Source organism: Nonomuraea sp. NPDC051298, assembly GCF_055586305.1.
Window position 1 is genome coordinate 112,766 of sequence record NZ_JBVJIM010000002.1, and the last position, 57,671, is coordinate 170,436.

Genomic DNA, 57,671 nt, shown 5'->3' on the forward strand with positions numbered 1-57,671 from the left:
GCCGAGCCCCTCCTCGCGACGGTCCATCGACCACAGGACCCAGCCCAGCGTACGGGAGACGTCGGCCTGCCCGACGAGGTCACCGCCCGCGGCGAACCCGTCGAGGGCCTTCAGCAGGTACGCGCGCGCCTCGTCGAACCGGCGCATCTTGACGTGCGAAAGGGACAGACTTCGGTAGGCGTGCGCCTGACAGACCCGGTCGCCCAGCCGGTCCGCGGCCCGTAGAGCGGTGCCGGACACGGTGGTGAGATCGTGCCAGTGCCCCCGCCGCTGGAGAAAGACCCGCATGCTCCAGGCGAGCTGCCAGGCGTGGCGGTCGAACCCCGTGCCGAACGCCTGCTCGACGGAGGCGAGGAGAGTGCCGAGCTCGGCGGTCAGCCAGGACATGGCCTGATCGAGGTCGGCCAGGACGTACGGAGCGTCGTCCCCGGTGACCTGCGGCGGCGGATAGACGGGCTTGTGGCGCGGCTGGAGCAGCAGGGCGGCGCTGTGCGCGGTGCGCAGGTAATGGTCGAGCACACGGTGTACGGCCTCGCGCCGCTCGTCGTCGGAGTCGGTGCTGCCGGCGAGTTCGGTCGCGTAGGCGCGGAGCAGGTCGTGGAAGGCGTACCTGCCGGGGGTGGGCTCGCCGATCAGGTGGGCGCGGGCGAGTTCGGCGAGCAACGGCCGGACGCGGGCCGGTGACGTCGCCGTCAGGCGGGCCGCGGCCTCGACGTCGATGTCGGGGCCCGCGTGCACGCCGAGCAGGCGGAACAGCCGGGCGGCCGCGTCGCTGAGCGTGCGGTAGGACCAGGAGAACACCGCCCGCACGTCCGTGAGCGCGCTGTCGTCGCTGAAGGCCGCCAGCCGGTCACGGCTCTGCGAGAGCTGGTCGGTCAGGGCGGCGAGGGGAAAGTCGGGGCGGATCGCGGCGCGGGCGGCCAGGACGGCCAGCGCCAGCGGCAACCGCGCGCAGGCGGCGATGAGGTCGTCCGCGGCCTGTGGTTCGGCGGTGAGGCGGTCGTGGCCCAGTCGGCGTCCGAGCAGGTCGCGGGCCTCGTCGGCGGACAGCACGTCCAGATCGACCACCTGGGCGCCCTCGACGGCCACCAGGGTGGAGAGCTGGTCGCGGCTGGTCACCAGCACCATGCAGCCGGGCGAGCCGGGCAGCAGCGGGCGGACCTGCTCGGCATCGCGGGCGTTGTCGAGCACCACCAGTAGGCGCCGGTCCGCGAGCAGGCTGCGGTAGAGCGCGGCCTGCGCGTCCTCGGTCGCCGGGATCCGCTGCGGCGGCACCTGAAGGGCGTCGAGGAATCCGCGCACCGCCACCGCCGGGTCCAGCGGCGATCCGGCCGGGTGGAAGCCGCGCAGGTTCACGTACAACTGACCGTCGGGAAAGCGGTCGCGGGCCCGCTGCGCCCAGTGCACGGCCAGCGTGGTCTTCCCCACGCCGGCCGTGCCGGCGATCACCATCGTCGCGGACGGCCTGCCGGCCGTCTCGTCGAGGATCCTGAGCGGCTCGACGCGCCCGGCGAAACCGGCCACCCCCGCCGGGAGCTGGGCCGGGCGCACCCCCGCGTACGCCGGCCGCGTGACAGGGGAGGGCCGGGCGGGCTCACCGTCGGGCCGGTCGACGGGCGTGCTGACGGGCTCGCCACGGGCGAGAGCGATCAGCGCGGCACGGTCGGGCTCCGCGAGTGCCAGCGCGTCGGCGAGCGCGCGCGCCGATCCGAGGCGGGGCCGCTGGATCCGGCCCGACTCCAGCCCGCGTACGGTGCCCACGCTCAGCCCCGCACGCCGCGCCAGCTCCTCCTGCGTCAGCCGGGCCCGCTCGCGTGACCTCCGCAACTCCGTGGCCAGCGGCCCAGGCTCGGCCGGTGTCTTCCGCGGAGCCATCACGCGCCCCTCGCAGCCCTCCGGAAGCCGACGCCGGATTGACGCTCATTTGCCGTGAACTGCGTCATGCGACGAAAGCATAGTCCACGATGATCTACCTCGCGCGGTCACGGCGGGGCAGCCGGGTCCGCGCGCTGCCTGGCAGCCCGCCCGTGATCGGTCTGGCCGTTGTCAGTCGGTCAGGTCGTCGTACCACTGGGGTGTGGCGACCGTGCGCGGGTCGGGGGCGGGGCCGGCGCCGGGGCCGGGGATGACGTAGAGGTCGACGGTGTCGGAGCTGTGGTCGCGGGATCCGCTGACGATCCAGTCATCCTTGATCCGGTCCGCGGAGACCTGGTGATCGAAGGAGCCGCCGTCGGGAAGGTTCCACAGCAGGCGATAGCCGACCTTCAGTCCACGCCGGTGCAGTTCGGCACGCACAGCCTTCACCGTCTTCCCGCGAACCTGGTAACCCTCCAGGGACTCCTCCCCGCGGGGATCGACGGGACCGTCCTCGGCGTAGGGCTCGCCGGGTTCGGCGGGGCGGCCGATCCCGAAGACCACGCGGCCGGGGAAGTCCGAGGGCATCCAGACCTTGCCGCAGAACGCCGACGCGCAAGGTGTCAGGGGCTGCGTTCCCATGCTTCCGTGCCATTTGAAGCCCTCGGGAACGATCGGGCCGATCAGCTTGCCGACGTCGTCCGGCGCCACCGGGATGATCTTCACCGTGACGTTCAGCCCGACCGCGTCGAACGCCTCCTCGAAGCGCCGGCGGTCGGCCGTGGGGTCGGTGATGGTGACGGCGAAGTAGCCGTCGGACCTGTTGATGGAGACCGCCGCGTTGGCGTACTCGGTCGCCGGACCGCCGGAGGGCAGGCCGACGCCGATCGCGACGGCTACCGCCGCCGCGGCCACGGCCGAGGCCAGAACAGGCCGGCGGGCACGCCTGAGGGCTCCGCCCCCGCCGAGCCACCGGGACGGCCGACGGCGCGGAACCGGCGTCGCCATGATCGCCGCACGCAGCTCGCGCGCGCCCGGCCCCTGTTCGGGCGCGTGCGGGACAAGATCGATGGCTCTCATCAGGTTGTCGACGTCGCTCATGCTTCCCCCATCGAAATCGTCGAGACCGTCGGCCGATCGAGCCGCGCCGCCAGCCGCTTGCGCGCGCGATGCAGCCGGGTGCGGGCGGCGACAGCCGTACATTCCATGACTTTGGCGATCTGCTCGCTGGTCAGCCCCTCCCAGCAGGCCAGCGCCAGCACCTCGCGATCACCCCCGGGCAACTCCTCGAAGGCGGCGCGGACGTGCGCCAGATCGACCGGGGTGACGGGCCGGTCGGCGGCCAGTTCGTCGCGGAGGCGGTCGGCGAGCCCGGCTCGGCGTGAGGCGCCGCGTTGCTGGTTGGCCAGCACCCGGCGGGCCACGCCGTACAGCCACAGCAGCGCCCGCTCGCCGTCGGGGACATCGTGGAGGCGTCGCCAGGCGGTGAGGAACGTCTCGGAGATGACGTCGGCGGTGTCGTCGGCCGAACCGGTACGGCGGGCGGCGTACTGATGGATGGCCGGATAGTACGAGTCATAGATCGCCTCGAAGCGATCATGAGGTGTCACAGGGTCTCCTCGCGAAGGGGTGCCGGACACCTTGGTAAGTGTCCGGCACCCTTCGGCGTGTTGCAGACCGCGACTCAGGTGGTGGTGGGGCAGGCGCCCGGCTGGTTCCAGCCGTCGCACCAGTTCGCCTTCGGTCCCCAGATCGCCCCGACCGAGGCGATTCCACCGGTGGTCATGTCCTTGAGGGTGTAGGTGAGGAGATAGGGAACAGTGCCGATCTTGATGTGGTAGTTCCCGCCGAGGATGGGTCCCCAGAACATCCAGCGTTCGTTCTTGCCCGAACTGGACGGCTTGCTGCTGTCGTAGTAGTGGTCGGCGATGTAGAACCCCAGGCCCCTCATCTGGTAGTCGATGATCTGCAGGTGCATGGTGATCGCGCACTTGGGGCCGACGACATAGGCCCGGGTGTCGAAGAAGACGCCACCGAGGGGCCCGCTGCCCGGCCTGACGGCTTTCGAGTTCCAGTAGCCCTGCATGCGGCACCTGCCGTTGCGGATGTCGACCAGCCGCTTCGGATAGACCACGTTGACCCACTCGTTCCCCGCCGCCGCAGGGGTCGCCGCCTGCTCCGCCGCCTTCTTCGCAGCCTTGTCGATCGGGGCTCCTGCCGTGAAGCCCGGGAGCGCCGTCGACATCAGGACGTCGTCGCCCGGCGTCACGGTGGTGGCGGTCTCCAGGATCCAGTGCTGTTCCGCGGCGTTGCCGGCCGGCGTCGACTGGACCACCTTGGTGCCGTCGGTGAGGCCGCCGCCGGAAACGGTCAGCAGATGGGTGCTCTTGGCGTTCTTGACGTAGCTCTCGCCCGCCGGGTCGGCCTCGAGGATCCACCGCTGCTCGGTGCCGGACCCACAGGTCCACTGGATGGCCTGCGCGCCGCTGGCGGTGCTGCCGCCGCCGATCGCCAGGCACTTGTCGCTCAGGGAGTTCTTGAGCTGCCGCCCGTCGACGCCGGTCCAGGTCCACTGCTGCTCGGCGCCGGTCCCGCAGGTCCACTGGCTGAGCTGTGCGCCGTCGGCGACGCTGCCGGTGCCGTTCGAGAGGCATTTGCCGCTCTTGACGTTGCGGATCCGGTAGCTCGGCGGCGCGGGGTCGGAAAGCAGCTCAGCGCCGCCGCCGCAGGCTTCCTGGGCCAGCGGGGCGAAGCCGTAGGTCTCGATGATCGCGGTGTTCTGGCAGATCAGCGAGGTGGGGCCGGTGAAGACCTCCCGCCAGGGGCTGGTGCGCTGCTTGCTCACGGGGAGCACGTTGTACAACCGGTGCACCAGCGGGCGGCCGTACTCCGGGTTGAACACGAACGGCCGTTTCACGACCTTGCCCTGCTGGTCCTGGGCGAGCCCGCCCAGCACGCGCCCGGCGCGGTAGTCCGCGGCCACCCCGCTGGACCCGTACATCTGGCGCATGTACTCGGAGATGGAGTGCGGGATGACGTCCGTCAGTCCCAGTGAGCGCCCGTCATCGACGGGAATCGGGGAGCCGTCGCCGGTGGTGGTGCGGACGCACGGGTACCGGCCCGCGGTCAGGTCGGCCTCGGTGATGCCCACCCGCGGCAGCCACGCCGACCGTACCGAACCCGCCGCCGGCAGCGACGGCGTCGCCGGCCTCCCACGGACCCTCGTGATCCGGCACTGGTAAAGGTCCTTCAACTCCTCGGAGGTCATGTCCGGCAGGTCCGAGTAGAAGTGAGTGGTGTAGCTGACCCCGTCGGGGAACGCCGCGGCGTTGGACACCACAGGGCCCCGCCCGTCCGCCTCCGGCGCCTGCACGATGCGGCCCATCCGGATGTCGGGCCACCTGTTCTGCACGAAGTGCGCGATCGAGACCGGCATGATCGCGTTCGGGTCCGCCGCCACGAGCGAGACGTCGTTGTCGCGGTTCGGCACGCTTCCGTTGACGTCCTTGACGCACGGGTACTTCCCGCCGCGTACGTCGTCCTCCCGGAGGTCGAGAGCCGCCAGCCACTCACCGCGCAGTTGCGACCCCGACGCAGGCAGCAGCGGATGCCACCCCGCCGAGCCGGCGCCACAGGTGTACACCTCGCGCAGGAAGCTCAGCGTTTTCCCGAGCAGGGAGGTCCTCCGGTTGGTCACGAACGTGATCCCGTCCAGCGCGTACGGCAGGTAGGTCACCCCGTCGACCGGTGAGATCGACAACCTGCTCGGCTCGCCCGCCAGCCGGGCGAAGTCGAGGCACCCGTCCTCCGCCGCTATCGAGTACCGCAGCGCGCTCTGCCCGCCGGCGTCGGTCGCCGGGCGGTTCAGGGTGCAGTCCGGATGCGTCGCGGGGTCCTTGGTCGTGATCGTGGGCGACGCGGTCTGGCCGGCCGCGTTGTACGACCCCAGCACCTTCTGCCCGTTCACCGTCACCGCGTCCGCCAAGGCGTTCGTCAGCCATTCCGTCGTCGCCGACCCCACGCCGGCGAGCGCCCGGTATCCCGGCGATCCGATCGGATCCGCCTGCGCGCTCTGGGCGGGAAACCCGCTCACCAGGCCCGTGAGCACCATCACACTCAGCAGGGCGGCCGGTAACTTGAACCGGCCGGTCTTCCTGTTTCTTCGCCACACCCCGAACACCGTGTTTCCCCTCTTCGAGGCCCCTTTTGGGGGCTAGCACCCCATCTGTTGATCAATGGGGCAAACGTCGCAAATGGTCACGTTCGGAGCTGAATGCCGTGTGAACGCGCCACATCCCTGGCTCGAACGGTCCAGAACTCCCGCGGTTTCGGCCATCCGCACCGGGTCGGCGCGCCCGAGCCCTGTTGACGAGGATCTCGGCCGGGCGATACGGTGCCAAAATCTCCTATCTAAACGATTAGAAAGACGGGCTCATGACACGGGCAAGTGCCGAGGCTCTCCTCGTCGTCGACGTCCAGCACTATTTCGCCCGGCCCGAGTTTCTGCGGAGTCACGGCGTCTCGGCGGAGGCCGTGGCCAGCGTTCAGGTGGCCGTCGAGCAGATCGCCGGTCTCGTGGACGACGCGCGGTCGGTGGGTGTGCCGATCTACTGGATCAGGAACACGACCCGGCCCGATGCGCCGTGGGAGGCGAACAGGAAGTTCCGGGGTTCGCCGGCCGCGTTCGGGTTCGACGCGTGCGCGGAAGGCAGCGAACTCGCCGAACTGTACCGGGTCCTGCCGATCGCGGAAGAGAGCGTGGTCCGCAAGGAGAGGTACAGCGCCTTCATCGACACGCCGCTCGAGTCGATGCTGCGGAGCGCCGGAGTCGATCGGGTCACCGTGACCGGGCTCACCACCGAGTGCTGCGTCGCCTCGACGGCGAACGACGCCTTCCAGCGCGGGTGGGAGGTTCAGGTGCCCGCCGACTGCTGCGCGTCCTACCAGGAGGACACGCACCACGCGGCGCTGGCCGCGATCGCGCTGAACATCGGTGAGGTGACGGTGCGCGAACAGGTGGCCGCCGATTGGTCTCGGGCCCGCGGCGCGTGAGGTTCGCCGTCGTCGTTCTCGGTCTCGCGGCCGCCGGGATGAGCACCTTCCTCCCAGCGGGTCTGGCCGACGCGGTGGCGCGGGATCTCGGCACGGACGTCGACCGGCTCCACCTCGCGACCGTCGTCTATTCGGTCGCGTACGCGGTCTGCGTGCCGTTCACGCCGGCCCTCGGCCATCGGCTCTCGTGGCGCGGCGTCATCTCGGTCGGCGCGGCGCTGGTCGTCGTGGCCGGTCTGCTCGGCGCGCTGGCATCGACTTTCGGCGCCTTCGCCGCCTCCCGGGCGGTCGCCGCGATCGGCGCGGCGACCCTCGTCCCGGTCCTCCTCTCGGCGGCCGGAGCCGCGCGGCGGTCGGCCGTGGCCACGGGGGTCGCGTTCGCCGTCCTGGCGGGGGCGACCTCGTTCACGCCCGACGTGGCGCGGGCATTCGCCGGCCGAGTCCCCTGGCAACTGCTGCTGATGGCGCCGGCCCTCCTCGGCGTCGCCGGCGCGGCCCTGGCGTTCGCGGTGCGCGGCGCGCCGACGGATCGGGCGGACCGGCCGCGGCAGGTCCGATTTCTCGGCACCCTGGCGACCTGCGGATTCTGGCTGTTTCTCACGGCGGTCTCGATGGCATCGGCCTACCTGGTGTTCGGCCGGTCGGACGCGCTCGCGACCGGCGTGGGGTCGGACGTGGCCGGGTCGGCCGTGTTCGGGGCCGGGGGCGTCGTCGCCACGGCGCTGGTCGGCCTCCTGCTCCAGAACCGCGATCCCGAACGGCTGCTGGTCGGAGCGCTCACGGTGCTGTGCCTGGTGTTCCTGGGCTTCGTCGCCCTGACGCACGCCGACCTGGCCTGGGCGGCGAGCGCCGGAGTGCTGTTCGGTGTCTGGGGTGCGGCCACCTGGTCGATCAGCCCGGTCATCCAGCAGTTGCTCCTGCGTGCCGCGGGGCCGCACGGCGCGATCGCGGTCGGCCTGAACGCCTCCGCGCTCTACGTCGGGATCGGCGCAGGGACGGCGCTGGGCGCGGTCAGCCCGACGATCACGGCCGGGCTGTCGCTCGCCGTCCTGCTGTCGGCCCTCGCCGCGCTGACCGTGCTCATCCGGTCGCGCCTCGCTCAGGCCCTGTAGTCACAGCCGCAGCTCGCCCGGATGGTCAGGGTCGCGAGCGACTCGCGCTCGTCGGGCCGCCCGGTCAGCAGGCCGACCGCCCGAGCGGCCATCTCCTCCACCGGCTGCCGCACGACCGTCAGCGGGGGAGAGGTGAACGCCGTCTCGGCGGATCCGTCGAGGCTGATGACGGCGAGGTCGTCAGGGATGCGCACACCCAGCCGGTAGGCGGCGGACAGGATCCCGAGCGCCTGGACGTCGGAAGCGATCACCAGCGACCTCGGCAGTGTCCCGAGCCGGTGCTGCCGCCGGAACTCGGTGGCCGCTTCCTCGCTGCTGTAGCCGGAGCGGCGGAGAGACCCCTCGTCGCCGACGAGCGCGGCCCACGCGCGGATCCGCTCGCCGGTGGGGCCGACGTCGTCGGGACCTCCCCAGAATGCCGGCGCGCCGTAGCCATGGCCCTGGAGGTGCCCGACCGCCTCACGGACGCTGTGCGTGTTGTCGCTCTCGACGAGCAGGCCCTCGACGCCGTCGGGTTTGTGGTGGACGTAGACGACCGGGATGTCGATCTCGAGGGAAAGCTCCTGGTCCGGCCAGAACGCCGTGATGAGCAGCCCGTCGATCTGGGCCGAGAGCAGCGCCTCGATGGCCTGGCGCTCGGATCGTCCGGACACCGCGGCGTGGCTCACGAGCGGGAACCGGTCGGCGTCGCCGACGGCCTGGACGATCGCCCGGGTGAGTTCGCCGAAGTAGGGGATGGTCGGGTCGGGTGTCAGCACCCCGACGAGGCCCGTCCGGCCGGAACGCAGGGCTCGCGCGATCCGGTTCTGCCGGTATCCGAGATCCGCGGCCGCGGTGAGCACGCGCTCCTTGGTGGCGGGCGCGACGTTGCGCGGCCCGTCGTTCAGCACGTAGCTCACTACGGCGGTCGACGTGCCCGCGCGCTTGGCGATGTCCGCGTACGTGACCATGATAACCACTCTACTGCCGCGTGGGCACGGCGCCGGCCGGAGAGCCTCCGGCCGGCGCCGACCGGCGTCAGAGGGTCACGGCGGCCCGCAGCGCGTCGAGGAAGATCTGGCCGTCGACACTCGTCACGACGCGGGTGTTCACCGGTCGCGGTGGGGTGCGACGGTCGGCGTAGGTGTGCCCACGGGTGGTCTGGTCGGTCGCCACCCGCAGGTGGAGGTCCTCGGCGTGGACGATCATGCCGGGGTCGATGGCGATCGCCATGGCGATGGGGTCGGGGAGGTCGTAGCCGGCCAGCCCGGTCTCCTCGACCGCGAACACGTGCACGTCGCGGTTGATGTCGGCGGCGAACTGCCCGAGCCTGCCGAGGTCGCGCAGGCGGCGATCCTCGTCCGGATCGATCACCGCGTACTTGCGGGAGATGTCCCAGCCGACCATGGTCTTCTCGCCCGGCGCCTGGAGCACGATCTGCGCCGCCTCGGGGTCGGCCCAGGCGTTGTACTCGGCGATCGCGGTCACGTTGCCGTTGCCGTCGCTGGTGCCCAGCATCAGGTAGGTGTGCGCGAACCTCGTGAGGAACTCGGGGTCGATCGTGACGGCGGCCGCGATGTTCGTCAGGGGGCCCAGCGTCACGAGCGTGTGCCGGCCGGGCTCGTCGCGGGCGAGGTCGAGGAGCGCGAGCACGGCGTGGCCGTCCTGCGTCGCCATCCGCGGTTCGGGCAGCGGGGTTCCGCTCATCCCGTCGGAGCCGTGCACGTTCTGTGCGGTCCCGAGTTCGCGGATGAGCGGAGCGGGGCATCCCGCCCACACCGGCACGTCGGCGGCCCCGGCCAGTTCGAGGGTGACCTTCGCGTTGCGGACGCCCTGCGCGAGGGGGACGTTCCCGGCGACGATCGTGACGGCGCGGATCCGCGAGCGTGGGTCGCGCGCGGCCATCAACAGGGCGACGGCGTCATCGGACGCGGTGTCGGTGTCGATGACGAAACTCTGGGGCACGGGTGATCTTCTCCTTGTTTCCGTGTGTTCCATGACGTGGTGCGGGACTTTCAGGACTTGAGGTAGGGCTTTCCGCCCGCCGCCGGCGCGCGGGACCGCCCGACCAGGCCGGCGACCGCGAACACCGTGATGACGTAGGGCAGCATGAGCATGAACTCGCTCGGCACGGGGGAGCCGATGATGCCCAGCATGCTCTGGAGGTTCGTGGCGAATCCGAACAGCAGCGCCGCGAACGCGGCCCGGACGGGATGCCATCGGCCGAAGATGACGGCCGCGAGGGCGATGAAGCCCATGCCGTTCGTCATCTCCTTGGTGAACGCGCCGACGGAGTCGAGGGTGAAGTAGGCGCCGCCGACACCGGTGATCGCGCCGGCCAGGGCGACGTTCCAGAACCGGGTGCGGTTGACGTCGATGCCGACCGTGTCCGCAGCGGTCGGGTGCTCGCCGACCGCGCGGACCCGCAGACCCCAGCGGGTCTTGAACAGGCCGAACCACACCGCGAACACCGCGACGTACATGAGGTACACGATGATCGTCTGCTGGAAGATCACCGGCCCGACGATCGGGATCGCCGACAGTCCGGGAATCGGCAGCACGGGGAACCGGTCGGGCGCGTTGAACAGCTCGGCGTCGGACTTCAGCACCTTCATGTACAGGAAGCCCGTCAGGCCGGTCACGAGCACGTTCAGGACGACGCCGACGATGACCTGGTCGACGACGTACCGGAGCGCGAAAGTGGCGAGTACGAGGGCGACGAGCACCCCGCCGGCCATCGCCGCGACGAGCCCGAGGACGGGTTGACCGGTGACCGACCCGACGAGGGCGGCCGAGAACGCGCCGAGCAGCAGTTGGCCCTCGATCGCGACGTTCACGACGCCCGCGCGCTCGCCGATGACGCCCCCGAGGGCGCCGAAGATCAGCGGCGTGCCGAGCGCGAGGGCGCCGATCAGCAGTCCGGTGACGGGGACGGTCCGTCCCGCCGACGCCCAGGTCAGGAACGCGACGAGGAACACGATCGCGAACACCGCGACGAGCCGGCGCGGCACCCGACGTCCGCCGCCGGACAGCACGAGGACGTGGGCGGCGACCGCGAGCCCGGCGAGCACGAGGGCGAGCGCGGCGACGGTGCCGCCCGTGGGGACCGCCAGCGGGGGGAGCGCGACGAGGTCGCCGGGCGTCGTGAGGCCGAAGGTGCTCGTTCCGGTCCGGGTGACCGCGAAGCCGAGGACGAGCGCGACGACGGCGAACACGTCGAGCGCGATCGGCGCCTTCCAGTCGCGGCTCACGGCCGTCCCGGCGCGGACGGTCTCCGTCGCGGTGCCGCTCACGCCGCTCACCTGGTCACCGCCTGCTGGCCACCCGAGAGGGCCGGGGCGGGCAGCCGGAACACGGCGCGTACGAGGGGCGGCGCCGCGATCAGCAGCACGATCACGGCCTGCACGACGAGGATGAGGTCGATCGGGACCGCCTGGGCCGCCTGCATCGCGTACCCGCCCGTCTTGAGCGCGCCGAACAGCAGGCCGCCGGCGAAGACGCCCCACGGGCGCGAGCGCCCGAGCAGCGCCACCGTGATGGCGTCGAAGCCGATGCCCGCGTCGACCCCCGAGCCGAAGCCCGTGGTCGTCGTGCCGAGCACCTGCGAAGCTCCGGCGAGGCCGACGAGGCCGCCGGACATCATCATCGCGACCAGGTACACGCGCCGCACCTCGATGCCGGCCACCCGCGCCGCGTCCGGGTTCTCGCCGACCGCCCGGAACCGGAAGCCCAGGCCGGAACGGTTCAGCACCCACCAGACGAGGATCGTGGCCGCGACCACGAGCACGAACCCGGCGTGCAGGCGGAACGAGCCGACGCCGAGCAGATCCGACAGCGTCGGCAGCACCGCCGTGTCGAGCGCCGCCGGCGACTTCGGGTTGTTCGAACCGGGCGCCTGCAGCGCCCCCGGGGTGCGCAACAGGAACGACACCAGGTAGAAGGCGACGTAGTTGAGCATGATCGTGACGATCACCTCGTGCGCGCCGGTCCTGGCCTTGAGCACGCCCGCGATGCCGCCCCAGAGCGCGCCGCCGGCGATCGCGCCGAGCACGCAGACGAGCAGGTGCAGGAGGTGCGGCATCGGGAACGACCAACTGATCCAGCCGGCGACGGCGGCCGCGACGAGCATCTGCCCTCGGCCCCCGATGTTGAACAGGCCGCACCGGAACGCGACGGAGACACCGAGTCCGGCCGCGATGAGCGGGGTCGCGAGAGTGAGCGTCTCGGTGAGCGGCTTGATCTGGTTCGCCCAGCCCACGCGCGTCCCGTTGAAGACCGCGCCCTGGAACAGCGCCGAGCACGCGCCCGCGACGGCGTCGCCGGCCGCGAGGACGGCGTCGGCGGGACGGGCGAACAGGTAGCCGGACGCCGCCTGCACCTCGGGATCGGTGAGCACGATGAGGACGCTGCCGACCAGCAGGGCGAGCCCGATCGCGAGGACGGAGACGACGGCGTTGCCCCCCGAGATCTCCCTGAGGATCCGATGGGAGCGGGGCGTGTCCTGTGTCACAGCGCCACCGCCTGGGGAGCGGCGCCGGCCATCATGAGGCCGAGCACGTCGCGCGGGCTGTCACCGGGCACGACGCCGACGATCCCGCCGCGGTACATCACGGCGATGCGGTCGGCGAGCGCGACGACCTCGTCGAGTTCGGTCGACACGACGATCACGGGCACCCCCGCGTCGCGGGTTCGAACGATCCGCTGGTGGATGAACTCGATCGAGCCGACGTCGACGCCGCGGGTGGGCTGGGCGGCGACGAACAGCCGCAGCTCGCGATTCAGCTCGCGGGCGAGCACGACCTTCTGCTGGTTGCCGCCGGACAGGCGGCCGACGTTGGTGCCGGCCCCCTGCGCGCGGATGTCGAACTCGGTGATCGCGGCGCGGGCGAACGACTCGACCGTGTCGAGCCGCAGCGCGCCCGCCCGTACGAACGGGGGGCCGTACGAGCGGTCGAGCATGAGGTTCTCGGCGATCGTGAACTCGGCGACGAAGCCGTCCCGTCCACGGTCCTCCGGCACGAACCCGACGCCCGCGTCGAGGATCTGCCGTGGCGTGCGACCGGCCAGCTCGACCCCGTCGAGCGTGATCGAGCCCTCGACCCGCGGCTGCAGCCCGAGGATCGCCTCCGTCAGCTCGGTCTGGCCGTTGCCCTGCACACCGGCTATCGCGAGGATCTCCCCGCGCCGCACCGTCAGGTCGACGTGCGACACGACGTACTGGCCGCGCGCGTCGATCACGGACAGGTCGCGCAGCACGAGCGCGGTGTCCCCGGGCTCGGCGGGAGCCTTCCGCACGGTCAGCTCGACCGCGCGGCCGACCATCATCGAGGCGAGCGAGGCGTCGCCGGCCGTGGGCGACGCCTCGCCGACCACCTTGCCGAGACGCACCACCGTGATGCGGTCGGCGACCTCGCGCACCTCGCGCAGCTTGTGGGTGATGAACACGATCGCGGTGCCGCGCTCCTTGAGCCGGCGCATGATCGCCATCAGCTCGTCGGTCTCGGGGGGCGTGAGCACGGCGGTGGGCTCGTCGAAGACCAGGATCCGGGCGTCACGGGAGAGTGCCTTGATGATCTCGACCCGCTGCTGCACGCCGACCGGGAGATCCCCCACGAGCGCGTCGGGGTCGAGGTCGAACCCGAAGCGCTGGGAGATCTCCCGCACGCGGGCGCGGGCGGCGTCGAGGTCGAGCGTGCCACCGGCCCGCGTGGGCTCGTTGCCGAGCATCACGTTCTCGGCGACCGTGAACACGGGGATGAGCATGAAGTGCTGGTGGACCATGCCGATCCCGGCGTTCATCGCGTCGCGCGGGCCGGAGAACCGCTGGACCACGTCGTCCAGGAGGATCTCGCCCTCGTCGGCCTGGTACAGGCCGTACAGCACGTTCATGAGGGTGGACTTGCCCGCGCCGTTCTCACCGAGGAGGCAGTGGATCTCGCCGGACCTGACCACCAGGTCGATGTGGTCATTCGCGGTCAGGCTGCCGAACCGTTTGGTGATGCCGCGGAGCTCGAGTTTCATGAGGTCTGGCCTCCCTTCCTGGTCACGGCTTGATGGAGCCGTCGACGAGTCCGGCCCGGATCTTGTCCAGCTCCGCGCCGAGGGCGGCGCCGGCGCGGTCCGCGAAGTCGTGGAAGGGCGCGACCCCGACGCCGTTGTTCGCCAGGGTGCCGACGTAGCCGTCCGCGCCGGCTGCGTTGGCTGTGTTGGCTGTGTTCCCCGTCGCGCCGGCCGCCTGGGCGACCGCCACGTCGACGTGCTTCAGCACCGAGGTGAGGAACAGGCTCTGGTACTTCCGGTCCGACTCGTATCCGTCGGTGTCGACGCCGATGAGCGCCGCGGACGTCCCCCGGTCGCGGATCGCCTCCGCCGCGGACTGGTAGATCGGACCGCCGACCGGCATCAGCACGTCGGCGCGCTGGTCCAGCAGGCTCTGGGCGACCGTCTTGGCCTCGACGCCCGCCGCGTAGCCGCCCACGAACGTCCCCGTCTGCTTGGCGACGTTCCATCCGACCACCGCCACGGAGGCTTTGTGCTGCCTGTTGAAGTAGTCGACGCCACGGGCGAAGCCGTCCATGAACGCGGTGACGGGCGGGATCTGCGTGCCGCCGTACGTGCCGACCACGCCGGTGGTCGAGTAGCTCGCCGCGGTGTAGCCGGCCAGGAACGCCGCGGGAGTGATGTCGAAGGTGATCGTCGTCACGTTCGGAAGGTCGATCGAGCCGTCGTCCACGATCGCGAACCGGATCTCCGGATTCGCCTCGGCGGCGGACTTGATGGCGTCGACCAGGTTGAACCCGACGCCGACGATCACTTTGCAGTCGCCGTTGACCAGGCTCTCGACGTTCGGGACGTAGTCGTCGGGGGTGCGCGAGATCGTCACGGTCGGCTTGGCGCCGCCTGCCCGGGTGAGCCCGGCGTAGGTCAGCTCGTTGAACGAGCCGTCGTCGATCCCGTTCGTGTCCGTGACCATGCAGAGCGACGACGCCGCCCCGCCGGCACCGCCGCTCTCGGGCGGTGCGCCGCAGCCGGCCAGTGTCGTGCCCGCCGCCGCTGTCAGCAGGGCCAGCAGGCCGGCCCTCACCTTGTTGATCTTCATCGATTACTTCCTTGTTCATCTCCGATGCCCGATGCGCCCCATCGGCGCACGGCACGAGCCCCGGCGGCGACGCCGTGCTCCGCGGCTTCGTACAGGGACAGGCCCCGGCTCAGCGCGGCGGCGACCGTTCCCGCGAAGGCGTCGCCCGCTCCCGACGTGTCCACGACGACGTCGACCGGAGGCGCCGGCACCCGGCGGATCTCGCCGTCGGGCGAGATGATCGCCGCGCCCTCGGCGCCGAGCGTGATGACGACGTCGATGCCCCATCGCCTGGCGAGGTCCGCGGGGTGCGCGTCCGCGCCGAGGTGGCGGCGGGCGAGGGCGGTCGCCTCGCCCTCGTTGAGGATCAGCGGCGCGGCCGTCCTGAGCGTCGCCTCGCCGACCTCGATGACCGGCGCCAGGTTCAGCACGAACCGCAGGCCGTGCTCCCGTGCGAACGCGGCGACGGCGTGGACGACCGCGGGATCGACCTCCCCCTGGGCGACGAGCGTGGTGGTGGCCCTGTCGCTGTCGCGCGTCCTGTCGAGGACGGCGGCGATGGCCAGGTCGGCCGTGAGCGCCGCGTTGGCGCCCCGGTCGACGACGATGGCGTTCTCGCCGTCGTCGTCGACGATGACCCAGGCCCGGCCGGTGGGACGGGTCTGGTCGCGCACCGGCCGGACCTCGACGGCCCGCGACCGCAGCCAGCCGAGGGCCTGTTCCGCGGCGGGGTCGTCGCCCAGCGCGCAGACGATGGTGACCGACGCTCCGGCCTCCGCGGCGGCGACGGCCTGATTGGCTCCCTTGCCGCCGAGCTGGTGGTGGTTCGTCGCGGCGAAGACCGTCTCGCCCGGGAGGGGCAGCATGGCGACGCGGATGGTCGTGTCGAGGTTCACGGATCCGACGACGACGACGGTTGGTTCGAAGGTAAACGCCATGTTGCATCCAATCGATTAGATGACGACGTTTCTAATCGATTAGGCGGGTCGGGCGCAAGCCCCAGGGACCGTCCGGTTGGGCGGGGTGGTGCGCGGCCTGATCAGGGCCGATCGGGGGCGCGGAGGTAGGCGAAGGCGAAGTGGGCGTCGGCAAGCCGGCGCGCGGCGTCGTAGCAGTGCACGATGATGCGCAGTCTGCCGGGATGGCTGTAGGAGTTCCACGACAGCGCCCGGCACGAGCGTGGCTGCGGGCCCACGGCGGCGACGTCGACCAGGTCGGCCGGATAGGTGAACGGGTTCCCGACGGCCTGGTAGTTGACGTCGTACACGCCCGGTGCCGTGCGCGTGATGGTCGGCGGTTCGCCGGTGCTGCTCCACGATCTTCTGGTGTCGACGCCGGGCGCCGACGGGTCCCCTGTCGTGCTCGCGTACGCCGCCGGCACGGTGGGATCGTGGTGCGCGCCGACGCCTTCGGTGTAGGACAGCAGCCAGGGCGTGCTCCGCGGCTGGAAGTCCGCGCCGGTGCACTCCACGCCGATCCGCAGGGCCGTACCGGTGTCCTCGACGCTCGCCGCGCGGCATCGGGCGCGGGCGCTGTTGAGCGCGGTGACCCGCGCGTATCCGGTGGCGTCGTAGACCTCGCCCACGGCCGTCACCTCGTAGCGGCCTTCACCGGTCCTGCGCACTTCCACCGGCCCGGCGGCGGAGTTGAACGTGTCGTCGTTCACCAGTGGCACCGCGTCGCCGAACCCGCCGGTCGTCTGGTAGCGGGCCAGGAGCTGCGGCCGCTGGCCGGGGCTCGGCCCGCTCGCCCAGACGGCGAACGGCAGGTTCTGCGCCGTTCCCGCGCCGTCGAAGCAGGCCACGTCCAGCAGTTGGTCGGCGCCGCTCCTGGTCACGGAGTCGAGCTGGCACCAGGCGGCATCGACGTGCCCCCACGAGACGCCCGCGCCCGCGTGCGCGACGCCCGGGGTCGCTCCCAGACCTGGCAGCGTCACCGTGTAGCGGCCGGTCGCCGTACGGACCATGGTGGCGTTCCTGGCCGCCTGCGCCGGATCGGCGTCGCGCCGCCAGGTGCCCCATTGCCAGGACGGGTCGAGGGTGACCGCCTCGCCGACCGGCGCCTGGTACTGGAGCGCGCGCGTGGAGGCGTATCCCCAGCTCGCCTCCGGCGGCGCGACGACCCGGACGGTGACGTCGCACGTGGACGCGTGCCGCGGGTCGGCGAGCCAGGTGGCCTGCGGCCACAGCCGGTAGGCGCCGGGTACGGCGTCCGCCGGGGTGGTGACGAGCAGCCGGCCCACCGTGGCCGCCTTGGGGTCGAGGTCGGCGGTGTGCCCGCTCCATGACCAGCCCGGCTCCAGTCGCCCGGCCAGGCCCAGGCCGACCGCTCCGGCCTGCTCGCCGGTGTTCTGCACGGGAAGTCGCAGGTCGGCGGTCTGCCCGGCGATGACCCGCACCTCGCGCCGCCGGGTCGGGGTGTACGCGTCGAAGCAGTCCACGGCGGCCCCAGGACCCGGCACGTCGAAGTAGGCCCTCGTCGTCGGCCCGGCCTCGTGGACCATCCGGACCGCGACGTTGCTGGGCGTGCCGTCGCGCCAGGGGCCGTCCATCGTCCGCAGTGGCGTCGCGGGGTCGCTCGCGTCCCAGGCGTCGTAGGTGCACGAGTAGTCCCAGCAGGGGCCCTGCAGCCTGATCGGGTAGGCGTCGGGCGAGTTGTCGTAGTACCGGCTCTCGTCGACGCGCCACACGGCCAGGCCGTTGTCACTCACGTCGGCGTCGTACGCGCCGGGCTGCCGCCACCGGTTCTCGACCAGGAGGTAGTCGTCGGTGCCGCGGTCGGGGTCGTACAGGAGGAACGCGGTGTCGCTGGTGTCCCAGGCGGGGACGTCGTAGTAGCCGTCCCGCGTCACGATCGTCGGTTTCGCCCAGCCCAGGTGCATCTTGTGCCAGGAGTTGAGCTCCACGTACCACTCGCCGTCGGAGCAGGTGTTCCCCATGACGTCGAAGCCGTGGACGGGGTATCCGTGGAAGTCCCGGTCCAGGCCGAAGGCGGCGTGCACCATCTCGTGGTCGAGAGTGATCTGGTTGACCGCGCTGTTGGCCCAGACGTTGGTCCGGCCGTCCAGGTCGATCCCGTCGAGCGAGGGGCCGGGGGCGATCCCGCGGGAGGCGCCGCATCCTCCGGTGAAGTCGCCGGGGTCGAAGGGCACCGACTGCAGGACCACGATCACCACTTCGTCCTGGCCGAGCCGTCCGTCGCCGTCGCGGTCGAAGGCCGAGTAGTCCACCAGGGGGTCGGCCGCGTTCACGCCGTGGCGCATCATCTGCTCGTCGGTGAGCGCCTCCCACTGCGCCAGCGTGAGCCCGTAGTCGACGGTGACGATCCCGTCGTCGTGGACGCCGGAGCGCTCGCGGGCGCGGGTGAGGTCCACCCGGCCGCCCGAGCTTTGCGCGAAGTAGTCGCGGACGCTGGGGTAGCCCGGCCCGAAGTACCGCCGTCCGAGCCAGGCGTCGTCCTTGGCCGCGGGCCAGGGCAGGTCGGTGAAGCCGCCGCGGATGATCAGGACGGGCCGGGTGGTGGCCGCGTTGACCGGCTGGTACCACGGGTAGTGCGGCGCGTGCGGGTGGGCGAAGTCCGGGAGCGGCTCGGGATAGTCCATCGCGGCCGTCAGGGCCACGACCAGCGTCATGATCACCGAGGTGACAAGCTTCCTGGCGAGCGGGTACGGCATGCCTACTCCTGCGGGGTCCAGTGCCAGACGGTGTAGGAGATCCTGAGCGGGGCGTCGCCGGTCGGGATGGCGGCGAACCGGATCCCGACGAGGTTGCCCTCGGCGGTGCGGGCGCAGGCCCAGTCACCGGGCCGCAGCTTGCCGACCTCCACCTGGTCGTACTCCCTCGCGGTCAGGGCCTGCGCGCAGTCGCCGGGGCCAGGGCGCGCGTCGACGGGCGTGATCGGGTACTCGCCGCCGCCGGCCGTCCACAACGAGCGGTACGGGCTGATGTACCACAGGTCGCTGGTGGCCGGGTCGATCGTGCCGGTGCGGCCCGATTCGACGTCGAGGTAGTCCTGGTCGCGCAGGGACGCCTCGCCCTCGCGGAGCTGCTCCCCGTCCTTCGGCGCGGCCGCGGCCGACGTTGAGGTCCCGGTCGACGGTGAGGTCTCTGCCGAGGGCGCGGCGCCGGTCGAGGGCGCGCCGGTCGAGGACGCGGACGGCGTGACGGGCGCGGCGCCGATGTCCACCGGGGCGGGCAGCAGGCCCCCGGCGACCGCGTCGGCGTAGTACCGCTGGGTCATCGCGCCGGTCAGCCCGGCGCCGACGGCGATCAGCGCGACCATCACCATGACCCGCGGGCCGACGGGCCGCCCGTGGAGCTGGATCAGCCCCAGCACCCCGGTGAGCACCGACAGCAGGCCGGCGACCAGCACCCCGTGCCGCGACTCGGTGGTGACCAGTTGCGCGACCGCCACCACGTCGGCGACCGACCCGAGCCCCGCCAGCGCGGTGGCCCGGCGGACGGCGCCGCGGCCGGACTCGTCGTCCCGCTCCGCCGAAGCGGGCGACCGCCTCTCCGTGGTGTCCACCCACGACCTCCGTACGCCGAATTCCGCGCCCGTTTACGGCGGACCACAGCGTCCCAAGAAACGAGCCGAATCCGATATACGAAGAAGTTCGTAGTGCCTTTTCACCGCCATTTATGCTTCACATGCAGAACGTCCTTCGATCCTGCACACTGCGGTCATGACGGCTTTGTCGGGACACGACGCCAAACGCCTCCACGACCTCGCGATGGCGATCCTCACCGAGCGCGAACCGGTGCGGGTGTGGCCGCTGCTCATGGAGCGGCTGATCGCCGACCTGCCGGTGGACCTGGCCGTCCTCATCGACCTCGACTGGCGGGCCGGCACCGGCCACGCCCAGACCGGCTCACCCGACTGGCTGTACGAGGCCCCGCTGGACGCGCTGATCCACGCCCACATGCGTGCCCACCCACTGCTGCGTCACTACGCGCACACCCGGGACCGCACCCCGCTCTCCCTGGACGAGGTCGCCGACGACCGCTGGTGGAAGAGCGAGGGGTACCGCGCGGGCAAGGCGGCCATCGGGATCGACCGGCAGTTGGCGCTCCCGCTGAACTCCCGCCCCGGGCAGATCCGGGGTGTCATCATGAGCCGCAGCGGCCACGGATTCACCGACCGGGATCTCGAATTCGCCGATCTGGCTCGTTCGCTCCTCGACACGGTGTCCGCGTACGAAAAGGTCGTCCTCGACCTGCCGAAACTCGGCGACCCCGCCGAATACGGAATCACGCTCCGCGAAATGGCGGTCCTGGCGCTCCTGGACGAAGGACTGACCGCGCACGCCATCGGCAGCCGCCTCCAGATCACGGAGAGGACCGTGGTCAAGCACAAGGAGAATCTCTACCGCAAACTCGGCGTGCACGATCGGGTCACGGCGCTCAAGAAGGGACGCGGTCTCGGCCTGCTCCCCGCCGAGCCGCCCGCGGGCTGACGATCTCCACGTCGCTCCTTGTCCCTCGGTGGCGGTCGGGGCGGTGTCTCACGCGGACACGACCGCCTTGTTCCGCATGAGGAAGTCGCCGACGAAGCCCTCATGGGGGAGCCTGCCGTCGCTGTGCACCGTCGGGACGTTGACGTGGACGTTCTGGATGGTCGGGTCCCCGAGGAGGTCCGCGATCAGGCCGCCGTCGTCGGAGATGGCGTTGACGACGAGCGACCCCCGCAGCGGCCCCAGACCGTCCGCCCGGCTCCACGGCGCGATCCACACGCAGGGGAAGGGCAGCTCAGCCCCCAGCACGTCGTCGCGCGGGTCGTCGACGGTGAACACCGCGGGCCCGAGCACCACCCCGCCCGCCGGGTGCGGGGTCGCCACCTGGTCGAGGGGGATCTCGGGCCGGGCGTGCGCGGCCCGACGGCGGAGGTGGTCGACGATCGCCCGCGCCGTGTCGCCCGTCACCCGTGGCCCGAGGTGCTCCGGCGTGGTCTGACGCGCCCGTGTCCGCGCGGTCAGCGCCGCGGCGAGGTCCGCGGCGAACCGCGTGTGATCCCCTTCCACGAAGACGGCCGTGGTGTTGACGCAGGCGACGCCCGAGAGCGCTGTGACCGACTCGACGACCGACTCGACGACGGCCTCGACGACGGCCTCGACGGCCTCCGGCAGGACGTGCGCGCGGTCGATGAGGGTCTTGGAACGTCCTGGCCCGCCGACCTTGACCGTGGCCGAGCCCTCGTACCTGGTCTTGACGTCGTCGCCGCCGTAGACCAGTCCCAGGTCCGCGCGGCGGAGCAGGGCGGTCGCGCCCGTGTGCGCGGACGGGAGATACACCGCGTCGGTGTCGCGGAACCCGGCCGCGCGAAGGGCCTCCACCACCCGGTACGCCGTGAACGGCTCACGCCGCGACGGTCTCACCGCGACGCGGTATCCGAGCGCGAGGGCCTGCAGCCAGCCGTTCTGGATCGTGGGCAGGTTCCCGGAGAGCACGGCCCCGAGCGTCTCCCCGCGCCGCGTCCACACCCCGCTGCCCGAACGCCGGCCGACGTCGCTCCACGCACGGGCCGACCCGTTCGGCCGGGCCCGGTCCGCGCGTTCCGGCGCCTGCTCGATCGCGTCGGCCACCGCCCGGCTCAACTGCCCGGTCAGGCTCCGGTTGTGGCCCGAGACCCGGGTGACGTGGTCGCAGTGCTCGGCGAACGACAGTCCGCCGAGCACGTCGGCGCGGAAGCGCCGGGCGGCCTCGGCGAGCAGCGCGGCCCGCTCCCGCGGCGGTGGCGCGGGAGCCCGTCGCTGGGCCTGGACCGCCTGGGCGACCAGCAGGTCGGGACAGAGCGAGAGCACCGCCAGCGCGCCGCCGTCGACGCCATGGACGGTTTCCACGGCGCGCGTCTCGACCCTGCCGCGATGGGTGAGCGCGGGAAGGCGAATCAGGCGGCCGTCCTGTTCCCGCGGGCCGGCGGTCATCAGTAGACCCCCTCGATCACCCGGTCGCCGTCGAAGGTCGCGAGGGGACGGATCCCGGTGAGTGCGTCGCCGATCCCGCCCGCGCGGCCCGGCACGCGGACGGCGGAGTCCCGTTCGAGGTTGTTGGGGATGAAGACGCCGCTGCTGAGGTGGCTCATCCGCACCTGGCCGCGCTCGCCGTACGCGACGGGCTCGCCGGTGTCGGGGTCGACCACGTTGAACAGGACGAACGGCGCGTACCCGTCGTAGACCGCGTCCGGCGGCGACGCGGTGCCGGGCCGGATCCTGGCCGTGGTCAGGACCATCGTGCTCCCGTAGATGTTGTGGATCACGGCGTCGGGGAAGGCTTCGGCGATGAGGTCATAGGTGTCGTCGTCGAGGTGCGCCCCGGCGAGCGCGAGATACCTCAGCGTCCGGCGGAGCCGGTCCGTCAGCTCTTCGTGCAGGAGCAGTTCGGAGAGGATCGGGGGCGTGGTCGTGACCGCCGCGATGTTCTGGCTGCGAATGACGTGGCCGAGCTGCTCGACGAGGTGGGCGACGTAGGCGTCCGGCACGCCGCCGGCCGCGATGAGCTTCTTCACCCAGCGGGGGTCCAGGTCGACGGTGTGCAGCACCGAGTGCAGCGCCCGCGCCTGCAGGCGCGTGGTGTGCCCGAAGGCGTGCGGACCGGACGGCATCGCCACCAGCCAGGGTAGGCCGACGGGGAACCCAGCGTCCGTCAGCTCTTCGGTCTTCCACGCCAGGGCTCGCCGTACCCAGCGCTCGGTGTAGATGAGCCGTTTGGGCGAGCCGGTGGTGCCCCCCGTCTCGAACACCGAGGGCGGGGGCTCGTGTTCGAGGCCGCGGGGGACGAGGTCCTCGATGCTGCTGTCCCGCAGATGGCGCCCGATGTCGGGGAACCGGCTGAGCCCGTCGAACGAGGTGATGTCGGCGATGGGGTCGAAGTCCAGGTCCGCGGCGAGCGTCAGCCAGAGCCTGGAGCCCGTCCGTTCCGAGAAGTGCCAGCGCAACGCCGCCTCGAGGTACTCGCGGGGATCGATCGGGCCGGCGTCGGCGTCCTCCAGGTCCAGGAGTGAGCGCGGCATGGGTCTGTCTCCTTCGTGAGGTTCGGCACGTGGTCAGACGAACCACTGGTCGAGCACATGGGCGGTCTGCTCCGGGTTCAGCCGGGGATCCAGCAACGTGCGGTAACGGGAGGGGTCGGTCGGCTCGCGGTGGTGGTGCGAGCACTCGTACACGTCGTCGGGCGTCGCCTCGAGATGCAGACCGGCCGGGTGCCGCCGCTCGTCCAGCAGGATCTCCTGGAAGCGGCGCAGCTCCGCGACGACGTGCTCGACGTGGCGGGTCTTGAGGCCGCTCCGGCTCGTGGTCGTGTTCCCGTGCATCGGGTCGCAGATCCAGTGCACGTGCCGGAGCCGCCGGTGCACGCCGCGGACGACGGGCCGCAGCCTGTCGATGTGCTGGTGTCCCATCCGCACGATGAACGTCAGGCGGCCGGGTTCGTCGTGCGGGTTGAGCCGCTGCGCGAGGCGTGCCGCCTCGTCGGGCGAGGCGCTCGGGCCGAGCTTCACGCTCACCGGGTTGCTCAACGTCGAGGCGAGCGCGATGTGCGCGCCGTCGCGCTGCCGGGTGCGCTCCCCGATCCAGGGCCAGTGCGTGGTCGCGAGATGGTTCCTGGGCGCGTCGTTGCGCAGGAAGCGCAGCTCGTAGTCCAGGAGGAGCAGTTCGTGACTGGTCCAGACGGGCGCAGTGCGGCCGGCGGCGCGGTTGTGGGCGTCGATCACCTCGTAGGCCCGCAGGGCGGCGGCATGGGCCCGTGCGACGCGGTGCGCCGACGGGATGCGGGCGTCCAGGCTCGCGTGGGGGGAGTTCACGATCGGGCCGCGAAAGCTCGGCAGCGCCACGCCGTCGACGATCTCGTGGTCGCTCGAGCGCGGCTTGGCGTACTGGCCGGCGAGGCGGCCGACCGCGATGACCTCGCGACCGGTGCGGTGGCGCAGCCGCGACCTGGCCTCGTCGAGGAATCCCAGCTTCTGGCGGGTGACCGCGCCGACGTCTCCGTCGATGTCCTCGACGCAGTCGCCGAGTTGCAGGACGAGTCCGCCGGACTCCAGCCCGGCCAGGGCGATCCACAGCTCGTCCACGGAGTCACGTGTGACGAGGTCGTCCTGCGGCAGGGAGCGCAGGACGGTGTGGAGTTCGTCCCGGTCGGGCCAATCGGGCTGTTGCAGGGCGGGCAGCCGGCGGAAGCGCACCCAGTCACGGGTCTCCACCAAGGAGCGCATGTCGGACACGGCCTCAGCCCTCGCCGCCCTGGGCGGTGCCCTGACCGGCGTCCTCACCCGGGCTCTGGCCGGACGCCGTCCAAAGGCAGCCGTGGCCGTGCTCGCCGTCGGTCAGCTCGCACCGCGCGCGCAGCCCCTTGTTGGTGATCATCGCGGTCGTGGCGGGCACGCAGTACTCGCACGGGGACTGCAGGGTGATGGTGACCCCGCGTCTTCGCGCCAATTCGCGGTAGTCCCAGATCGCGCAGTGGCGGATCTTCAGGACCGCGCGGCGCTCGTCACGTTCGACCCATTCGACCTCTGACCGGTAGAGGTCGGCCTGGTCGTGCAGCCGTTGGAGCGGCACGACGGCGTCGTGCCGGGGCGCGGCGTCGACCGCGGCGTAGACGGCGCTGTTGGCGGTGGCCCAGGCGGCGAGCTGGTCGTGCCCGAACCGCGACACCACGAACTGCTCCATCAGCGCCTGGGCCCGGAAGAACGCCGCCTTCCAGTCGGACTCCCCCGCGCCGGCCCGCGGCAGGGACTCGAAGATCGCATGCTTCACGTGCAGCAGTTCGTGCATGAACGCTCCGGCGCGGCTCTCCACGACGAACCGGGTGAGACCCGCCTCCGCCTCGAAGAGCCGTCGCCTCCACAACGCGCTCCGGCGATCCCCGCCGGCCACGATCGTGGGCTCCCGGCAAGCCGGGTCGTACGCGGAATCCGTCATGACTCTTCCTCCGATGTCCTTCGGTGTCGTTCGATGTCGAGCTGGTGGCCTCACGCCACGAGCCGCGGTCGGTACTGGCGGAACCACGAGGCGAAGTTGAGGATGACCTCGCCCTCGAAGTTGCTCACCAAGCCGTGCGACCTCGCGGCGTTCGCGATCTCGCGCGGATCGAGCAGGCGCTCGGCGAAGATCTCCCTCAGGTCGCCGGGAGGGGCGGTCACGACCTCGGTGACCTGACGCGCGATGCGCTGTGAGTAGTCGGGATCGGGGGTCGTCGGATAGGGGGACTTCTGCCGCTCCAGCACGCTCGGCGGCAGGAGTCCCTTGGCCGCGTCGCGAAGAACGCCCTTCTCGCGCCCTCCGGCGTTGTGCACGTCCCGCGGCAGGGTCACGGCGTGCTCCACGATGCGGTGGTCGCAGAAGGGGACGCGGATCTCCAGGCCACTGGCCATGCTGAGCCGGTCGCTCCTGTCCAGCAGCATCGGCAGGAAATAGGTGAGGCCGAGGTAGATGATCTCGCGGTGCCTGCGCTCCTCGCGGCTCAACCCCGGGTGGAAGCCGAGGCCGCCGAGCGCTGTGGCGTACTCGTCGTGCAGGTACTCCTCCAGGCGCAGCTTCTCGACGAGCTCCGGGGCCAGCGTGCCCAGCACCCGCTGGTGGAGGTAGCCGTGGGCGGGGCTGTCGGCGATCCACGGGAAGGTGGGGGCCCAGACGGCCCGCGGGTCGTGGAACCACCGGTACCCGCCGAGAATCTCGTCGGCGGCCTCTCCCGACAGTGCGACGGTGGCGTGCCTGCGGATCTCCGCGCACAGGAGCAGCAGGCTCATCTCGAGGTCGCCGAAGCCGTTCGGCAGGTCCCGCGCGCGGACGGAGGCGTCCCGCACCGCGACGTCCGACAGTTGCGCGGCGTCCAGGACGACGTTGGAATGCGTCGATCCGATGAACGCGGCCGCCTCGCGCGCGTAGCGCCGGTCGAGCGCCGAGCGGGAGTCCTCGGCGCCCGCGGCGTCGGTGAAGTCGACCGAGAACGACCCCACGCCGCGATGCCCCGGGAGGCCGTTGGCGAGAGCGGTCACCACGGAGGAGTCCAGCCCGCCGGAGAGCAGGGAGCACAGCGGCACGTCGGCGATCGTCTGCCGCGCGACGGTGTCCTCCAGCAGGAAGCGCAGCCGCTCCACCGCGTCGTCGAGGCTCGCCGGGCGGTCGGTCCGGGTGACGACCTCCCGCAGGTCCCAGTACTGGGTGCGGCGCACACCGTCGCGGGAGAACGACAGGATCTGGCCGGGCAGCACCTCCGCCACCCCCCGGTACGGGTTCGCCCCGGGAAACTTGATCAGCGGCAGGACCAACTGCCTGAGCCCGTCCTCGTCGATGACGGTGGGCACCTCGGGGTGGGCGAGGATCCCCTTCGCCTCGGACGCGAAGATCAACCGGCCGGTCGTCAGGTGGTAGTGCAGCGGCTTGACCCCCAGGTGGTCGCGTACCAGCCAGAGGGTCTCGTGGTCGTCGTCCCAGACGGCGAAGGCGAAGATCCCGTTGAAGCGCTCGACGGCCTGCGGGCCCCACTCCGCCCAGGCGTTGAGCACCACCTCCGTGTCGCTGTGCGTACGGAAGCGGTGCCCGCGCGCCACGAGTTCGGCACGGAGTTCGCGATAGTTGTACAGCTCTCCGTTGTAGGTCAGGACGAGCCGGCTCCTGCCGGATGACGGCTCGCCCAGCGTCATCGGCTGGCCGCCGGTCGCGAGGTCGATGACCGAGAGCCGCCGGTGTGCCAGGATCGCCCGGGGGGAGCTCCAGATGCCGGCTCCGTCGGGGCCGCGGCTCGTCTGGGAGTCGTTCATCCGCTCCGCGATCGGCCGGGCGTCCGGGGGGAGCCCCGCGTAGTCCACCCAGCCGGCTATTCCGCACATGTCTGCCCCTTCTTGAAGGCGGTCGTCTCGACGGCGGTCATCGTCAGGCGACGCCGAGCAGGCGCGGCACGACGCGGTCGCAGACCGTGGTGAACTCGTTGCCGAGGATCAACTGGAATCCGTCCACGCCTTCCTCGTCGTACCAGCGCCGCAGTTCGTCGCCGATCTGCTCCGCGGTCCCGGCGAACTGGGCGTGCTCGCCGAGGGAGGCCACCGCGAGCGCGAAGTCGGCCACGCTCCGGCCCGGCGTGCGCGCGGCGTCCCAGGCCGGTAGGTAGCGCGAGCCGAGCCTGGCGAACACGACGTCGGGGTCGTCGTCGATCACGTCTTCCGGCAACGGGTCCGACGGCCGCAGCCCCTGCAGCCGAAGGGCCGGGAACCGGGAGCGGACCTGCGCCAGCGCCGCGTCGGCGGAGGGCGGGCGAGGGGGCTGCCGCTTCGTCCACGTGGCCGGCCCCGCACCCGGGTCGAGGACGTGGATGAAGGCGCCGGGCAGCAGCGCCACGCTGTCCTCGTCGCGCCCGGCGCGCCGCACCTCCCTGCGCAGGATGCGGCGCAACTCCCGCGCGGCCCCGAGCGTGGGGGTTCCCGCGAACACGGCGTCGGCGGTGCGGGCCGCGAGCCGCAGTCCTTCCAGGGACGAGGTCGCCTGAAGGGTGAAGGGGAAGTCGGGGGAGTAGGGCGCGGTGTCGATGGGCCCGTGCTGCTCGTAGAACTCGCCGATGTGGTCGACATCGGCGATCAGCTCACCGTCGACGAACCGCCTGCCGGCGACGTCGAGCACGTTGGCCTTGGGCGGCCAGCTCGCCCACAGACGTCGTGCGACGTGCAGGAACTCCTCGGTCTGCAGGTGGCGCCGCCCGGCCGGGACGTCGCGTTTCATGCCGATGGCCGTGCCGTCACGGAAGGAGGAGACCACGTTCACCCAGGCCCGGCCGCCGGCGATCCGGTCGAGACTGGCCAGGTTGCGGGCGAAGGTGAACGGGTGCGTGTACAGCGTGGAGACCGTGGGCATCACGGCGATGCGGGAGGTGGCGCTCGCGACGAGCGCCGACAACTGGAAGGGCTCGAACGCGGAGAGCGGCGGGCCGTCCCTGAGCCGTTCCCGGACGACTCCGGAGAAGTCGGCCTGGAAGATGGCGTGAAACCCGGCGGCCTCGGCCTGTTGCGCCTGCCGGACGAAGGTGGCGACCTCGAACGGCGAGTGGGCGCGCCCTTCTGCGCTGCGCCAGTCGTGGCTCGACGTCAGATACTGGGAGTTGAGCAGCACTGTGGGAGTCGCCGGTCTCGGCGCCTCGAGGTCTTGCCTGAACTCGTTCATCACGGCCTCTCGGAAGTCGCGGGCTCAGCCCTTCTCGACGCGATAGAAGATGGGCTCCCAGGAGTTGATCGGGAAGGTCAGCCCCTTCACCGAGTTCCGTACGAGGAGCACCTGGGAGGAGTCGTAGAGCGGGATGCCGTAGCCCTCCTCGAGGATCTTCTCCACGGCTTCGTCCACGATCTGGTGGCGCTTGTCCTGGTCGAGCGTGACGGCCTGCTCGGCGAGCCGGTCGTCGATCTCCTGCCGGGGCGCCAGCCCCTGGTAGACGCTCAGCCGCGTGGAGTAGTAGGCGGCGATGCCGTCGGCGTCCCCGCGCGCGGCGCCCTGGGCGATGGCGAGCTGCCACTTGCCCGAGTTGCGCAGATCGGTCTGCTGGGCGGTGGAGATCGGCGCGAGTCGCAGCGCGATCCCCAGCTCCTTGAGCTGCGTCTGCACGTACTCCCAGCCGGACTGGACGGCCCCGATGGATCCGCTGACGAACTCGAGGCTGAACTCCAGCCGCCGCTCGCCCTTCACCCGGACGCCGTCGGCGCCTTCGACCCAGCCCGCGTCGTTCAGGATGCGGCGGCTCAGGTCCGGGTCGTAGCGGATGAGGTCGCTGCGGTCGCGGTAGTAGGGGTGCCCGCGCGACACCACATCGGTCGCGGGTTCGACGCCGGTGCCGTAGAAGGAGGAGACCAGCTCCTGCCGGTTGATCCCGTGCTGGAGTGCCTGCCGTACCGCCGGATCCGCGAGCACGGGATCGCTGGTGTTGGGCAGGAAGCTGTTCACGACTCCCCGGTTGGGGGCCAGCACACTGGTGACGTCTTCGTGGCCCTTGGCCTGGTTCACCCCGGTCTGGAAGATCGAGTACGCCACGTCGTAGTCGCCCGCGATCAGCCCGGCCGCGCGCCCGCTCTCCTCGGGGACGATCTGGATCGTCAGCCGGTCGAGCGCCGCCTCCCCGGTCCGGCCGAAGGCCGTCGGCGCCCAGGCGTAGCCCTCGCGTTTCACGTACTCGACGCGTTCGCCCGGCACCGTACGGTCGAGGACGAACGGGCCGGAGCCGATCGTCCCCTCCGCGCATCGCTGCTCCGGCGTCCTGGCGAGCGACGCGGGGGCGATGACGCCGAACTGGCCCTCGGTGTTGGCCTGCAGGAAACCGGCGTTGGGCGCGGTGAACACGACCCGTACCGTCCGCTCGTCCACGGCTTCCGCGCGGTCGAAACCGCGCAGGTAGGCGCCGGCCGTGGGCGACACGCCCTGCTCGGCGAACCGCCACAGCGTCGCGAAGTTGTCCGCGACGACCTTCGCGGTCAGCCGCTCGTCATTGCTGAACGTGACGCCTTGGCGGATCGTGAACTCGTAGCTCCGGCCGCCGTCGTCGACCTTCCACGACTCGGCCAGGTACGGCTCCAGCTCGCCGCTGCCGGGGTTCACGCTGAGCAGCGTGTCGAGCACCTGCCTGCCGAAGATCGCGACGGGGTTGGACTGGGCGTAGTCCAGGCAGTCCGGATACGCCCCGTAGGCGACGCGCAGGTGGGCGCCCGGTTCGGCCGCGGACTCCGCGTTGCCGCCGGTGACGCAGCCGGCGAGCAGGACGGTCGCGCCGAGAGCCGCCAACAGGCCGACCATGGGTCGACGGGTCATGACAGTGCTGTCCTTTCCGATGGGGACGAATCCGATGGGGACGAGGCGGGCGGGGACGAGGCGGGCGGGGGGCCGAGGGAGGAGGGGCGGGGCAGGGCGAGCGGGGGCACCGCGTCGAGCAGCGAACGGGTGTAGGGGCTGGCGGGCCGGTCGAACACCGCACCGGCGGGCCCGTACTCCGCCACGCGCCCGCGGCGCATGACGAGCACCTCGTCCGCCATCGCCCGGACGACGCCGAGGTCGTGGGAGACGAGGAGATAGGCGATGCCGAGCCGTTCCTGCAGGCCGATCAGCAGCCGCAGGAGCTCGTACTGCACGGCCTGGTCGAGCGCGGAGACGGGTTCGTCGAGAGCGACCACGTCGGGTTCGAGCGCGAGCGCCCTGGCGATCGCGACGCGCTGTTGCTGCCCGCCGGACAACTGCGCGGGACGCCGGTCGGCGACCTCCTCCGGCAGGCCGACCTGCCGGAGCAGCTCGCGCGCCCGCTCGGCGCGCGAGGCGGGGGTGCCGACGCGATGCGCCTCCAAGGGCTCGGAGACGACCCGGCCGACGCGGAGGGCGGGATTCAGGCTGCTCGCCGGATTCTGGTAGACGAGCTGCACCCGCCGGGTGAACGCCGTGCCGGACCTCGCACGCGAGGGCTGCGCCGCGCCCTGCAGCAGCACCGTTCCCGTGTCGGGCCGCTCCAGCCCGGTGATCAGGCGGAGCAGCGTGGACTTCCCCGCGCCGGACTCTCCGACGATCGCGACGCTCCGGCCGCGGCGCAGCCGGAGGCCGACGTCCTGGACGGCGTCGGTTCGCTCGCGTCCTCTCCCGCCCGGGTACGACTTGCCGAGTCCCCTGGCCTCCAGGACGACCGGGGGAGGGTCCGCCGGCTTCGGCCGTGGGCGGGGCGGCAGCCTGCTGGGCAGGGAGGTAAGCAACTGCCGGGTGTAGGGGTCCTGGGGATCGCCCAGGACCGCGGCGACGGGGCCGGACTCGACGACGCGCCCATGACGGACGACGAGGAGATGGTCGGCGCGCTCGGCGGCCACGGCGAGGTCGTGGGTGACGAGCAGCAGCCCCAGGCTTCGCTCCGTCCGCAACCTGTCGAACAGATCGAGCACCCGCCGCTGCACCGTGGTGTCCAGGTTCGAGGTGGGTTCGTCGGCGAGCAGCAGCCGTGGCCGGCCGACGAGCGCGAGCCCGACGAGGATGCGCTGGCGCAGGCCCCCGGACAGTTCGTGCGGGTACTGCCGCAGCCTCAGCTCCGGCCGGTCGACCCCCACGGCCTGGAGCGTCTCGATCGTGCGCCGCCTGCTCTCGGCCCTGTCCCGGATCCGCAGGAAGTGGCGGTGCAGCTCGGCGAAGTTCCGCTCGATCCGGACGAGCGGGTCCAGCGCCCTGGCCGGGTCCTGGGGGACGAGGCCCACGGCCCGCCCGCGAAGCTCGCGGGGATCGTCCACGGCGCGGGGGAGACCGGTGTCGTCGCCGATCTCCAACGCCCGGTATCGCACCTCCGCTCCCCGTGGCAGCAGGCCGAGGAGCGCGTGCAGCGTCGTCGACTTGCCCGAGCCCGACTCGCCGACGACGGCCACCGTCTGGCCGCCGGAGACCGTGACCGACAGGTCCGCGACGGCCGCGACGGGAGCCACGCCCCGGCGGCCCGGGTAGGTGACGCTGAGCCGGTCGAGGCGCAGCAACGGCGGAGGCGACGCGTTCCGCTCGCGCGGGGCGTTCACACGAGACCCACTTCTGACAGGTCCAGCGCGCGGCCGATGCGGTGCAGCGCCAGCACGACGCCCGCGAGCACGGCGCCGGGCAGCACGGTCAGCCACCACGCGGTGGCGAAGTGGTCGCGTCCCGCGGCGATCAGGTTCCCCCACTCGGGGTCGGGCGGTCTCGTGCCGTAGCCGAGGAAGCTGAGTGCGGACACCGCCAGCACCATGCTCGCCAGTTCCAGCGCGGCGAGCGCGGTGATCGGTCCTCTGGCGTGGGGGAGCACGTGGCGCGTCAGGATGCGGTGCCTGGGCAGTCCGTAACCGCCGGCGGCTTCCACGAACGTCTGGGAGCTGACCCGGAGCACCTCGGCCCGGGTGACCCGGGCGAAGGCCGGCACCGACGCGATGCCGATGGCGACCGCGAGCTTGACCGGCCCCGCGCCCAGCCCGGACACGATCAACAGCGAGATCAGCAGGGAGGGCAGCGCCAGCAGGACGTCGACGCCCGCCATCAGCACGCGGTCGACGAGGCCGCCCAGGTAGCCCGCGAGCAGGCCGATCAGGATGCTCAGGCCGAACACGAGGACGAGCGCGAGCAACGCGGTGGACAGGCTCGCCTGGGCCCCGTGCACGACGCGGCTGAGCTGGTCGCGTCCCAGCTCGTCGGTGCCGAACGGATAGGCGAGCGAGGGAGGCAGCAACCGCTGTGACACGTCCACGGCCAGCGGGTCGCCGGGCGCGACGACGCCGGGAAAGAGGGTCGCGAACCCGACGAGCGCCAGGAAGGCCGCGGCCCCGTACCGGGCCGAGGTCCTGCGGCGGGTACGCACGCCGATCGCGGCGGTCATCGGGCGGCCCCCGTCACGCGCGTCCTGAGCCGGGGATCGATGACCGGGTAGAGCAGGTCGACGACGAGGTTCACCGCCCCGAACACGACGCCGGCCAGCGCCGCGATCGCGAGGACCACGGGTGCGTCCTGCGTCTCGACCGAGGCCACGAGCAGCCGGCCGAGCCCTTCGCGGGCGAAGACCGTCTCGGTGATCACCGTGCCCACCAGGACGCCGCCCACGGTGAGCCCCATCAACGTCAGGAACGGCAGCAGCGCGTTGCGCACCACGTGCCCGAGGTACACGCGCCGCCAGGGCAGCCCTCGGGCGTGCAGCAACGCCACGAAGCCGGCGCCCTGGACCTCGTCGAGGCTCTGCACCAGTACGGCGGTCAGCATGGCGGAGACCGGCAGCGCCAGCGCGACCGCGGGCAGCACCAGCCCCGCCGGGCCGGTCCCGCCGGTGGCCGGCAGCCACCGCAGCTCGAACGAGAACACCTGCAGCAACAGCAGACCGAGCCAGAAGGCCGGGATGGCGGAGATGAGCGCCGGCACGTTCACCAGAACCCGGTGGACCACGCTGCCGCGCCGCCACGACGTCAGCAGCCCCAGGGCGAGGGAGAACGGGACGGCCAGCGCGAGCGCGAACCCGGCCAGCGCCAGCGTGCTCGGCGCCACGGCGGCGAGCACCTGGAGGACCGGCCTGCCCGACTGGAAGGACACGCCCAGGTCGCCGGAGAGGAACTGCCCGAGCGTGGACGCGTACCGGACCGGCAGCGGCTGGTCGAGGCCGTAACGCGCGCGCAACGCCGCGAGCTGCTCGGGCGTGCTTCCTCCCGCCCCCAGCGACCTGCGGTCCAGCATCAGCGCGACGGGGTCGCTGGGAAGCGCGTAGAGCAGGAAGTAGGCCAGCGTGTAGACCGCCAGAATGACCGCGACGAAGTACCCGATCCGGCGCGACACGTACACCCCGAACGACCGCTGGGTGCCGGCTTGTCCGGATCGAGTCGCGGTCAGAGGCGCTGCCATGCGGCGGCCAGGACCGAGCGGAGCACCTGCTCGATGAACTCGAACTCGGGCTCACCGACGATCGCCGGGGGAGCGAGCAGGACGGCCGGGTCCCCGCGCTCGTCGAGCCGCGCGTGCAGCCCCGCCTCGCGCAGCGCGGGCGCCAGGAGTTCGTCCAGCAGCCGCCGTCGTTCGGCCGGGGTGAAGGTCTCCCGCGTCGCCCGGTCCTTCACCAGCACGACGCCCCAGAAGTAGCCGGCGCCGCGGACGTCCCCGACGATCGGGAGATCGAGCAGGCCGGACAGCGCGGAACGGAACCGGTCCTCGTTCGCGCGGACCCGCTCGTTGAGCTTCTCCCGCTCGAAGATCGCCAGGTTCTCCAGGCCGACGGCCGCGGCGACGGGATGGCCGGCGAAGGTGAGGCCGTGCGCGAAGGTGTTCTCCTTCTTCGTGAACGGCTCGAACAGCCGGTCGCTCACGATCACCGCCCCTGACGGGATGTATCCGGACGTGATGCCCTTCGCTCCCGTGATGACGTCGGGGGTGACGCCGAAGCGGTTGATCGCGAAGTAGTCGCCGATGCGGCCGAACGCGGTGATCACCTCGTCGGCGACGAGGACGACGCCGTACCTGTCGGCGATCTCGCGCACCCGCTCCAGGTAGCCCTTGGGCGGCGGGATCGCGCCTCCGGAGTTCTGCACGGGCTCGAGGAAGATCGCGGCGACCGTCTCCGGGCCTTCGAACTCGATGGCCTCCGCGATCCGGTCGGCGGCCCACCGGCCGTAGGCTTCCTCGTCGTCGCGCAGGTGCTCGGGTCCCCGGTAGATGTCGGTGGCGGGGACCTTGTGCGCGCCGGGGACCAGCGGCTCGAACGGCGTGCGTACCGGCGGCAGCGAGGTGATCGACAACGCGCCGTGAGTCGTCCCGTGGTAGGCCAGCGCGCGGCTGACCACCTTGTGCCGTCCGGGTTGCCCGATCGCCTTGAAGTACTGCTTGACCAGCTTCCACGCGGTCTCGACGCTCTCGCTGCCGCTGTTGGTGAAGAAGACGCGGTTCAGGTCGCCGGGCGCCCGCTCGGCCAGCGCCTCGGCCAGCTCCGCCGCGCGAGGGTGGACGGAGTTCCAGATCGGGAAGTAGTCGAGTTCGCGGATCTGCCGCGCGGCCGCCTCGGCGAGTTCGGGCCGCCCGTGACCGGCGTTGACCGCGAAGAGCCCCGACAGGCCGTCGAGATACCTGCGCCCCCGGTCGTCCCAGAAGTAGGCGCCCTCGGCGCGGGTCACGACCGGTACCTCGCCGCCCGCGTGGAGCGCCGCGTGGTTGGTGAAGTGCAGCCAGAGATGGTCGCGCGCTTTTTGCCGCACGTGGTTGTCAGTCATGTCATTCCTTACTCATGCGAGCATGGCGAACCTGTCCGGAACGGCGAGGTCGTTCAGGACCGGGAGATGCGATGGGGTTTTACGCCGTGACGGCCGGCGAAAAGTGCTCGTCGAGCCGTGCGAACGGCGTCAGTAAATGGCTGCGGGAATGCGATCGCCGCTGGTCGAAGCGGGTGGCCGGGCGTGACCGCCGGCGAATTGCTTGGCCATGTGCTGCCTCCTGGATGGTTCGTCGTCGAAAGGAGGTGAATGCCGGGTGTCGGCCTTCAGCCTCCTGGCTGATCCGGGGATGGCACCGCGCCCTGAGCAGGCCCCTGCAATATATCCCGATAAAACCTACTTTTCATAGGGGTAATTAGGGTTGATTTGATCAAGAGCCCCGCCGTCCCCGGCGGCGGCCGTTCGTCGTCGAGCGGCCGCGCCGCGAACAGCTCGTGGAACACCTCGACGAGTTGACCGTGGAGGTCGACGGCCCCGCCGGCCAGGTGCGCATCTTCTGCGAGTAGGCGCCCGTCCGTTGGACGGACCCCGAGAGAGGGCTGAAACACCCTCCCGAGGCTGTGCCCGCTGTTGGAACTACCGATCTCTCACCCAGTCGCTCATCGCCGCGGCCAGGTCGACCCGCGCACCGGCGGCGGCGAGGTGCGCGGGCTCATCAAGAACTCCGGCGAGCCGCCGTCGGCCGCGGGGGGCGCTCCACGTGCACGACCGTGATGGCGGTGGCCTTCACGGTCGTGCCGCTGGTCCCCGTCCGCCGGGCAGGAGGTCGTCGATGAGCGCGCGGACGCGGGCCTCGATCTGGTCGCGGATGGGACGTACGGCGTCGACGCCCTGGCCCGCGGGGTCGTCGAGCTGCCAGTCCTCGTAGCGCTTGCCGGGGAAGACCGGGCAGGCATCGCCGCAACCCATGGTGATGACCACGTCGCTGGCCTGAACGGCGTCGACGGTGAGCACCTTGGGGATCTCGGCGGAGATGTCGATGCCGGCCTCGGCCATCGCCTTCACCACGGCCGGGTTCACCTGGTCGGCGGGTGCCGATCCGGCCGAGCGGACCAGGACGCGATCGCCTGCCAGATGGGTGAGGAAGGCGGCGGCCATCTGCGAGCGGCCGGCGTTGTGCACGCAGACGAACAACACCTGCGGCTGTTCGGGGTGGTCCTGCTGGTCGGCCATGGTTCTCCTATCGGGGCAGGTCGGCGGCGGCGGGCTCGCGGTCGGCGTCAGGGGCGGGCGCCGTGCCGGGCTGTGCGGCGTTCGGGAACAGGGCGGCCAGCAGCAGGCCGCCGAGCACGGCCCCGGCCAGTTGGGCGGCGACGAAGCCGGGCACCGAGGCGGGCGCGATCCCGGCGAAGGTGTCGGTGACGGCCCGGCCGAGCGTGACGGCGGGGTTGGCGAAGGACGTCGACGAGGTGAACCAGTAGGCGGCGCCGATGTAGCCGCCGACCGCGGCCGGTGCCAGTGCCGGGCGGCCCTGCCGGGCCAGGGCGAAGACGACCACGATGAGCCCGGCGGTGGCCACCACCTCGCCGAGCAGCAGGTGCGGCGCCGAGCGGTCCCGGGTCGAGAGCTGGACGGCCGGCAGGCCGAACATCGCGTTCGCCAGCACCGCTCCGGCCAGGGCCCCGGCCGCCTGAGCGGGCAGGTACGCGGCCAGCTCCCGGCCGCGTACCGCCGGGTCGGCCTTCCGGCGGGAGACCAGCTCCCGGCCGCGCGCCGCAGGGTCGGCCTCCCGGCGGGAGACCAGCTCCCGGCCACGCGCCGCAGGGTCGGCCTCCCGGCGGGTGGCCGGTTCCCGGCCGCGCGCCGCAGGGTCGGTCTGTCGGCGGGCCAGGAACCAGGCCGCCAAGGTGACGACCGGGTTGAAGTGCGCGCCGGACACGGGCGCGAGGACCACGATGAGCACGGCCAGGCCCGCCGCGGTGGCCAGGCTGTTGGCCAGCAGTTGCACCCCGACGTCGCGCGACAGCCCGGTCGCCATGACGCCGGAGCCGACCACCACGGCCACCAGGGCGGCGGTGCCGACGAACTCGGCCAGCGCCCGGCGTGCCAGGTTCACCCCGGCCAAGCTCACCGGGCGTCCGCTCTGAGCGCCTCGGGCAGCGTCTCCGGCGGCGTCTCCGGCAGGGCGAGCACGCTGGTCAGCCGCTTGAGCGTGGCAGGGACGATCCAGTAGTAGACCCAGGTGCCGCGCCGCTGGCTGTCGATCAGCCCGGCCTCGCGCAGCACTTTGAGGTGGTGTGAGATGGTAGGCGCGGTCACCGCGAACGCCCCGGTCAGCTCACACACGCAGACCCCGTCGCCGGCGACGCGGCCGCCCTCGTGCGCGCCGATGAGCGACAGCAGCCGCAACCGGATCGGGTCGCCCAGCGCCTTGAACACCCGCGCCAGCTCGGCCGCCTCGTCCTGGTCGACCGGCTCGGCGACCAGCGGCGCGCAGCATTCGGTGGCGAGCACCGGCAACTCCTGCTTCGACATGCCTCTAATTTGACAGATTCCTAAGCAGGAGCGCAAACTCGGGACTGCTTAGACATTCATCGAAACAACGTGATGGGAGATCGTCATGTCACGCGTCCAGCTCGCCCTGCGCGTCGCTGATCTGGAGAGTTCGATCGCCTTCTACTCCAAGCTGTTCGGCGCCGAGCCGACCAAGCTGCGGCCCGGCTATGCCAACTTCGCCATCGCCGAGCCGCCGCTCAAGCTGGTGCTCATCGAGGGCGAGGAGGGCCAGGACACCCGCATGGACCACCTCGGCGTCGAGGTCACCGACACCGCCCAGGTCAACGCCGCCACCCAGCGGCTCAAGGACGCCGGGCTGGCCACCTTCACCGAGAACGACACCTCCTGCTGCTATGCCCTGCAGGACAAGGTGTGGGTGCACGGCCCCGGCAACGAGCCCTGGGAGGTCTATGTGGTCAAGGCCGACGCCGACACGCTGGGCAAGTCGGTCGGCGAACCGGCCACGGACCACGAGGCGACGACCGGGGCGTGCGTGTGCGGCGGGCCCGTGGAGCAGCCGGGCGGCCAGGACGTCTCCGCCTCCGGGGCGCGGGCCGGCTGCTGCTGACCGGCCCTTGACCGGCCCCCGCCGCACCGCGAGGCGCAGCAGCACTTCGTCCAGGCGCAGGAGTTACAGCAGCGCATTTCGGCGGCGGTCGGCCGGGCACAGGCGCGGACGGCCACGTGCCGCCCTACGGCGTCGTCGGCGCCTGGCACGCGGACGAAAGAGGGGAGATCACCGGGGAGTTCCGCCGCAATCCCGGCTACCGGCCGTCTCCCGAAGCGATGGGCTACCCGGAGCCGACCGATCCGCTCGACCTGGCCATCCAGCTCGGCTCGCCGATCGCGCCGTAATGCGCGATGATCTCGTCTTCGGTGTCGAGGAGGTCGCGCGACATCGCCCCGAGGTTCTGGCCGCGACGTTGTACCGGTCGGCGCTCGACACGTATGTCTCGAAGGCCCTCCGGGTGAGCGCTCGCTCGGCCTCTCGCATCGCGCTCTGGGTTTCGTGGCGCGTCCGTGCCGCCGGCCGTCCGCGAAGTGCCCGGTGCCGGAGGTCTCGGACGTCATGGCCGTGGCGCCCGCCGGAACCTGACCGCGTCGGCGATGACCACGCCGTTGGCACCGTCGCCGAGTTCGACGTATCCGTCGAGGCCGGCGCGGAACCGGAAGGTGCCGATCGACCGCCACTCGCCGGTTCGCGCGTCGGGCACGCCGCGTTGCCGCTGGTTGACCGCGACCGAGGTGGTGCCGTCGGCGTGATGGACGACGTACGTGGCGTTGGTGGCCCGGTTGGGGTCGGCCGCGTAGGAGACCAGGACCTCGTAGCGGTCCTCGCCGGGCAGGGCCGGCCGCCACCGCGCCACGCTGGTGCCGTCGCCGCGGGCGTGGGGCAGGTAGTTGAACCCGTAGTAGCCGGGGATGCCCCGGCTGCTGGGCCACGCGCCGGTGGTCTGGAAGCCGAGGCCGCCGTTGTCGACGGTGACCTCTTCGCGCACGTCCGCCGGGAACGGCGCCTGGACCAGGCTGAGCTGGTCGAGTGAGACGGCCGCGCCGCCGCCGCGGCCGGGGCCGGCCAGGGTGAAGCGGATCTTGTGCTGGCCCGGCTGCAACGACCTGGTGTCCAGCAGCACGACGTCGTAACCGTCGCCGCGGAACGCGGTCAGGTCGAGGGCCGAGGTTCGTGGGGTCTGCCCGTCCACGGTCACCGTCACCAGGCCGCCGTCGCCGGAACGGTAGTAGCGCAGCCATAACTCGTGCGTGCCGCTCCGGGCGACGGTGAACGGGTACTCGATGAAGGCGCCGGCCGCGCCGGGGGCGAACGCGGCACGGGCGCCGCCACTCGCGGTGGCCTCCTCGACCACGGCCACGGTGCCGCCGGAGACGGTGGCGTGTCGCGCGGTGCGTCCGAGGTCGTGCGTGCACTCGGTGAGCCCGGGGCCGGTGGCCAGGCTGTCGCGGCCCTGGGTGAGCCATTCCAGGTTGAACCGCGCCACCGCCACCCGTCGCGGGGAGCCGTCGAGGTCGCCGTCACAGCCGTAGAGAAGCACGATGGTGCCGTCGGAGAGCCGCCCGAGGTCCGAGTAGTAGCCCCGGATCGGGCTGATCGACCTGCTGTAGCGGAACGAGTGGCCCTCGTCGTAGCTGACCGCGACGGTCATGTTCCACCGCATCGGCGCGTCCGGCCAACTGAACAGCACGCGGCCGGGCCCGTTGCCGCCCGGCCCGCCGGTGTACCTGGCCAGGCCGGTGTCGACTCCGTTGAACAGGCCGGGGCTGAAGTCCATCCTGGGCTGCGACCAGGTGAGGCCGCCGTCGGTGCTGACCGCGATGTCCCTGGGCCAGTCGTTGCCCGACCCCGGCCGGCTGCTGACGACGATGGCGCCGTCCGCGCGCTGCACCAGTCGCGCCTCGCCCACCGCCGGCAGGCCGTCGCCCAGCGGTATTTCGCCGCCGGCGCGCCAGGTGCGGCCGTGGTCGTCGCTGTAGAGGCTCGACGCGCCGTAGTTGCGCTCGGCGGCCGGCACCCCGGTGATGACGGTCCGGTGGGCGACGGTCAGCAGCAGCCTGCCCGAGTCGAGCTGGATGCCGTGCCCCGGCCCCGGGCCGTGCATCGCCCAGTCGTAGGGGAAGTGGTCGAAGTGCCCGGCCAGGCTGCGCCGTTCGCTCCAGGTTGCGCCGCCGTCGGTGCTGGAGATGACGTGGACCGTGCCGGAATCGGACGAGCACGTGGTGTTGCCGGGCAGCTTCTCGCACAGGTTGTGGAACAGGAACACCTCGCCGGTCGTGTGGTCGACGACGAAGGTGGGGTTGGACCACGTCTCGCCGTTGACCGCCTGGGCCACCGTCTGGGTCGGGCTCCAGGTGGCGCCGCGGTCGGTGCTCCGGCGTACCAGCAGGTCGTGCGGGCCGGCGTCGCAGACCTCGTGGCGGCCCTCGGTGCAGGCGAGGATCGTGTCGTCGTGCGGGCCGGCCAGCGCGTGGACGTGGTAGCTGGCGAGCGGATCGACGTCGGAGTCCCACAGGGTGGTCTCCGCGAAGAACGGCTCGGCGAGCCGGGTGGTCCCGGCCTGGGCAGGGGGCGGCAGGGCGATCGCGGCGGCGGCGACGCCGAGCGTCGTGGCGAAGGCGCGACGGCTGATGGGGGTGCTCACGCGGGCTCTCCTTCAGTACAGGGCGAGTTTCGGCAGACGTACGAGGAGGTCGTGTCCTGGGGCGAGTGCCCCGGACGCTAGTCGAGATCATTCCCGGGCGCCAGATGCTAATGGGCATTAGCATTTCGACCGGATTACCGGCGGCCTGCTTGCCCCGGCCCCATTGACATCACCGTTTCCCGAGCCCAGACTCGGCGTTCATCGGGTTGTGCGCATGAGCAGGAGGCGGCGATGACCCGTGGACCGGTGAAACGACCTACCCAGGCCGACATCGCGCGCCTCGCCGGGGTCAGTCAGGCCACCGTCTCCCTGGTGCTCAACGAGCGCGAGTCCGAGGTACGGATCAGCTCGGCGACCCGGGACCGGGTGCTGGCCGCCATCCGCGAGTGGGGGTATGTCGCCAACGCCTCGGCCCGCTCCCTCGCCGGCGGACGCAACAAGATCATCGGCGTGCACACGTTCGAACCCGTCTTTCCCACGACCAGCGTCGACTTCTACTTCCCGTTCCTGCTCGGCATGGAGCAGGCGGCCGCCGAACTCGAGTACGACCTGTTGCTGTTCACCAGCGCCGGCGGCGAGCGCCAGATCTTCCGCGACGGGTCGACCCGGCTGTCGATCACCGACGGCGCCCTGCTGCTCGGCCGCGATCCGAACGTCGAGGAGATCGAACGCCTCCGCGACCACGGCTACCCGTTCGTCTACGTGGGGCACCGGGAGGTGTCCGGCGAGCCCGTGTCCTACGTCGCCGCCGACTACGCGGGGGCGACCCGGCAGCTCACCGAGCGGCTGTTCGCGCTGGGGCACGAACGGGTGGCGTACGCCCGCGTCGGCGACGGCGACGCGCAGCCCAGCCGCGACCGGGAGAAGGGCTTCCGCCGGGCGGTGCCGTCCGGCGGGGCCCGACGCCTCGCGGGTCCTGTGTGGACGGTCGAGTCCACCGAGGACGTGGACGGCCTGCTCGGCGAGATGCGGCACGCCGGCGTCACCGGGGTGGTCGCGGAGCAGGAGATCCTCGCCGAGGAGATCCTGACCTGCGCCCGGCGACGGGGGCTGTCGATCCCCGGCGACCTCAGCCTCGTCGTGCTGGGCGACTCCGTCGGCGCACGCGGGTCCGGCACGGACTGGACCGGCCTGGTCGTGCCACGGGAGCAGATGGGCAGGCAGGCCGCCCACCTGCTGGCCCGGCTGCTGGAGCGGCCCGAGGAGGCGGGCCGCCGGCAGAGCGTCGAATGCCCGCTCGCGCCGGGCACGACCGTGGGCCCACCGCCCCCTGGCGAAGGGCGGGCACACCCCTGATCCGCGTCATCGGCAGACCCGGGCCCACCGGGATACCCCGGCACGAGATTTCCAGAACGGTCATCACCGTAAGTGATGCCTCGGATACGGTATGGCCATGGGAAGTCGCGCAAACTATGCCACTCTGCAGGACGGCGCTCTCAGGATCTTCTACTCGCAGTGGGGCGCCTACCCCCTCGAACTCGACCTCCTCCCCGGCCCGGAACCGGCCACCCGGTTCGCCCGCCGCCAGCGCGAGGAGAACTCATGGATGTGGGAGATCGAATGCGACGGCGCATGCCTGATCGACCATGACGAACGGCGGCTGCTGTTCTTCTGCCCCGGCGACGGCGATCAGAGCTACCGGCTCGCGGCCCTGACCACGCTCGCCCGGACCTGGCCCGGCTGGCGGGTGGAATGGGCGTATGACGGCCTTCAGCAGATCCGGATGGCAGCCGGCCACGCCCCCGAGGCCGCCGCACGGTCTCGGCCGGCTCTGGAGGTCGGCGAAGAATGGTGCGACGAATTGCTCACCATGACTCACCAGGGCCGGACCTGGGCCCACCTCGTCGAATCGGCCCGAGGGGTCATTGGCGCTGGGCCGAGGTTCCTGGACGAAGACCGCTCTGCCTGGCCGACGATCACTTCCTGCCCCGAGAAGGTCGCGGCCGGCGTCCACCTCGACCTCGATGACCGGACCGCCGGCATCTGGACCTCTCGGACGTTGCGCGGCGCCCTGCTGGACGTCGGGGAGCGGTGGCCCGGCTGGCGCTGGTCGGACTGGGAGGACAGGTCCGCCGAGCAGGCACGCCGGGTTGCCGGAGCCCTCACCGTGCCGGAGCCGGACCTCGCGGGAGGTCTGCGCGCTCTCGCGGCGGAGTTCGATCAGCATCAGGACGTCGACTCCGCCACCAGGTCGGCCTCCCTCCTGCTCGGCGTCACCGGCCTCCTGAGCGCCGCTGCCAAGTCGTCGGGGCTGGAGGTCCACGTCCGCACGGACAACACCTTCACCCATCGCCCCATGGACCTGACCAGCGACGAGAAAGCCTTGGTCCATGCCGCGATCACCGGCGCCATGACGTCGGCCTGACGACCGGGCCGCGCCAGGAGTCGGCGATGGCGGCTGCCGCCGGGTCATGGCGTACCAGCGGGCGTAGGTCTCCTGGACGACATCCTCGGCCTCGGCCAGAGAGCCGAGCAGCCGGTAGGCGAGGTTGATCAACTGTCGCCGATCGCGCTCAGGCCCGCGACGCCACGGGCCTGGCCGCCGCTGGTGCTGCGGCGAGAGGGCCGAGCGTGCGTCTGTCATTCGGCGCGAAAGGCGGAACGGGGAATGGCGGCGCTCACCGTCGTGCCTTCCGGCTTCACGACGTTGATGGTCAGGCCGCCACCCAAGGCGGCGAACTTGGCGCGTTCGGCGGTCAGCAGGCTCTCCAGCAGGTCCACCGGCATGTCACCCCCGTCGTCGCTGACCGTCAAGCGGAGGCCGCCGGCGGCGAGGGTGAGGGCGACGGACACCGTACGCGCCCGCGCGTGCTGTTCGATCGCCGAGAAGATGCCGCGAATCGTGTCCTGGATGAGTGTCGTGACATCGCCGGGCAGCTCTTCTTCCGGCAGGGCCCACACCTCGACGGCGATTCCGGTCAACGCCGACCAACGCGTGAATTGCGCCGCCAATTCCTGTGGAAAGGACAGCGGGCTTTCATGTGCGATGTCCGCGGATTTCACGTTCTTCCTTACCGCTTTCTGGCCGGAATGGTGGCGAGGCCCGGGGCGGGCGCATTGCCGACGGTCCTTTTCCTGAGCCGACGATACTCATGCACCGTGTCGTCCCCCTGTCCCAACGCTTTCGTCGCGGCGCCGCGAAGCGCGGCCGCGTACGACGATCGAGGGTCAGTGCCGGTGGGTGGCGAGGTGCTGGTGGAGCCTGGCCAGGTCGGCGACCACGGCCGGTGCGGCGACCGAGGTGACCGTCCCGCCGTTGGGTCCGACCGAGGGCTTGGCCGGGGTGGACAGCCACTGCTTGAAGAGAGCGTCGAGCGGCCTCCTCGACACCCGCTCGGCGTGCGTGACGAACTCGGCCGTCGTGGCGTTCGCGCCGCGCTTGCTCAGGTGCCACGTCCGCAGGATGCGGAAGAAGGCGTCGTCGCCGACCTCCGTGCGCAGGGCGTGCAGCGTCATCGCGCCCCGCTCGTACACCGCGGCGGCGAACAGTTTCGTGCCGGGGGAGAGAACGAGCTGCCAGAAGGGGTCGTCGGCCGGGTAGCGGGCGTAGAAGGCGTCGGCCAGTTCCGCGGCGGTGCCGCGGCCGTTGTGCTCGGACCACAGCCACTCCGCGTACGTGGCGAAGCCTTCGTTCAGCCACATCTCCGACCAGTTCGCCAGCGACACGGAATCGCCGAACCACTGGTGCGCCTGCTCGTGCGCCACCACCCAGTCGGGGTTCGGCCGGTCCCAGAAGGAGGTGCCGTAGACCGATCTGGTCTGGTTCTCGATGGCGAAGCCGAAGCCGCTGGTGGCGACCCCGCCGATGGAGTCGAAGGGATAGGCGCCGAACTTGGTGGCCAGGAAGTCGGTGACCTCGGGGGTGCGTTCGATCGCCTGCTTGGCGATCGGCAGCCGCTCTCCGAGCGACTCGTCGTAGGCGGTGTAGTACGGCAGCCCGCGCGGGCCGGCGCCCTCGTGGTACTCGAACCGGCCGAGCGCGATGAACGCCAGGTAACTGGTCATCGGCTGCCCGGCCCGCCAGCTCCATCGGGTCCACCCGGGTCGCTCGGGAGCCCGGCTGGACAGGATCCCGTTGGACAGTGCCGTGGTGCCGTCGGGGACGGCCACCGACACGTCGTAGGTCGCCTTGTCGGAGGGGTGGTCGTTGGAGGGGTACCAGGTTTCGGCGCTACGTGGCTGACCGACCGACAGGCCGCCCGTCGCGGTGCGATGCCAGACCTGGACACCGTCCACCTGCACCTGCGAAGGGACGTCGGCATACGCCACGACGACCTCGAACGGCCGGTCCTTCCGCACCGGCAGGCTCGGTGTGACGACCAGCTCGGTCTTGTCGGCCGGGTCGACGCGGAACGCGGCAGGAGCGTCGCCCACCCGCACCGAGGTCACCTTCAACGCGAAATCCAGGTTGAACTGGGAAAGGTCCTGGGTCGCGGTCGCGCGGATGGTGGTGTGCCCCGACAGTTCGTCGGTGCCCGGCTGGTAGGTCAGCCGGATGCCGTAGTGTTCGACGTCGTACCCGCCGTTGCCCGCCCCTTTGTAGATGGGGTCGCCGAGCCCGGGGGAGCCCGGCGAGGGCTCGGCGTTCGCCGGGGCGCACAGCGGCCCGAGCGCCAGTCCGGACGCGATGGTGACGACAGCGACGCGAGTGCGCTTACGCATGTTGGCATTGCCTCCCAGAATCTGGAAACCGCCCGTATCCGGTGAGAATTTTATGAGGAACGCCTGTCCTGCTGCTGTCGCCCGGATGTCCGCCCGTCGCCAAGACGTCCCTGGCCTTTTCCGAAAGGTCCAAGACATCGCGGTCGTCTGAATTAATTCTCTGAAATCACCTCATCGTGTGCGGAAACCTGTTTCGCCTGGCAGGTCGAAGAACGGGCTGGACGCGTTAGTGTGGCCCGGGTGAACCCGCGTGAGGTGGTTTCCGGCCGATTATCGCGCCTGGTGGCGCTCGCCCGCTCAGCCGTACGTGCGGGGAGCATGGGCGGGCGGCGTCCCGCCCCGCTCGTCGAAGTGGCCGGGCTGCTCCTCGTGATCCTGCTCTTCTCCCGGCTCCACGCCGCCGCGGGGAAGGACGCCGCCACCGCCACCGCCAACGCGCTGACCCTGCAGTCCATCGAACGGGCCCTCCACCTGGACATCGCGCTGCGGGCGAACCAGTGGCTGACCGAGCATCCGGCCCTCATCCAGCCGGCGGTGTACTACTACCGCCTGTACTACCTCGCGATCGCCGGTGTGCTGGTGTGGGTGTTCGTCCGGCATGCCGAGGTCTACGTCAACGTGCGCAGGACCCTCGTCGTGATGGCCGTCCTCGTGCTGCCCGTCTTCTGGGCGCTGCCCATGTCGCCGCCGCGGTTCGCCCTGCCGGGCGTCGTCGACGTCATCGCCGAGCACGACCTCCTGGGCGGCCCTGCCTCACGAGCGGTCGAGAGCGGCCAGAACGTGTATTCGGCGATGCCGAGCATGCACGTGGGGTGGTCGTTGTGGTGCGCGTACGCGGTGTGGTGCGCGCTGCGGGCCTCCCATCCGCGATCGGCGTGGCTGTCGTGGATCTTTCCGCTGGGCATGGCGGCAGTCGTGCTCGTCACGGGGAACCACTACGTGCTCGACATCGTGGGAAGCGCCGTGCTGCTGTCCGTCTCCATCGCCGTCGTGTCACTGTGGGGGCGCCTCACGGGTGGCGGGACAGGTAGCCGCCCATGGCGGTGAACACCTCGTCGGCCCGCAGGTCGGCGCCGTCCTGAGTGCGGACCCGTTCGATCACCAGGCCGTGGCTGCGGCCGCGGCGGGCCTCGGCGCCGGCCACGATGACGATGCCGTCGCCCTCGCGGATGAACACCCGGCCCGGGGTGCCGCCGTAGACGCCCTTGGAGGTCGAGGACTTCAGGATGCGGAGGCGCTCGCCCTTGTAGTAGGTGAAGGCGTTGGGGTAGGGGTCTGACTGAGCGCGTACCAGCCGTTCGATGTCCTCGGCGGGCCAGGTCCAGTCGATGTTGCCGTCCTCGATCGAGCGTTTGTGGAAGAAGCTGGCCTTGGAGCGGTCCTGGGGCGTCCAGTCGGTACGGCCGGAGGCGATGAGGTCGAGGGCCTCGGCGACGATGGGGGCGATGAGGTCGACGGTGCGGTGGAACAGGTCGGTGGCGGTGTCGCCGGGGCCGACCGGGACGGCGCGCTGCACCACGATGTCCCCGGCGTCCAGTTCGGCGTTCATCATGTGGGCGGTGACGCCGACCTCCTTCTCGCCGTTGATGAGCGCCCAGATGAGCGGCGAGAACCCGGCGTAGGCCGGGAGCAGCGAGTCGTGCACGTTGAGGACGCCGTGCCCGGGCAGGGTGAGGATCTCCGGCGGTATCCAGGTGCGCCAGTTGTTGGCGACGATGAGGTCAGGCCCGACTTCCTTGAGGGTGAGCAGCAGTTCGTCGTCGGGACGGTTGCGCAGCAGGACCGGGACGCCGTGGGCCCCGGCCAGTTCGGCCACCGAGTCGCTCCAGATCTTCTCGTACGCGTGGTCGCTCTGAGGGTGGGTGACCGCCAGCGCCACGTCGTGCCCGGAGTCCAGGAGGGCCCGGAGGGTGCGGTGCCCCCAGGTCTGGTAGCCGAACATCACGACCCGCATCAGCGCTCTCCTTGTGAGGTGAGTGGAATAGAGGTTAGGCTCGCCTAATTAGGCGAGCCTAACCTAAGTCAGGTGCTGATTCCACCCATGGTTCGCGACCACGGACCGCTCTCTCGAAAGGCCCTCCATGCCCACTGCCGAGCAGCCCGTCCACGACCTCGTCGGCATCGGTTTCGGACCCTCCAACCTCGCCCTGGCCATCGCGCTGCGCGAGCGTCAGGCGCGTACCGGCGAGCGCGTAGACGCGGTGTTCCTGGAGAAGCAGCCCACGTTCGGATGGCACCGCGGCATGCTCCTCGAAGGCACCACGATGCAGGTCTCCTTCCTCAAGGACCTGGTCACCATGCGCACCCCCACCAGCGAGTTCAGCTTCCTGTCCTACCTCAAGGCGCGCGGCCGGATGCTGGACTTCATCAACCACAAGACGATGTTCCCGTCGCGCCTGGAGTTCCACGACTACCTGGAGTGGGCCGCGGCGCCCTTCGCCGACCAGGTCGAGTACGGCTCCGAGGTCGTCGCGGTCACCCCCGTCACCGTGGACGGCGCGGTGGAGTGCCTCGACGTGGTGGTGCGCGGGGGCGAGGGGGAGCTGAGCACCCGGCGTACCCGCAACCTGGTCATCGCCGTCGGCCTGGTCCCGGTGCTGCCCGACGGGACGGTCGGCGACGAGCGGGTCTGGCACAGCGAGGAGTTTCTCGACCGGCTTCCCTCGGTCACGAACCCCCGCCGGTTCGTGGTGGTCGGCGCCGGCCAGAGCGCCGCCGAGGTGACCGACCACCTGCACGGCCGGTTCCCGGGCGCCGAGGTGTGCGCGGTGTTCTCCAAGTACGGATACACCCCCGCCGACGACAGCTCGTTCGCCAACCGCATCTTCGACTCCGTCGCGGTCGACCACTACTTCGGCGCGCCGGAGCCGGTCAAGGAGAGCCTGCTCGCCTACCACGCCTCCACCAACTACTCGGTGGTCGACCTCGACCTCATCGACGAGCTGTACCGCAGGCACTACCAGGAGACGGTGCGGGGTGAGCAGCGGCTGCGCATACTCAACGCGTCCAGGGTCGTCGAGGTCGCCAAGGGCGCCGACGGCGTGCGCGCCACCGTCGAGTTCCTGCCGAGCGGAGAGCGGACCGTCCTGGACGCCGACGCGCTGGTCTACGCCACCGGCTACCGGCCGGGCGACCCGCTGACGCTGCTGGGCGCGACCGGCGAGCACTGCGAGCGGCTGCCCTCCGGCGCGCTGCGCATCGAGCGCGACTACCGGATCGCCACGTCCGCGCAGGTGCGCTGCGGCATCTACGTGCAGGGGGCCACCGAGCACACCCATGGTCTGACCTCGACGCTGCTGTCCAACACCGCCGTGCGGGCCGGAGAGATCGCCGACGCGGTGGCCGTACGGGTGGGCGGCGCCTACGCGCTCTCGCGCTGACCATCGTGCGGCGCGGACGCAGGGTGGCGGCCGATCGGCACGACCGGCGGCCGGACCGGCCGTCACCCCTCGGCGCGGGCGAGTGCCCAGGCGACGTCTCTGACCAGGGCGTGGCGCCAGCCCGCTCGATCGTGGGCCGAGGCCGACCGCGAAACGCGTACGGTCGCACCGGCCTGTTCTGTCAGGGTCTCGACCAGTTCGCAGTGCGGCAGCATCGAGGTCTCGTGCTCTCCCACGTCGAACGCGACCCGCAGCCCGGACAGGTCGGGGCGCTCCCGCAGGCGGGCGGCGATGGCGCCGCCGATCGGGCCGCCCATGGGGTCGGACAGGTGTGCGGCGTCGGGTGTCCACCAGAACGACGCCGACTGGCAGGCGAGGCCGGACACCAGATCGGGGAACTCCAGTGCCGCGTACATCGCGCTCAGCCCGCCGAGGCTCTGCCCGGCGACCACCAACGGTCCCCGACCGGCGGGTACGCCGCTCGCGGCGACCAGCGGTAGCAGCTCGTCCCGGATCGCCTCCCAGAGCTTCGGCTCGCACCCGAACTCGGCGGCTCTGTCCCTGGCGGGCAGGAAGACGAGCGTGACCGGGGGCATCTCGCCATGGGCGACGGCCGAGTCGAACGCGGTCATGGCCGGGTGCAGGTACAGCCAGTCGTCTCCGTCGAGCAGCAGGACCATCGGCCCGCCGCCGCCCACCGGGTGGACGCGAACGGTGCGCCGCCCGCCGAGCCGCCCGCCGGCCCAGCGCAGGCGGGCGGCGGGCAGGGGCAGGACGGCGTCGGGGCCGACGGCGGGCCAGTGCGGCTGGGCGGGAGCGTCCGGGGTCGCGGCGACGGACCGGTCGGCACCGGCGCCGACCGGGTTGAACGGGTCGGCGTACGCGGCGTCGTCCGTGCGGAACTGGTACGTCACCCGCAGCCGCGCGGGCATGGCCACCTCGGCGTACCAGCAGTCCGTGTCGCCCCATCGGCGCAGGGGGACCGGCTCGGACCAGCTCTCGAACCCGACGCTCGCCGGGGAGCCGCGCCACAGGAACAGGGTCGTCCAGCCGTCGCGGGAGGGTACCGAGGCGGGTGCTCGCGCCGCGGCCGTCACCGCCGCCCAGAACTCGTCCGTCCCGGGTTCGCCGGGGAACCCGAACCTGGCGAAGGCGTCGTCCACGCGGTCCTCCTCCGTCCCTACCGTCAACCACCGACTAAGGATAGACTTACCTAAGTTGAAGATCGAGATGTCCCCCTGGCCGCATGCCCCCGGTGGATCAGAGGAACGACGCACGTCGATGAGTACGACTACGACCGTGGAGAGACGGCCCGCGCCCGAGGCCACGCGTACCCACCGGCGGAGGGTCGCGGGTTTGGGCACGCTCGCGGCGGTGCTCCTGGTCGCGGGAGTGGTGTCGCTGGCCGTCGGCGCACGCGCGTTGAGCCTCCCCGAGGTGTGGCACGGGTTGTTCGCGTCGCCGGGCTCCGACCAGCGGCTCACCGAGATCGCGCTCATCGTGTGGACCGTACGGGTGCCCAGGACCGTGCTCGCGATCGTGGCGGGCCTCGCCCTGGGGGTCGGCGGGGCGTTGATCCAGGGATACACGCGCAACCCGATCGCCGACACGGGACTGCTGGGGGTGAACTCCGGCGCGTCGTTCGCCGTGGTGTCGGTGATCCTGCTGTTCGGGCTGTCCAACCCGTTCCAGTACGTCTGGTTCGCCTTCCTGGGGGCGGCGGCCGCCGGCGTCGTCGTGTTCGGGCTGGCCAGCATCGGCAGGGGAGCGGGCGACCCGTTGACGCTCGCGCTGGCCGGGCAGGGGGTCGCGGTGTTCCTGACGGCGATGACCACGGCGGTCTCGCTGTCGGACCAGGCGTCGCTGAACGCGCTGCGCTTCTGGAACGCGGGCTCCGTGGCCGGGGCCGGATTCGACGTCATCTGGCCGGTGACCGCGTTCGTCGCGGCGGGGCTGGCGCTGGCGTCGACCACGCTGCCCGCCATGAACCTGCTCAACCTGGGTGACGACGTGGCCAGAGGGCTGGGGGTGAACGTCGCGCGGAGCCGAGTCGTCGGCGTCGTCGCCATCACCCTGCTGGCGGGCGCGACGACGGCGGCGTGCGGACCCATCGCGTTCCTCGGGCTGATGGTGGCTCACGTGGCCCGGTACCTCACCGGGCCGGACTATCGCTGGCTGGTGCCATGCGCGGGCCTGCTCGGCGCCGTCGTCCTGCTGGTCTGCGACATCGTGGGGCGCGTGGTGATCCGGCCGGGCGAGTTGCAGGCGGGTGTCGTCGTCGCTCTCGCCGGTGCGCCGTTCTTCGCGGCGCTGGTGTGGCGCGGAAAGTTCAGAACGATATGAACGAGCAGGCGGTGCGGCGTACGGTGACGCCGGGCGTCCGGATCGGCCGGGCGTCGTTCGTGTGGCGGCCCTGGATGGTGTTCGTCACGCTGCTGCTGGCGGCGGCGGCCTTTCTGGTGTTCTGCCGGTCCATCGCCGTCGGGGACTTCCCCATCGGGCTGCCCCGGGTGATCGCCACGCTGCTCGGCCGGGGCGAGCGGGTCGACGAATTCGTGATCATGGATCTGCGCCTGCCGCGTGCCCTGGCCGGGCTCGTCGTGGGCGTCGCGCTGGGGGTGTCGGGGGCGCTCACGCAGTCCATCGCACGCAACCCGCTGGCCAGCCCGGACCTCCTGGGGATCACCGGGGGCGCGAGCGCGGTCGCGGTGTTCCTGGTGACGGTGTCGGGCGGGGCCGCCGCGGCGATCGCCGACTCCGTGGGCCTGTCCGCGGCGGCGCTCGCGGGCGGTCTCGGCACCGGCCTGCTGGTGTACTTCCTGGCCTGGCGGCGCGGGATCAACGGCCTGCGGCTCATCCTCATCGGCATCTCGGTGAGCGCCGTCACGCAGGCGATCACGATCTGGCTGCTGGCCACGGCCGACCTCCGGGACGTGGCCAGGGCGCAGGCGTGGCTGGTCGGCTCGCTGGACGACCGGTCGTGGGGCGAGGTCCGGGTGGCGCTGTGGTGCGCGCTCGCCCTCATCGCCGTCGTGTCGTGCGTCGCGTTCCACCTCAGGCCGCTGCACTTCGGTGACGAGGTCGCGACGGGCCTGGGCGTCCGGCACTCGATGGTACGGGCGGTTCTGCTGCTGTGCGCGGTGCTGCTGGCCGGGGTGGCGGTGGGCGCGGCGGGCCCGGTCCCCTTCGTCGCGCTGGTGGCGCCGCAGGTGGCGATGCGTCTGACGCGGCACCCGACGCCGCCGCTGGTGGCCTCCGGTCTGGTGGGCGCGCTGCTGCTGATCGGCGCGGACCTGGTGGCGCGTACGGCGCTGCCGTTCGCCCTCCCGGTCGGCGTGGTCACCGCCGCGATCGGCGGCCCCTTCCTCGTCTACCTGCTGGTGAGGGCGAACCTCAAGAAGAGCTGAAAGTAAGGTTAGCCTAACCTAACATCGACGTGTTACGGTTCATCTGCTCCACGTCAGGGCTGCGGCGGATCGCACGAAAGCAAGGGACTCCGGATGCTCCTCCAACGAACGACGGTCACGAAGACCTTGCGGCGGGTCGCGGCGGCACTGTCCGCCGCGACGCTCGGCGCGGGCCTCATCGCGGGATGCGGCTCCGGCCCGACGGACACGCCGGGCAGCGACCCCGTGGCCACCACGGGTGGCGCGTTCCCGGTCACGGTGGAGCACGCGTTCGGGTCCACCCGGATCGCCGGCGCCCCGCAGCGGGTCGTCTCCGTCGGCTACACCGACGACCAGGCGATCCTGGCGCTCGGGGTGAAGCCGGTCGGCATGGTCGACCAGTACCCGAACCCGCCGGGCAGGACCCCCGACCTCAACACCCAGTGGCCCTGGGTGAAGGACAAATGGGGTGACGCCCGCCCCGAGGTCGTCATGAACAACGGCGACTCCGGCCCGAACTACGAGAAGATCGCCGCCCTGCGGCCGGATCTGATCATCGCGGTCTACTCCGAGATCGACCAGGCCGCGTACGACCGGCTCTCCAGGATCGCCCCGACGGTGGGCCGCACCAAGGCCGAGGCCGAGCCGTTCAGCGCGCCGTGGCAGGACAACGCGGTGCACATCGCCAAGGCGCTCGGCAAGGCCGACGAGGGCGCGAGGATGGTGCAGGACATCCAGGACAAGCTCGACGCGGCCCGCGAGGCGCACCCGGAGTTCGCCGGCCGGACCGCCGTCGCGGTGTCCTGGTACAAGAACTCCGTCGCGCCGTTCACCACCACCGACGTACGCGGACGGCTGGTGTCGGGCATCGGCTTCAAGGGCGCGGCGGAGATCGACAAGATCGCGGGCGGCGGCTTCTACACCGTGCTGTCCCCCGAGCGCATCGACCTGATCGACGTCGACCACATCTTCGTCATCGCCGACCGGGCGGACCAGGAGGCGCTGAAGAAGTTCGAGCTGTTCGCCAACCTGCCCGCGGTCAAGAACGGTCAGGTGTCGTACCTGCTGGACAGCGAGGGCCCGGCGATCGGCGCGGCCATGTCGCAGAGCACCCTGCTGTCCCTGCCGTACGCGATCGACGAACTCGTCAAGTCGGTCGGATGACGATGCCCACGAAGATGCCCACGAGGATGCCCCCCACGATGTCCCGTCCCCGGCCTGCCGTGGGCCGGGCGTGAGCGGCTCCGGCACGGCCATCCTGCGCACGGCGACCGGCCGCGAGGCCACCCGGTGGGTCGCGGCGCACTCCCGCGAGATGCCGTGGCTGACGAGCGCCACCGTGCTCACCACGGTGGCCGGGGCGGCGCTCCAGGTGCTGCCGGTGTTCCTGCTCGGCCAGGTGGTCGACGGGGTGATCGCGGGCGAGTCGCGGTCGATCCTGGTCACGGTCGGGGTGCTGATGGTGGCCGCCGCGCTGCTCGGCACGGCGGCCGCCGCGGCGTCCACGTACCTGATCGGGCGGCTGGGGGCGGAGCTGCTCGCGCGACTGCGGGAAGGCGCCGTCCGCGCGGTGCTGCGCATGCCGAGCGCGCGGATCGAGCAGGCCGGCCGGGGCGACGTGCTGTCCAGGGTCGGCGACGACGTGGCCGTGGTGTCCAAGGGCATCCGCACGGCCGTCCCCACGGTGTTCTCGTCAGGGGTGCTGGTCGTCATCGCCACGGCCGGCATGTTCGGGCTGGACTGGCGGCTCGGGCTGGCGGGCGCCGGGGCGCTGCCCGCGTACTGGCTGGCCCTGCGGTGGTATCTCCCCAGGTCAGCACCGCTCTACCGGCGGCAGCGGGAGGCCCAGGCCGATCGCGCGCAGGCGTTGATCAGCGGCCTGAACGGGATCGGCACCGTCCGGGCGTACCGCCTCGAGGAAGCCTTCCGCGAGCGGGTCACCAGCGAGTCGTGGCGGGTGCGCGATCTCGGCGTCGAGGTGTTCCGGTTCTTCGGCCGGTTCGTCGGCAGGGAGAACCGCGCCGAGTTCATCGGGCTGGTCCTCATCATCGTGGTCGGGTACGTCCTGCTGGAGACCGGCTCCGTCACCCTGGGCGAGGCGTCGGTGGCCCCGCTGCTGTTCCACCGGCTGTTCAATCCGCTGGGCGCGATCCTGTTCACCTTCGACGAGGCGCAGAAGTCGGGCGCGAGCCTGACCCGGCTGGTCGGGGTGCTCGGCGAGGCCCCGGAGGAACGGTCAGAGGGCCGCGCGGGCGTCGTGCCCGTCGAGGGCGGGCCGTACCCGGTGACGGTGCAGGGGCTGACGTTCAGCTATCCCGGCTCCGAGCGGCCGGTCCTGCGGGAGGTCGACCTGGTGATCCCGGCGGGCGGTTCGCTCGCGCTGGTGGGGGCGACGGGCGCGGGCAAGTCGACCCTGGCGGCGCTGATCGCGGGCATCGGCAGCCCGCAGGCCGGGTCCGTGCGCATCGGGCCGGCCGACCTCGCCGACCTGGACGAGGCCGGGGCGCGGGCCCTGGTGAGCATCCTGACGCAGGAGACGCACGTGTTCTCCGGCCCGCTCGCCGAGGACCTGCGGCTGGCCGCGCCGGAGGCGAGCGACGCCGAGCTGATGGACGCGTTACGCGGGGTCGGTGCCGACACGTGGGTCGCGGCCCTGCCCGACGGGCTGCACACCCTGGTCGGCGAGGGCGGCGAGCGCCTGGACGGCACCAAGGTCGCCCAGATCGCCCTGGCCCGGCTGATGCTGGGCCGATCGCCGGTGGTGGTGCTGGACGAGTCGACCGCGGAGGCGGGCAGCCAGGGCGCCGCCGAGCTGGACAGGGCCGTGTCGGCCGCGTGCGCGGGCCGCACCACGCTGTACGTGGCGCACCGGCTGACCCAGGCGATGGCGGCGGACCGCATCGCCGTGCTGGACACCGGCCGCGTCGTGGAGCAGGGAACCCACGAGGAACTGGTGGCCCTGGAGGGCCGGTACGCGCGGCTGTGGCGCGCATGGCAAGAACCTTCATCCTTCGAAAGGGACGGCTGAGTCTTCGATGACGGATTCGATGACGGAACCGAGCACGCGTCTCGCACTGCTTTCTCCCGCGCGCCTGGCCGACGTGCGCCGGCGGACCGGCGAACACTCCGACAGCACCATCACCAAGGCGTGCGCCATCGGGCTGGCCTACTGGGCGACGGGCCAGGGCCCCGACAGCCTCGACCTCACCCCCGGCACCCTGTTCGCCGACGTCCTCGGATGGGTCGACAACGGCGGGGACGGCGGCTGGGAGGTCGGCGCGGACGGCCGCGGCATCACCGTCCCCGAGAGCGTCTCGCTGACCGACGCGCAGCTCGCGCTGGACGATCTGGCCGACTTCCCCGACCGGCCCCTGGGCACCATCGGCCCGTCCAGCGTGCCGGCCCGGCTCGACGCCCTGGCCGAATGGAACGACAACAGGGTCGACCGGGTGCGCCCGACCCTCGTGGAGCTGTTCAGGGAGCAGGCCAGGACCAGGCCGGACGCCATCGCCATCGTGGACGGACGCCGGTCGCTCACCTACCGCGAGGCGGCCGAGCTGTCCAACCAGTTGGCCCACCACCTGATCGCCCGCGGGCTCACCGCCGAGCAGCTCGTCGGTATCTCGCTGGGCCGCTCCGCCGAGATGGTGATCGGGCTGCTGGGCGTGCTCCAGGCGGGGTGCGCGTTCGTGCCGCTCGACCCGCAGTGGCCCGCCGAGCGCCGAGCGGTCGTCATCGAGGACGCCCGGGTCGTCGTGCAGCTCAACGACTCAGGCGAGCGGGACGCGGGTGAGCCGGAGGCCGTGGGCCTCGACCTCGACGACTGGCGATTCGGCTCGTATCCCGCCGGCGACACCGAGGTCGGCGTGCCCGGCCCCGCCCTGGCGTACGTGATCTTCACGTCGGGTTCGACCGGGCGGCCCAAGGGCGCGATGATCCGGCACGAGGCGATCAGCGAACGCCTGCTGTGGCAGGGCAGGGAGATCCTGGGGTTCGGCCACGACGACGCGTCGCTGTTCAAGGCGCCGCTGTCGTTCGACATCTCCATCAACGAGATCTTCCTGCCGCTGGTGTACGGCGGCCGGCTGGTCATCCTGCGACCCGGCGGCGAACGCGACCCGCACCACCTGCTCAGCGTGATCGCCGAGCAGTGCGTCACCTTCACGTACCTGGTGTCGTCCATGCTGGACGTGCTGCTGGAGATCGCGGGCGACTCCGGGCGGCTGGCCAGCCTGAGGCACGTGTGGTGCGGCGGCGAGGTGCTGACCCCGGAGCTGTACGAACGCTTCCGCACCCGGCTCGACATCCCCATGTACCACGGCTACGGCCCGGCCGAGACGACGATCGGCGTCTCCCATGTCATCTACCGGGGCGCGGCCGAGCGCCTGTCGACGTCGATCGGCAGAGCCAACCCCAACACTGAGCTGTACGTGCTGGACGACGAGCTGCGCCCGGTCCCGGTAGGCGTCGGCGGCGAACTGTACGTGGGCGGGTTCCTCCTGGGCCGCGGGTACGTCAACGCGCCCGGCCTGACGGCGTCCCGGTTCGTGGCGAATCCCTTCGCCGGGGACGGCTCCCGGCTGTACCGGACCGGCGACCTGGCGCGGTTCGCGCCGGACGGTTCGCTGGACTTCCTCGGCCGGGCCGACAACCAGATCAAGATCCGCGGCATGCGGCTGGAGATCGAGGACGTCGAGGCCGGCCTCGCGGAGCACCCCCGGGTGCGGCATGCCTGCGTCGTCGCGAAGAAGAACGCGGCGGGCGGCACCTACCTGGTGGGGTACGTGATCCCGGCAGCGGGGAGCGAGGGCCTGCGGGCTGGCGAGGTCCGGGAGTGGGCCGCCGAGCACCTGGTCGAGTACATGGTGCCCGCGCACGTCGTGGTGATGAAGGCGTTCCCGCTCACCCCGAACGGCAAGCTGGACCGTGCCGCGCTGCCGGAGCCGCTGCCCCAGGCGGCCGCGTTCCTCCCGCCCGCCACGGAGAACGAGCGGGTGGTGTGCGCGGCGGTCGCGTCGCTGCTCCGGCTGGACGAGGTCGGTGTCGACCAGAACTTCTTCAGGCTGGGCGGAGACAGCATTCTGGCGATCTCCCTGATGAGCGCGCTGCGCGACGCGGGACTCCACCTCACGGCGGCGCAGATCTTCGACAGCGGTACCTTGCGGGCGCTGGCGTCGGCGGCGAGCCGTGAGGGCGTGCCCGCCGCGGACCGCGAGGACGTCGCGACCGGCTCCGTCACAGGGGCGCCGATCGTGCAGTGGCTCGGCCGGACGACGGACGCGATCGACGGCTTCGTGCAGTCGGTGGTGCTCAACACCCCGGCGGACCTGACCGCCGACCTCCTGGACGAGCTGCTCGCCGCCCTGGTCGGGCGGCACGACATGCTGCGCGCCCGGCTGACGCGCGGCGCGCGGTGGGGCTTCGACATACCGGAGGCGGATCAGGTGGCGGCCCCGGCGGCGGGCCGGGCCGTCGCGCGCCGGTTGCGGAGCGACCTGCCGCTCGACGAGTGCGTCGAACTCGCCATCGAGGGGCTGGACCCGGAGGGCGGCGGGATGCTTCGCGCGGTCTGGCGGCCCGAGGCCCGGCAACTGGTCCTGGTCGTCCATCACGTGGTGATCGACGGCGTTTCGTGGCGGATCCTGATGGAGGACCTGGCCACGGCGTGGCGGCAGCTCACCTCGGGCGCGCCGGTCGAGCTGCCTCCGGTGGGCACGTCGTTCAGGAGATGGACGCAACTGCTGGAGCGCGCGGCGTTCGAGGCGGACCCCGGCTACTTCGCCCGGCCGCTGCCGGGAGCGGACGGGCCGCTGGGCAGGCGTCCGCCGGCG

The 57,671-nt window shown here is 71.6% G+C and carries 46 protein-coding genes and 1 pseudogene (2 of these 47 running past the window's edge); 14 read left to right on the forward strand and 33 right to left on the reverse strand.

Annotated elements, in window-relative coordinates; genetic code table 11:
• The 4 genes from ACZ6S0_RS05640 to ACZ6S0_RS05655 form a co-directional block, all read right to left on the reverse strand.
• Positions 1-1,875, reverse strand: partial view of an ATP-binding protein gene (locus ACZ6S0_RS05640; protein ID WP_465913601.1) — the 5' portion only. The gene continues 468 nt to the left of window position 1, outside the view; the window shows 1,875 of its 2,343 coding nt (coding positions 1-1,875); the start codon lies at positions 1,873-1,875; the stop codon falls past the left edge of the window.
• Between the two features lie 171 nt (positions 1,876-2,046).
• Positions 2,047-2,955, reverse strand: coding sequence for a hypothetical protein (locus ACZ6S0_RS05645; protein WP_465913603.1), 909 nt, complete (start codon positions 2,953-2,955; stop codon positions 2,047-2,049).
• On the reverse strand, positions 2,952-3,464 hold the full coding sequence (locus ACZ6S0_RS05650) for an RNA polymerase sigma factor (protein ID WP_465913605.1): 513 nt from the start codon (positions 3,462-3,464) through the stop codon (positions 2,952-2,954). Before ACZ6S0_RS05650 ends, ACZ6S0_RS05645 begins: the two co-directional genes overlap by 4 nt.
• Positions 3,465-3,538: 74 nt before the next feature.
• The gene (locus tag ACZ6S0_RS05655) at positions 3,539-6,025 is read right to left on the reverse strand and encodes an RICIN domain-containing protein (RefSeq protein WP_465913607.1); all 2,487 of its coding nucleotides are present in this window, start codon (positions 6,023-6,025) and stop codon (positions 3,539-3,541) included.
• A gap of 263 nt (positions 6,026-6,288) precedes the next feature.
• Here ACZ6S0_RS05655 and ACZ6S0_RS05660 point away from each other — a divergent pair, with 263 nt between their 5' ends.
• Both ACZ6S0_RS05660 and ACZ6S0_RS05665 read left to right on the forward strand, forming a co-directional pair.
• Positions 6,289-6,906 (forward strand): cysteine hydrolase family protein, encoded by a 618-nt coding sequence (locus ACZ6S0_RS05660; protein ID WP_465913610.1) that lies wholly within the window; start codon positions 6,289-6,291, stop codon positions 6,904-6,906.
• Entirely contained in the window at positions 6,903-8,018 is a 1,116-nt protein-coding gene (locus ACZ6S0_RS05665; RefSeq protein ID WP_465913611.1) for an MFS transporter, read from the forward strand. The genes ACZ6S0_RS05660 and ACZ6S0_RS05665 overlap by 4 nt, the downstream gene beginning before the upstream one ends.
• Here ACZ6S0_RS05665 and ACZ6S0_RS05670 read toward each other — a convergent pair.
• The 9 genes from ACZ6S0_RS05670 to ACZ6S0_RS05710 form a co-directional block, all read right to left on the reverse strand.
• On the reverse strand, positions 8,006-8,968 hold the full coding sequence (locus tag ACZ6S0_RS05670) for a LacI family DNA-binding transcriptional regulator (RefSeq protein WP_465913612.1): 963 nt from the start codon (positions 8,966-8,968) through the stop codon (positions 8,006-8,008). The two genes, ACZ6S0_RS05665 and ACZ6S0_RS05670, sit on opposite strands and share 13 nt — an antisense overlap.
• Positions 8,969-9,035: 67 nt before the next feature.
• Complete coding sequence (locus ACZ6S0_RS05675) at positions 9,036-9,962, reverse strand: nucleoside hydrolase (RefSeq protein ID WP_465913614.1); 927 nt, start codon at positions 9,960-9,962, stop codon at positions 9,036-9,038.
• Positions 9,963-10,012: 50 nt separating this feature from the next.
• Entirely contained in the window at positions 10,013-11,290 is a 1,278-nt protein-coding gene (locus tag ACZ6S0_RS05680) for an ABC transporter permease (RefSeq protein ID WP_465913616.1), read from the reverse strand.
• 5 nt (positions 11,291-11,295) lie between these two features.
• Positions 11,296-12,507 carry an ABC transporter permease gene (locus tag ACZ6S0_RS05685; protein ID WP_465913618.1) on the reverse strand — a complete coding sequence of 404 codons (1,212 nt, stop codon included), beginning with the start codon at positions 12,505-12,507 and terminating at the stop codon, positions 11,296-11,298.
• Positions 12,504-14,018, reverse strand: coding sequence for an ABC transporter ATP-binding protein (locus ACZ6S0_RS05690; protein ID WP_465913620.1), 1,515 nt, complete (start codon positions 14,016-14,018; stop codon positions 12,504-12,506). The genes ACZ6S0_RS05685 and ACZ6S0_RS05690 overlap by 4 nt, the downstream gene beginning before the upstream one ends.
• A 22-nt stretch (positions 14,019-14,040) precedes the next feature.
• Positions 14,041-15,096, reverse strand: coding sequence for a BMP family lipoprotein (locus ACZ6S0_RS05695; protein ID WP_465913622.1), 1,056 nt, complete (start codon positions 15,094-15,096; stop codon positions 14,041-14,043).
• The gene (locus ACZ6S0_RS05700; protein ID WP_465913623.1) at positions 15,093-16,013 is read right to left on the reverse strand and encodes a PfkB family carbohydrate kinase; all 921 of its coding nucleotides are present in this window, start codon (positions 16,011-16,013) and stop codon (positions 15,093-15,095) included. Before ACZ6S0_RS05700 ends, ACZ6S0_RS05695 begins: the two co-directional genes overlap by 4 nt.
• A gap of 101 nt (positions 16,014-16,114) precedes the next feature.
• Positions 16,115-18,748 (reverse strand): hypothetical protein, encoded by a 2,634-nt coding sequence (locus tag ACZ6S0_RS05705; protein ID WP_465913625.1) that lies wholly within the window; start codon positions 18,746-18,748, stop codon positions 16,115-16,117.
• Between the two features lie 2 nt (positions 18,749-18,750).
• Complete coding sequence (locus ACZ6S0_RS05710; RefSeq protein WP_465913627.1) at positions 18,751-19,602, reverse strand: hypothetical protein; 852 nt, start codon at positions 19,600-19,602, stop codon at positions 18,751-18,753.
• A 157-nt stretch (positions 19,603-19,759) separates the two neighbouring features.
• Between ACZ6S0_RS05710 and ACZ6S0_RS05715 the strand changes: the two genes are divergently transcribed.
• Complete coding sequence (locus ACZ6S0_RS05715; protein ID WP_465913629.1) at positions 19,760-20,530, forward strand: helix-turn-helix transcriptional regulator; 771 nt, start codon at positions 19,760-19,762, stop codon at positions 20,528-20,530.
• 48 nt (positions 20,531-20,578) lie between these two features.
• Here ACZ6S0_RS05715 and ACZ6S0_RS05720 read toward each other — a convergent pair whose 3' ends face one another.
• The 14 genes from ACZ6S0_RS05720 to ACZ6S0_RS05785 all read right to left on the reverse strand — a co-directional run bounded on the left by ACZ6S0_RS05720 (position 20,579) and on the right by ACZ6S0_RS05785 (position 37,236).
• Positions 20,579-21,997, reverse strand: a complete 1,419-nt coding sequence (locus tag ACZ6S0_RS05720) for an aldehyde dehydrogenase family protein (protein ID WP_465913631.1) — start codon at positions 21,995-21,997, stop codon at positions 20,579-20,581.
• The gene (locus tag ACZ6S0_RS05725) at positions 21,997-23,082 is read right to left on the reverse strand and encodes an AMP-binding protein (protein WP_465913633.1); all 1,086 of its coding nucleotides are present in this window, start codon (positions 23,080-23,082) and stop codon (positions 21,997-21,999) included. The genes ACZ6S0_RS05720 and ACZ6S0_RS05725 overlap by 1 nt, the downstream gene beginning before the upstream one ends.
• A gap of 33 nt (positions 23,083-23,115) precedes the next feature.
• Positions 23,116-24,282: a 3-deoxy-7-phosphoheptulonate synthase gene (locus ACZ6S0_RS05730; RefSeq protein WP_465913635.1), complete on the reverse strand. Its 1,167-nt coding sequence runs from the start codon at positions 24,280-24,282 to the stop codon at positions 23,116-23,118.
• Between the two features lie 13 nt (positions 24,283-24,295).
• Entirely contained in the window at positions 24,296-24,991 is a 696-nt protein-coding gene (locus tag ACZ6S0_RS05735) for a hypothetical protein (RefSeq protein ID WP_465913637.1), read from the reverse strand.
• Between the two features lie 50 nt (positions 24,992-25,041).
• A complete protein-coding gene (asnB, locus tag ACZ6S0_RS05740) occupies positions 25,042-26,901 on the reverse strand; it encodes an asparagine synthase (glutamine-hydrolyzing) (RefSeq protein WP_465913640.1) in 1,860 nt (619 codons plus the stop codon).
• 43 nt (positions 26,902-26,944) lie between these two features.
• Positions 26,945-28,222, reverse strand: a complete 1,278-nt coding sequence (locus tag ACZ6S0_RS05745; protein ID WP_465913642.1) for an LLM class flavin-dependent oxidoreductase — start codon at positions 28,220-28,222, stop codon at positions 26,945-26,947.
• 24 nt (positions 28,223-28,246) lie between these two features.
• A complete protein-coding gene (locus ACZ6S0_RS05750) occupies positions 28,247-29,851 on the reverse strand; it encodes an ABC transporter substrate-binding protein (RefSeq protein ID WP_465913644.1) in 1,605 nt (534 codons plus the stop codon).
• A complete protein-coding gene (locus tag ACZ6S0_RS05755) occupies positions 29,848-31,572 on the reverse strand; it encodes an ABC transporter ATP-binding protein (RefSeq protein WP_465913646.1) in 1,725 nt (574 codons plus the stop codon). The genes ACZ6S0_RS05750 and ACZ6S0_RS05755 overlap by 4 nt, the downstream gene beginning before the upstream one ends.
• Positions 31,569-32,399: an ABC transporter permease gene (locus tag ACZ6S0_RS05760; protein ID WP_465913647.1), complete on the reverse strand. Its 831-nt coding sequence runs from the start codon at positions 32,397-32,399 to the stop codon at positions 31,569-31,571. Before ACZ6S0_RS05760 ends, ACZ6S0_RS05755 begins: the two co-directional genes overlap by 4 nt.
• Entirely contained in the window at positions 32,396-33,406 is a 1,011-nt protein-coding gene (locus tag ACZ6S0_RS05765; protein ID WP_465913650.1) for an ABC transporter permease, read from the reverse strand. The genes ACZ6S0_RS05760 and ACZ6S0_RS05765 overlap by 4 nt, the downstream gene beginning before the upstream one ends.
• Positions 33,391-34,761: an aspartate aminotransferase family protein gene (locus tag ACZ6S0_RS05770; RefSeq protein WP_465913652.1), complete on the reverse strand. Its 1,371-nt coding sequence runs from the start codon at positions 34,759-34,761 to the stop codon at positions 33,391-33,393. Before ACZ6S0_RS05770 ends, ACZ6S0_RS05765 begins: the two co-directional genes overlap by 16 nt.
• 726 nt (positions 34,762-35,487) lie before the next feature.
• Entirely contained in the window at positions 35,488-35,934 is a 447-nt protein-coding gene (locus ACZ6S0_RS05775) for an arsenate reductase ArsC (protein WP_465913654.1), read from the reverse strand.
• Between the two features lie 7 nt (positions 35,935-35,941).
• Positions 35,942-36,817, reverse strand: coding sequence for an aquaporin (locus ACZ6S0_RS05780; RefSeq protein WP_465913656.1), 876 nt, complete (start codon positions 36,815-36,817; stop codon positions 35,942-35,944).
• 11 nt (positions 36,818-36,828) lie between these two features.
• A complete protein-coding gene (locus ACZ6S0_RS05785) occupies positions 36,829-37,236 on the reverse strand; it encodes an ArsR/SmtB family transcription factor (RefSeq protein ID WP_465913657.1) in 408 nt (135 codons plus the stop codon).
• Positions 37,237-37,321: 85 nt separating this feature from the next.
• Between ACZ6S0_RS05785 and ACZ6S0_RS05790 the strand changes: the two genes are divergently transcribed.
• Positions 37,322-37,825, forward strand: a complete 504-nt coding sequence (locus ACZ6S0_RS05790; protein ID WP_465913659.1) for an ArsI/CadI family heavy metal resistance metalloenzyme — start codon at positions 37,322-37,324, stop codon at positions 37,823-37,825.
• A 116-nt stretch (positions 37,826-37,941) separates the two neighbouring features.
• Positions 37,942-38,112, forward strand: coding sequence for a hypothetical protein (locus tag ACZ6S0_RS05795; protein ID WP_465913661.1), 171 nt, complete (start codon positions 37,942-37,944; stop codon positions 38,110-38,112).
• A 212-nt stretch (positions 38,113-38,324) separates the two neighbouring features.
• Here the strand turns inward: ACZ6S0_RS05795 and ACZ6S0_RS05800 are convergent, their stop codons facing one another.
• Positions 38,325-40,412 carry a golvesin C-terminal-like domain-containing protein gene (locus ACZ6S0_RS05800; protein ID WP_465913663.1) on the reverse strand — a complete coding sequence of 696 codons (2,088 nt, stop codon included), beginning with the start codon at positions 40,410-40,412 and terminating at the stop codon, positions 38,325-38,327.
• A 231-nt stretch (positions 40,413-40,643) separates the two neighbouring features.
• Between ACZ6S0_RS05800 and ACZ6S0_RS05805 the strand changes: the two genes are divergently transcribed.
• Together ACZ6S0_RS05805 and ACZ6S0_RS05810 are read left to right on the forward strand one after the other, a co-directional pair.
• Complete coding sequence (locus ACZ6S0_RS05805) at positions 40,644-41,708, forward strand: LacI family DNA-binding transcriptional regulator (protein WP_465913664.1); 1,065 nt, start codon at positions 40,644-40,646, stop codon at positions 41,706-41,708.
• 97 nt (positions 41,709-41,805) lie between these two features.
• Positions 41,806-42,777 carry a hypothetical protein gene (locus ACZ6S0_RS05810; protein WP_465915250.1) on the forward strand — a complete coding sequence of 324 codons (972 nt, stop codon included), beginning with the start codon at positions 41,806-41,808 and terminating at the stop codon, positions 42,775-42,777.
• A 45-nt stretch (positions 42,778-42,822) separates the two neighbouring features.
• Here the strand turns inward: ACZ6S0_RS05810 and ACZ6S0_RS05815 are convergent.
• From ACZ6S0_RS05815 to ACZ6S0_RS05825, 3 genes and pseudogenes are all read right to left on the reverse strand, one after another.
• Positions 42,823-42,996, reverse strand: a pseudogene (locus tag ACZ6S0_RS05815) (sigma factor); the annotation flags it as partial.
• Entirely contained in the window at positions 42,993-43,415 is a 423-nt protein-coding gene (locus ACZ6S0_RS05820; RefSeq protein WP_465913666.1) for a sensor histidine kinase, read from the reverse strand. The gene ACZ6S0_RS05820 and the pseudogene ACZ6S0_RS05815, both read right to left, overlap by 4 nt.
• 165 nt (positions 43,416-43,580) lie before the next feature.
• Positions 43,581-45,074, reverse strand: coding sequence for a M1 family metallopeptidase (locus ACZ6S0_RS05825; protein WP_465913668.1), 1,494 nt, complete (start codon positions 45,072-45,074; stop codon positions 43,581-43,583).
• Positions 45,075-45,314: 240 nt separating this feature from the next.
• On the opposite strand from ACZ6S0_RS05825, the gene ACZ6S0_RS05830 reads away from it, so the two are divergent.
• Positions 45,315-46,121, forward strand: a complete 807-nt coding sequence (locus tag ACZ6S0_RS05830; RefSeq protein WP_465913670.1) for a phosphatase PAP2 family protein — start codon at positions 45,315-45,317, stop codon at positions 46,119-46,121.
• Here the strand turns inward: ACZ6S0_RS05830 and ACZ6S0_RS05835 are convergent.
• Positions 46,084-47,028, reverse strand: a complete 945-nt coding sequence (locus tag ACZ6S0_RS05835) for a methionyl-tRNA formyltransferase (RefSeq protein ID WP_465913672.1) — start codon at positions 47,026-47,028, stop codon at positions 46,084-46,086. The genes ACZ6S0_RS05830 and ACZ6S0_RS05835 overlap by 38 nt on opposite strands.
• A gap of 127 nt (positions 47,029-47,155) precedes the next feature.
• Here ACZ6S0_RS05835 and ACZ6S0_RS05840 point away from each other — a divergent pair, with 127 nt between their 5' ends.
• Positions 47,156-48,454, forward strand: a complete 1,299-nt coding sequence (locus ACZ6S0_RS05840) for a lysine N(6)-hydroxylase/L-ornithine N(5)-oxygenase family protein (protein WP_465913673.1) — start codon at positions 47,156-47,158, stop codon at positions 48,452-48,454.
• A gap of 62 nt (positions 48,455-48,516) precedes the next feature.
• Here the strand turns inward: ACZ6S0_RS05840 and ACZ6S0_RS05845 are convergent, their stop codons facing one another.
• Complete coding sequence (locus tag ACZ6S0_RS05845; protein ID WP_465913675.1) at positions 48,517-49,644, reverse strand: alpha/beta hydrolase-fold protein; 1,128 nt, start codon at positions 49,642-49,644, stop codon at positions 48,517-48,519.
• 91 nt (positions 49,645-49,735) lie between these two features.
• Between ACZ6S0_RS05845 and ACZ6S0_RS05850 the strand changes: the two genes are divergently transcribed.
• The 5 genes from ACZ6S0_RS05850 to ACZ6S0_RS05870 all read left to right on the forward strand — a co-directional run.
• Complete coding sequence (locus ACZ6S0_RS05850; RefSeq protein ID WP_465913677.1) at positions 49,736-50,797, forward strand: FecCD family ABC transporter permease; 1,062 nt, start codon at positions 49,736-49,738, stop codon at positions 50,795-50,797.
• Positions 50,794-51,861, forward strand: coding sequence for a FecCD family ABC transporter permease (locus ACZ6S0_RS05855; protein WP_465913679.1), 1,068 nt, complete (start codon positions 50,794-50,796; stop codon positions 51,859-51,861). The genes ACZ6S0_RS05850 and ACZ6S0_RS05855 overlap by 4 nt, the downstream gene beginning before the upstream one ends.
• 93 nt (positions 51,862-51,954) lie before the next feature.
• Positions 51,955-53,004: an iron-siderophore ABC transporter substrate-binding protein gene (locus tag ACZ6S0_RS05860; protein ID WP_465913681.1), complete on the forward strand. Its 1,050-nt coding sequence runs from the start codon at positions 51,955-51,957 to the stop codon at positions 53,002-53,004.
• 70 nt (positions 53,005-53,074) lie between these two features.
• Positions 53,075-54,868: an ABC transporter ATP-binding protein gene (locus ACZ6S0_RS05865; protein WP_465913683.1), complete on the forward strand. Its 1,794-nt coding sequence runs from the start codon at positions 53,075-53,077 to the stop codon at positions 54,866-54,868.
• A gap of 19 nt (positions 54,869-54,887) precedes the next feature.
• A protein-coding gene (locus ACZ6S0_RS05870) for a non-ribosomal peptide synthetase (RefSeq protein ID WP_465913685.1) crosses the window boundary here: on the forward strand, positions 54,888-57,671 show its 5' portion. It continues 8,136 nt past the right edge of the window; the window shows 2,784 of its 10,920 coding nt (coding positions 1-2,784); the start codon lies at positions 54,888-54,890; its stop codon lies off the right edge, out of view.

What these genes read in the sequence shown, in the direction of transcription:
- ACZ6S0_RS05645 (WP_465913603.1), bottom strand. Translation starts at nt 2,955, where the DNA reads ATGAGCGACGTCGACAACCTGATGAGAGCCATCGATCTTGTCCCGCAC.
- ACZ6S0_RS05660 (WP_465913610.1), top strand. Translation starts at nt 6,289, where the DNA reads ATGACACGGGCAAGTGCCGAGGCTCTCCTCGTCGTCGACGTCCAGCAC.
- ACZ6S0_RS05670 (WP_465913612.1), bottom strand. Translation starts at nt 8,968, where the DNA reads ATGGTCACGTACGCGGACATCGCCAAGCGCGCGGGCACGTCGACCGCC.
- ACZ6S0_RS05690 (WP_465913620.1), bottom strand. Translation starts at nt 14,018, where the DNA reads ATGAAACTCGAGCTCCGCGGCATCACCAAACGGTTCGGCAGCCTGACC.
- ACZ6S0_RS05695 (WP_465913622.1), bottom strand. Translation starts at nt 15,096, where the DNA reads ATGAAGATCAACAAGGTGAGGGCCGGCCTGCTGGCCCTGCTGACAGCG.
- ACZ6S0_RS05700 (WP_465913623.1), bottom strand. Translation starts at nt 16,013, where the DNA reads ATGGCGTTTACCTTCGAACCAACCGTCGTCGTCGTCGGATCCGTGAAC.
- ACZ6S0_RS05705 (WP_465913625.1), bottom strand. Translation starts at nt 18,748, where the DNA reads ATGCCGTACCCGCTCGCCAGGAAGCTTGTCACCTCGGTGATCATGACG.
- ACZ6S0_RS05715 (WP_465913629.1), top strand. Translation starts at nt 19,760, where the DNA reads ATGACGGCTTTGTCGGGACACGACGCCAAACGCCTCCACGACCTCGCG.
- ACZ6S0_RS05720 (WP_465913631.1), bottom strand. Translation starts at nt 21,997, where the DNA reads ATGACCGCCGGCCCGCGGGAACAGGACGGCCGCCTGATTCGCCTTCCC.
- ACZ6S0_RS05725 (WP_465913633.1), bottom strand. Translation starts at nt 23,082, where the DNA reads ATGCCGCGCTCACTCCTGGACCTGGAGGACGCCGACGCCGGCCCGATC.
- ACZ6S0_RS05730 (WP_465913635.1), bottom strand. Translation starts at nt 24,282, where the DNA reads ATGCGCTCCTTGGTGGAGACCCGTGACTGGGTGCGCTTCCGCCGGCTG.
- ACZ6S0_RS05735 (WP_465913637.1), bottom strand. Translation starts at nt 24,991, where the DNA reads ATGACGGATTCCGCGTACGACCCGGCTTGCCGGGAGCCCACGATCGTG.
- asnB (WP_465913640.1), bottom strand. Translation starts at nt 26,901, where the DNA reads ATGTGCGGAATAGCCGGCTGGGTGGACTACGCGGGGCTCCCCCCGGAC.
- ACZ6S0_RS05745 (WP_465913642.1), bottom strand. Translation starts at nt 28,222, where the DNA reads ATGAACGAGTTCAGGCAAGACCTCGAGGCGCCGAGACCGGCGACTCCC.
- ACZ6S0_RS05750 (WP_465913644.1), bottom strand. Translation starts at nt 29,851, where the DNA reads ATGACCCGTCGACCCATGGTCGGCCTGTTGGCGGCTCTCGGCGCGACC.
- ACZ6S0_RS05760 (WP_465913647.1), bottom strand. Translation starts at nt 32,399, where the DNA reads ATGACCGCCGCGATCGGCGTGCGTACCCGCCGCAGGACCTCGGCCCGG.
- ACZ6S0_RS05765 (WP_465913650.1), bottom strand. Translation starts at nt 33,406, where the DNA reads ATGGCAGCGCCTCTGACCGCGACTCGATCCGGACAAGCCGGCACCCAG.
- ACZ6S0_RS05770 (WP_465913652.1), bottom strand. Translation starts at nt 34,761, where the DNA reads ATGACTGACAACCACGTGCGGCAAAAAGCGCGCGACCATCTCTGGCTG.
- ACZ6S0_RS05775 (WP_465913654.1), bottom strand. Translation starts at nt 35,934, where the DNA reads ATGGCCGACCAGCAGGACCACCCCGAACAGCCGCAGGTGTTGTTCGTC.
- ACZ6S0_RS05785 (WP_465913657.1), bottom strand. Translation starts at nt 37,236, where the DNA reads ATGTCGAAGCAGGAGTTGCCGGTGCTCGCCACCGAATGCTGCGCGCCG.
- ACZ6S0_RS05790 (WP_465913659.1), top strand. Translation starts at nt 37,322, where the DNA reads ATGTCACGCGTCCAGCTCGCCCTGCGCGTCGCTGATCTGGAGAGTTCG.
- ACZ6S0_RS05805 (WP_465913664.1), top strand. Translation starts at nt 40,644, where the DNA reads ATGACCCGTGGACCGGTGAAACGACCTACCCAGGCCGACATCGCGCGC.
- ACZ6S0_RS05810 (WP_465915250.1), top strand. Translation starts at nt 41,806, where the DNA reads ATGGGAAGTCGCGCAAACTATGCCACTCTGCAGGACGGCGCTCTCAGG.
- ACZ6S0_RS05825 (WP_465913668.1), bottom strand. Translation starts at nt 45,074, where the DNA reads ATGCGTAAGCGCACTCGCGTCGCTGTCGTCACCATCGCGTCCGGACTG.
- ACZ6S0_RS05835 (WP_465913672.1), bottom strand. Translation starts at nt 47,028, where the DNA reads ATGCGGGTCGTGATGTTCGGCTACCAGACCTGGGGGCACCGCACCCTC.
- ACZ6S0_RS05840 (WP_465913673.1), top strand. Translation starts at nt 47,156, where the DNA reads ATGCCCACTGCCGAGCAGCCCGTCCACGACCTCGTCGGCATCGGTTTC.
- ACZ6S0_RS05850 (WP_465913677.1), top strand. Translation starts at nt 49,736, where the DNA reads ATGAGTACGACTACGACCGTGGAGAGACGGCCCGCGCCCGAGGCCACG.
- ACZ6S0_RS05855 (WP_465913679.1), top strand. Translation starts at nt 50,794, where the DNA reads ATGAACGAGCAGGCGGTGCGGCGTACGGTGACGCCGGGCGTCCGGATC.
- ACZ6S0_RS05860 (WP_465913681.1), top strand. Translation starts at nt 51,955, where the DNA reads ATGCTCCTCCAACGAACGACGGTCACGAAGACCTTGCGGCGGGTCGCG.